The 57,671-nt window shown below is 64.1% G+C and carries 52 protein-coding genes and 1 tRNA gene (2 of these 53 running past the window's edge); 15 read left to right on the forward strand and 38 right to left on the reverse strand.

What is annotated here, in order from left to right; genetic code table 11:
• Together AB0323_RS01590 and clpS are read right to left on the reverse strand one after the other, a co-directional pair.
• On the reverse strand, positions 1–419 hold the 5' portion of the coding sequence (locus AB0323_RS01590; RefSeq protein ID WP_234747793.1) for a DUF2017 domain-containing protein. Its footprint begins 148 nt before the window's first position; only the first 419 of its 567 coding nucleotides appear in the window; it begins with the start codon at positions 417–419; its stop codon lies beyond the left edge, outside the window.
• Positions 412–822, reverse strand: a complete 411-nt coding sequence (clpS, locus tag AB0323_RS01595; RefSeq protein WP_364533604.1) for an ATP-dependent Clp protease adapter ClpS — start codon at positions 820–822, stop codon at positions 412–414. The genes AB0323_RS01590 and clpS overlap by 8 nt, the downstream gene beginning before the upstream one ends.
• 233 nt (positions 823–1,055) lie before the next feature.
• On the opposite strand from clpS, the gene AB0323_RS01600 reads away from it, so the two are divergent.
• Positions 1,056–2,384, forward strand: a complete 1,329-nt coding sequence (locus AB0323_RS01600) for a nicotinate phosphoribosyltransferase (RefSeq protein ID WP_366175819.1) — start codon at positions 1,056–1,058, stop codon at positions 2,382–2,384.
• Positions 2,385–3,011, forward strand: a complete 627-nt coding sequence (locus AB0323_RS01605; protein WP_366175820.1) for an isochorismatase family protein — start codon at positions 2,385–2,387, stop codon at positions 3,009–3,011.
• A gap of 25 nt (positions 3,012–3,036) precedes the next feature.
• Here AB0323_RS01605 and AB0323_RS01610 read toward each other — a convergent pair whose 3' ends face one another.
• From AB0323_RS01610 to AB0323_RS01645, 8 genes are all read right to left on the reverse strand, one after another.
• Positions 3,037–4,815 (reverse strand): DEAD/DEAH box helicase, encoded by a 1,779-nt coding sequence (locus tag AB0323_RS01610; RefSeq protein WP_364533596.1) that lies wholly within the window; start codon positions 4,813–4,815, stop codon positions 3,037–3,039.
• A 180-nt stretch (positions 4,816–4,995) separates the two neighbouring features.
• Positions 4,996–5,334: a DUF3039 domain-containing protein gene (locus AB0323_RS01615; protein WP_364533593.1), complete on the reverse strand. Its 339-nt coding sequence runs from the start codon at positions 5,332–5,334 to the stop codon at positions 4,996–4,998.
• Between the two features lie 36 nt (positions 5,335–5,370).
• On the reverse strand, positions 5,371–6,153 hold the full coding sequence (gene nagB, locus AB0323_RS01620; RefSeq protein ID WP_366175821.1) for a glucosamine-6-phosphate deaminase: 783 nt from the start codon (positions 6,151–6,153) through the stop codon (positions 5,371–5,373).
• Between the two features lie 93 nt (positions 6,154–6,246).
• Complete coding sequence (locus AB0323_RS01625) at positions 6,247–7,818, reverse strand: transporter (RefSeq protein WP_366175822.1); 1,572 nt, start codon at positions 7,816–7,818, stop codon at positions 6,247–6,249.
• The gene (locus AB0323_RS01630) at positions 7,800–8,591 is read right to left on the reverse strand and encodes an ABC transporter ATP-binding protein (RefSeq protein ID WP_366175823.1); all 792 of its coding nucleotides are present in this window, start codon (positions 8,589–8,591) and stop codon (positions 7,800–7,802) included. Before AB0323_RS01630 ends, AB0323_RS01625 begins: the two co-directional genes overlap by 19 nt.
• 97 nt (positions 8,592–8,688) lie before the next feature.
• A complete protein-coding gene (locus AB0323_RS01635) occupies positions 8,689–9,792 on the reverse strand; it encodes an NADH:flavin oxidoreductase/NADH oxidase (protein ID WP_366175824.1) in 1,104 nt (367 codons plus the stop codon).
• Complete coding sequence (locus AB0323_RS01640) at positions 9,792–10,757, reverse strand: tetratricopeptide repeat protein (RefSeq protein ID WP_366175825.1); 966 nt, start codon at positions 10,755–10,757, stop codon at positions 9,792–9,794. The genes AB0323_RS01635 and AB0323_RS01640 overlap by 1 nt, the downstream gene beginning before the upstream one ends.
• A gap of 36 nt (positions 10,758–10,793) precedes the next feature.
• Complete coding sequence (locus AB0323_RS01645) at positions 10,794–12,635, reverse strand: hypothetical protein (protein WP_366175826.1); 1,842 nt, start codon at positions 12,633–12,635, stop codon at positions 10,794–10,796.
• A gap of 298 nt (positions 12,636–12,933) precedes the next feature.
• On the opposite strand from AB0323_RS01645, the gene AB0323_RS01650 reads away from it, so the two are divergent.
• Positions 12,934–14,124, forward strand: coding sequence for an AI-2E family transporter (locus AB0323_RS01650; RefSeq protein ID WP_366175879.1), 1,191 nt, complete (start codon positions 12,934–12,936; stop codon positions 14,122–14,124).
• Between the two features lie 10 nt (positions 14,125–14,134).
• Here the strand turns inward: AB0323_RS01650 and AB0323_RS01655 are convergent, their stop codons facing one another.
• Positions 14,135–14,932, reverse strand: a complete 798-nt coding sequence (locus tag AB0323_RS01655; protein ID WP_366175827.1) for an alpha/beta fold hydrolase — start codon at positions 14,930–14,932, stop codon at positions 14,135–14,137.
• A 150-nt stretch (positions 14,933–15,082) separates the two neighbouring features.
• Positions 15,083–15,415 carry an ATP/GTP-binding protein gene (locus AB0323_RS01660; protein WP_366175828.1) on the reverse strand — a complete coding sequence of 111 codons (333 nt, stop codon included), beginning with the start codon at positions 15,413–15,415 and terminating at the stop codon, positions 15,083–15,085.
• A gap of 69 nt (positions 15,416–15,484) precedes the next feature.
• Here AB0323_RS01660 and nucS point away from each other — a divergent pair, with 69 nt between their 5' ends.
• The 3 genes from nucS to AB0323_RS01675 all read left to right on the forward strand — a co-directional run bounded on the left by nucS (position 15,485) and on the right by AB0323_RS01675 (position 17,999).
• The gene (gene nucS / locus AB0323_RS01665) at positions 15,485–16,180 is read left to right on the forward strand and encodes an endonuclease NucS (RefSeq protein ID WP_366175829.1); all 696 of its coding nucleotides are present in this window, start codon (positions 15,485–15,487) and stop codon (positions 16,178–16,180) included.
• Positions 16,181–16,244: 64 nt separating this feature from the next.
• Complete coding sequence (gene nagA / locus AB0323_RS01670) at positions 16,245–17,492, forward strand: N-acetylglucosamine-6-phosphate deacetylase (protein ID WP_366175830.1); 1,248 nt, start codon at positions 16,245–16,247, stop codon at positions 17,490–17,492.
• Positions 17,493–17,795: 303 nt separating this feature from the next.
• Complete coding sequence (locus AB0323_RS01675; RefSeq protein ID WP_133204019.1) at positions 17,796–17,999, forward strand: cold-shock protein; 204 nt, start codon at positions 17,796–17,798, stop codon at positions 17,997–17,999.
• A 73-nt stretch (positions 18,000–18,072) separates the two neighbouring features.
• Here AB0323_RS01675 and AB0323_RS01680 read toward each other — a convergent pair whose 3' ends face one another.
• The 14 genes from AB0323_RS01680 to AB0323_RS01745 form a co-directional block, all read right to left on the reverse strand.
• A complete protein-coding gene (locus AB0323_RS01680) occupies positions 18,073–20,637 on the reverse strand; it encodes a DUF2156 domain-containing protein (protein ID WP_366175831.1) in 2,565 nt (854 codons plus the stop codon).
• Positions 20,634–21,905, reverse strand: coding sequence for an alpha/beta hydrolase-fold protein (locus AB0323_RS01685; RefSeq protein WP_366175832.1), 1,272 nt, complete (start codon positions 21,903–21,905; stop codon positions 20,634–20,636). The genes AB0323_RS01680 and AB0323_RS01685 overlap by 4 nt, the downstream gene beginning before the upstream one ends.
• Positions 21,906–21,910: 5 nt before the next feature.
• The gene (locus AB0323_RS01690; protein ID WP_364533561.1) at positions 21,911–22,342 is read right to left on the reverse strand and encodes a DUF2550 domain-containing protein; all 432 of its coding nucleotides are present in this window, start codon (positions 22,340–22,342) and stop codon (positions 21,911–21,913) included.
• Between the two features lie 10 nt (positions 22,343–22,352).
• A complete protein-coding gene (locus AB0323_RS01695; protein WP_059387616.1) occupies positions 22,353–22,637 on the reverse strand; it encodes a F0F1 ATP synthase subunit epsilon in 285 nt (94 codons plus the stop codon).
• Between the two features lies 1 nt (position 22,638).
• On the reverse strand, positions 22,639–24,093 hold the full coding sequence (gene atpD, locus AB0323_RS01700; protein WP_059387615.1) for a F0F1 ATP synthase subunit beta: 1,455 nt from the start codon (positions 24,091–24,093) through the stop codon (positions 22,639–22,641).
• 86 nt (positions 24,094–24,179) lie between these two features.
• Positions 24,180–25,067, reverse strand: coding sequence for a F0F1 ATP synthase subunit gamma (locus tag AB0323_RS01705; RefSeq protein WP_364533557.1), 888 nt, complete (start codon positions 25,065–25,067; stop codon positions 24,180–24,182).
• 93 nt (positions 25,068–25,160) lie between these two features.
• Complete coding sequence (gene atpA, locus AB0323_RS01710; protein ID WP_366175880.1) at positions 25,161–26,798, reverse strand: F0F1 ATP synthase subunit alpha; 1,638 nt, start codon at positions 26,796–26,798, stop codon at positions 25,161–25,163.
• Positions 26,799–26,881: 83 nt separating this feature from the next.
• Positions 26,882–27,709 (reverse strand): F0F1 ATP synthase subunit delta, encoded by an 828-nt coding sequence (locus tag AB0323_RS01715; RefSeq protein WP_366175833.1) that lies wholly within the window; start codon positions 27,707–27,709, stop codon positions 26,882–26,884.
• Positions 27,709–28,269: a F0F1 ATP synthase subunit B gene (locus AB0323_RS01720; protein WP_364533551.1), complete on the reverse strand. Its 561-nt coding sequence runs from the start codon at positions 28,267–28,269 to the stop codon at positions 27,709–27,711. The genes AB0323_RS01715 and AB0323_RS01720 overlap by 1 nt, the downstream gene beginning before the upstream one ends.
• Positions 28,270–28,323: 54 nt before the next feature.
• Positions 28,324–28,542, reverse strand: coding sequence for an ATP synthase F0 subunit C (gene atpE / locus AB0323_RS01725; RefSeq protein ID WP_364533548.1), 219 nt, complete (start codon positions 28,540–28,542; stop codon positions 28,324–28,326).
• Between the two features lie 80 nt (positions 28,543–28,622).
• Positions 28,623–29,423 (reverse strand): F0F1 ATP synthase subunit A, encoded by an 801-nt coding sequence (atpB, locus tag AB0323_RS01730; RefSeq protein ID WP_364533545.1) that lies wholly within the window; start codon positions 29,421–29,423, stop codon positions 28,623–28,625.
• A gap of 81 nt (positions 29,424–29,504) precedes the next feature.
• A complete protein-coding gene (locus tag AB0323_RS01735; protein WP_366175881.1) occupies positions 29,505–29,804 on the reverse strand; it encodes a hypothetical protein in 300 nt (99 codons plus the stop codon).
• A 25-nt stretch (positions 29,805–29,829) separates the two neighbouring features.
• The gene (locus AB0323_RS01740) at positions 29,830–30,318 is read right to left on the reverse strand and encodes a hypothetical protein (protein WP_366175834.1); all 489 of its coding nucleotides are present in this window, start codon (positions 30,316–30,318) and stop codon (positions 29,830–29,832) included.
• A gap of 128 nt (positions 30,319–30,446) precedes the next feature.
• Positions 30,447–31,556, reverse strand: coding sequence for an MraY family glycosyltransferase (locus AB0323_RS01745; RefSeq protein ID WP_366175835.1), 1,110 nt, complete (start codon positions 31,554–31,556; stop codon positions 30,447–30,449).
• 213 nt (positions 31,557–31,769) lie between these two features.
• Here AB0323_RS01745 and AB0323_RS01750 point away from each other — a divergent pair, with 213 nt between their 5' ends.
• Positions 31,770–32,666, forward strand: coding sequence for a glycosyltransferase (locus AB0323_RS01750; RefSeq protein WP_366175836.1), 897 nt, complete (start codon positions 31,770–31,772; stop codon positions 32,664–32,666).
• Between the two features lie 5 nt (positions 32,667–32,671).
• Here AB0323_RS01750 and AB0323_RS01755 read toward each other — a convergent pair whose 3' ends face one another.
• From AB0323_RS01755 to argS, 10 genes are all read right to left on the reverse strand, one after another.
• Entirely contained in the window at positions 32,672–33,469 is a 798-nt protein-coding gene (locus AB0323_RS01755; RefSeq protein WP_366175837.1) for a WecB/TagA/CpsF family glycosyltransferase, read from the reverse strand.
• Positions 33,466–34,287 carry an L-threonylcarbamoyladenylate synthase gene (locus tag AB0323_RS01760; protein WP_366175838.1) on the reverse strand — a complete coding sequence of 274 codons (822 nt, stop codon included), beginning with the start codon at positions 34,285–34,287 and terminating at the stop codon, positions 33,466–33,468. The genes AB0323_RS01755 and AB0323_RS01760 overlap by 4 nt, the downstream gene beginning before the upstream one ends.
• 12 nt (positions 34,288–34,299) lie before the next feature.
• Positions 34,300–35,172, reverse strand: a complete 873-nt coding sequence (gene prmC / locus AB0323_RS01765; RefSeq protein ID WP_366175839.1) for a peptide chain release factor N(5)-glutamine methyltransferase — start codon at positions 35,170–35,172, stop codon at positions 34,300–34,302.
• Between the two features lie 18 nt (positions 35,173–35,190).
• The gene (prfA, locus tag AB0323_RS01770) at positions 35,191–36,264 is read right to left on the reverse strand and encodes a peptide chain release factor 1 (RefSeq protein ID WP_366175840.1); all 1,074 of its coding nucleotides are present in this window, start codon (positions 36,262–36,264) and stop codon (positions 35,191–35,193) included.
• A gap of 176 nt (positions 36,265–36,440) precedes the next feature.
• Positions 36,441–38,579, reverse strand: a complete 2,139-nt coding sequence (gene rho / locus AB0323_RS01775; RefSeq protein WP_366175841.1) for a transcription termination factor Rho — start codon at positions 38,577–38,579, stop codon at positions 36,441–36,443.
• Positions 38,580–38,880: 301 nt separating this feature from the next.
• Positions 38,881–39,855 carry a homoserine kinase gene (thrB, locus tag AB0323_RS01780; protein ID WP_366175842.1) on the reverse strand — a complete coding sequence of 325 codons (975 nt, stop codon included), beginning with the start codon at positions 39,853–39,855 and terminating at the stop codon, positions 38,881–38,883.
• A 2-nt stretch (positions 39,856–39,857) separates the two neighbouring features.
• Positions 39,858–40,964, reverse strand: a complete 1,107-nt coding sequence (gene thrC, locus AB0323_RS01785; protein ID WP_059387608.1) for a threonine synthase — start codon at positions 40,962–40,964, stop codon at positions 39,858–39,860.
• Positions 40,965–42,281, reverse strand: coding sequence for a homoserine dehydrogenase (locus tag AB0323_RS01790; protein ID WP_366175843.1), 1,317 nt, complete (start codon positions 42,279–42,281; stop codon positions 40,965–40,967).
• Entirely contained in the window at positions 42,274–43,770 is a 1,497-nt protein-coding gene (gene lysA / locus AB0323_RS01795) for a diaminopimelate decarboxylase (RefSeq protein WP_366175844.1), read from the reverse strand. The genes AB0323_RS01790 and lysA overlap by 8 nt, the downstream gene beginning before the upstream one ends.
• 5 nt (positions 43,771–43,775) lie before the next feature.
• Positions 43,776–45,425 carry an arginine--tRNA ligase gene (gene argS, locus AB0323_RS01800; protein WP_366175845.1) on the reverse strand — a complete coding sequence of 550 codons (1,650 nt, stop codon included), beginning with the start codon at positions 45,423–45,425 and terminating at the stop codon, positions 43,776–43,778.
• Positions 45,426–45,656: 231 nt separating this feature from the next.
• Here argS and AB0323_RS01805 point away from each other — a divergent pair, with 231 nt between their 5' ends.
• From AB0323_RS01805 to AB0323_RS01815, 3 genes are read left to right on the forward strand one after another with little or no spacing between them, the layout of a single operon-like run.
• Positions 45,657–46,076 (forward strand): FMN-binding protein, encoded by a 420-nt coding sequence (locus AB0323_RS01805; RefSeq protein WP_364533503.1) that lies wholly within the window; start codon positions 45,657–45,659, stop codon positions 46,074–46,076.
• 4 nt (positions 46,077–46,080) lie between these two features.
• Positions 46,081–46,953: an FAD:protein FMN transferase gene (locus AB0323_RS01810; RefSeq protein ID WP_366175846.1), complete on the forward strand. Its 873-nt coding sequence runs from the start codon at positions 46,081–46,083 to the stop codon at positions 46,951–46,953.
• Positions 46,950–48,473 (forward strand): FAD-dependent oxidoreductase, encoded by a 1,524-nt coding sequence (locus tag AB0323_RS01815; protein ID WP_366175847.1) that lies wholly within the window; start codon positions 46,950–46,952, stop codon positions 48,471–48,473. Before AB0323_RS01810 ends, AB0323_RS01815 begins: the two co-directional genes overlap by 4 nt.
• Before the next feature lie 145 nt (positions 48,474–48,618).
• Here AB0323_RS01815 and AB0323_RS01820 read toward each other — a convergent pair whose 3' ends face one another.
• Positions 48,619–49,197 carry a VanZ family protein gene (locus tag AB0323_RS01820; RefSeq protein ID WP_364533494.1) on the reverse strand — a complete coding sequence of 193 codons (579 nt, stop codon included), beginning with the start codon at positions 49,195–49,197 and terminating at the stop codon, positions 48,619–48,621.
• A gap of 209 nt (positions 49,198–49,406) precedes the next feature.
• On the opposite strand from AB0323_RS01820, the gene AB0323_RS01825 reads away from it, so the two are divergent.
• The 3 genes from AB0323_RS01825 to AB0323_RS01835 all read left to right on the forward strand — a co-directional run bounded on the left by AB0323_RS01825 (position 49,407) and on the right by AB0323_RS01835 (position 51,478).
• Positions 49,407–49,479, forward strand: a tRNA-Arg gene (locus AB0323_RS01825).
• A gap of 637 nt (positions 49,480–50,116) precedes the next feature.
• Positions 50,117–51,133: a M4 family metallopeptidase gene (locus AB0323_RS01830; protein WP_366175848.1), complete on the forward strand. Its 1,017-nt coding sequence runs from the start codon at positions 50,117–50,119 to the stop codon at positions 51,131–51,133.
• Between the two features lie 33 nt (positions 51,134–51,166).
• Positions 51,167–51,478 carry a protealysin inhibitor emfourin gene (locus AB0323_RS01835; RefSeq protein ID WP_364533488.1) on the forward strand — a complete coding sequence of 104 codons (312 nt, stop codon included), beginning with the start codon at positions 51,167–51,169 and terminating at the stop codon, positions 51,476–51,478.
• Here AB0323_RS01835 and AB0323_RS01840 read toward each other — a convergent pair.
• A complete protein-coding gene (locus AB0323_RS01840) occupies positions 51,475–52,443 on the reverse strand; it encodes a helix-turn-helix domain-containing protein (protein ID WP_364533485.1) in 969 nt (322 codons plus the stop codon). The genes AB0323_RS01835 and AB0323_RS01840 overlap by 4 nt on opposite strands.
• Positions 52,444–52,752: 309 nt before the next feature.
• Between AB0323_RS01840 and AB0323_RS01845 the strand changes: the two genes are divergently transcribed.
• Positions 52,753–53,739, forward strand: a complete 987-nt coding sequence (locus AB0323_RS01845) for a YafY family protein (RefSeq protein ID WP_366175849.1) — start codon at positions 52,753–52,755, stop codon at positions 53,737–53,739.
• A gap of 13 nt (positions 53,740–53,752) precedes the next feature.
• On the forward strand, positions 53,753–57,671 hold the 5' portion of the coding sequence (gene hrpA, locus AB0323_RS01850) for an ATP-dependent RNA helicase HrpA (RefSeq protein WP_366175850.1). The gene runs 77 nt beyond the window's last position; the window shows 3,919 of its 3,996 coding nt (coding positions 1–3,919); the start codon lies at positions 53,753–53,755; its stop codon lies off the right edge, out of view.

Raw genomic sequence — 57,671 nt, forward strand, 5'->3', positions numbered from 1 at the left:
TCGTCGCGGATGTCGAGGCGCTCCGCCAGCACCAAACGAACATCATTGAGGGCCATGGACCAGAGCTTCGCCTCTTCCGGGGTGAGGACGAGTTCGTTTCGGTCCAGGCCCATCGCGGCGGCCCGAAGCGCGCCGATTTTCCCTTCCCGCAGCGAGCGCTCGGTGAGCTGGCGGAACTCGAGGGACGCGGCGTCGTCGTTCTTCATGACGTTCGGCAAGAGCCGCAACAGGGCGCGGTCGGAGGGTTCCTTGACGTTCATGTCCAGGCCGATCAAGGCCGTCAGGGGATCTTCGTTGCTGGACAGCTGCGGTTCCAGCATTGAAATGACATCGTCCAGGAGTCCGCGCAGGAGTTCGCGCTCGGCGGGCTCAAGGTAGCCGGTGATGCCTTTGAGTCCGTACTTGAAAGCCTTAGCCACGTGCGCCGCCCTTGCGTCCCCGGCCGTCGCCGCTGCTGCTTGCCTTTTCAACGGTGGCCCACAGGCCGTAGCCGTGCATGGCAACCGCGTGCTGCTCCACTTGTTCCTTGCCACCGTACGCCACGATGGAACGGCCCTTCCTGTGGACCTCGAGCATGAGTTTGTTGGATTTTGCCTCGGAATAGCCGAAGTAGCTCTGGAACACGTAGCTCACATAGCTCATGAGATTGACGGGATCGTTCCAGACAACCAGGTTCCAAGGGATGTCAGCAGCGCTGAGGACGTCGGTGGACGACTGCTCCGAGATGTCCGTCCGTTCTTCTCCCTTTAAGCCTGCGTCTGTCACGGTGCAGGTGGCTGTATGGATGCCGGGGGCTGTGCCGGGGCCGACGGTAGTGGTCATCTGTCCATTCTAATGGTGATGGACGGGCGAACTAATGGCGGCCGAGCTAAGGACGGCCGAGCTAAGGGCGGTCGAGCGGAGCGAGACCTGGGAGCCGGTGGATGGGCCCACGCCGGCGAGGGGCCCGGGTCGAGCGGAGCGAGACCTGGGAGCCGGTGGATGGGCCCACGCCGGCGAGGGGCCCGGGTCGAGCGGAGCGAGACCTGGGAGCCGGTGGGGACTAGAGTGAATTCGTGAGTAGATCCGTCGCCTGGGACCACCCCCGCACGTCGTTGTACACCGATCACTATGAGCTGACCATGCTGGAAGCTGCCCTCCATTCGGGCGCGGCGCACCGGCGCTCCGTCTTCGAGGCCTTCGCCCGCCGCCTGCCCGACGGACGCCGCTACGGCATCGTCGCCGGCACCGGCCGGCTGCTTGAGGGAATCAAGGACTTCCGTTTCGGAGATGCCGAGCTCGCGTTCCTCGATCAGCACAAAGTAGTTGACAGGCAGACCCTGGACTTCCTCGCCGACTACAGGTTTTCCGGCGACATCTGGGGCTATCCGGAGGGCGAGGCCTACTTCCCCGGCTCTCCCATCCTGATCGTCGAATCGACGTTCGCGGAAGCGTGCATCCTGGAAACGTATATCTTGTCCGTGCTCAACCATGACACCGCGATCGCTTCGGCTGCCTCCCGGATGACCAGCGCGGCCGGCAACCGGCCGTGCATCGAGATGGGCTCCCGGCGCACGCAGGAGGAATCCGCGACGGCGGCAGCCCGCGCCGCGGTCATCGCCGGTTTCGGCAGTACTTCCAACCTCGAGGCCGGCCGCCGTTACGGCATCAAGACCGTGGGCACGGCCGCCCACTCGTTCACGCTCCTGCACGATACCGAGCGTGAAGCCTTCGAAGCGCAGATCGCCGCCTTCGGACCGGGAACGACGCTTCTGGTGGACACGTACGACGTCGAGGTCGGGGTACGCACCGCCGTCGAACTCGCGGGTGACCAGCTCGGAGCGGTCCGCCTCGACTCCGGAGACCTGGTGGCCCAGGCACAATGGGTTCGCGAGCTTCTGGACAACCTCGGCAACGTCAACACCCGGATCGTCGTCACCTCGGATCTCGATGAATATGCCATCGCAGCCCTGCAATCGGCGCCGGTGGATGTTTACGGCGTAGGTACCTCCCTGGTCACAGGATCGGGAGCCCCGACGGCCAGCATGGTCTACAAGCTGGTCAGCCGGACCAACGATGCCGGGGAATTCGTTCCCGTGGCCAAGGTTGCCAAAAACAAGGCCAGCGTAGGCGGTCGCAAATACGCCCTTCGCAAACTCAACGAACACGGCATCGCCACCCAGGAGATCGTGGGCATCGGACACCGGCCGGAAGACGACGGCAACGACCGCCCGCTGCTCCAGCAGTTCATCAAGAATGGCGAACTGCTCCCGGGCTGGACGGGACATGAGGGGGTGGTCCGGGCACAGGAACGCCATACTGCGACCATGGCCGAACTCCCCCCGGTAGTCCGGAGGCTGCAGCGCGGCGAGCCGGCAATCCCCACCGTCTACGAGGAGGACTGAATGTCCCGTGCCCTGATTATCGTCGACGTCCAGAACGATTTCTGCGAGGGCGGGTCCCTCGCAGTGGAAGGTGGCGCCGCCACGGCTGCCGCTATCAGCGAATACCTTGACTCGAACCGCCAGCACTTCGACCACGTCGTGGCCACGCAGGACTGGCACGTGGACCCGGGCAGCCATTTTTCGGAAACACCGGACCTCGTGGACAGTTGGCCACCGCATTGCCGTGCCGGGAGCAAGGGTGCCGAACTGCACCCGGATCTCGACACCGAGTACATCCAGGCCTACTTCCGGAAGGGGCAGTACACCGCGGCCTATTCAGGATTCGAAGGCGTCCTGGCACCCGAAGACGAAGTTCCCATGGGTGAACTCGCTCCCGGTGCCGTCCCGTCCGTCGAGCTGGACGAGGACGCCCTCGGCCTCGACGACTGGCTGCAGAGCCACGGGGTGGAGGAAGTGGTGGTCGTGGGAATAGCCACGGACTACTGTGTCAAGGCCACGGCACTGGACGCGGTGCAGGCGGGCTACTCCGTGACCGTTATCGGTGAACTCACCGCCGGAATCGCGGAGGATCTGGAACAGACCTACGCGGAACTGGAAGAAAACGGCGTCGAACTGGGTCAGGCCTAAGGACCGGGAGCCCGGCCAGGCAGAGCTACTTCCGTCCGATGAACCAATCCTGGAGCTTGCGCAGCCGGGACTGCAATTGCTCCTCGTTTGCCTGCGCGACTGCCGGACCGCCACACACCTCGCGCAACTTATTGTGGACAACGCCGTGCGGAGTACCGGTGCGGGCCGACCAGGCCGCGACGTTTTTTGCGAGCTCATTGCGCAGGTCCATCAGCATGCGGTGGTCCGGGACCGCGGGTGACGCCGCGGCAGCCAATGGAGATTGGCGCTTCTTCCTCGACTGCTGAGCATGCTGCCGCTGACGAAGCAACGTTCCTACTTGTTCGGCGTCGAGCAGCCCGGGGATCCCGAGGAAATCAAGCTCGTCCTCGGATCCGATGTCGGCCCCCGTGCCGAATTCGCCGCCGTCGAACAGCACCCTGTCAAAGGATGCCTGGGAATCGAGGGCCTCGAATTTGCCCTTCTCCAGGGAGTCCGAGGCCTTCTCTTCGCGGTTGGCCTCGGCCATCAGGTTCTCTTCGGGGTTGAAGAGGCCGTCAGGGTCTTCCTTCTCAGGCCGGTCAAGCGCGTGGTCGCGCTCGGCTTCCATGGAGTTGGCCAAGGCCATCAGGGGCGGCACGGACGGCAAAAAGACCGACGCCGTTTCCCCTCGTTTGCGCGCACGGACGAATCGGCCCACGGCTTGGGCGAAGAACAGCGGCGTGGACGTGGACGTCGCGTAGACGCCCACCGAAAGCCTGGGGACGTCAACGCCTTCGGACACCATGCGGACGGCCACCATCCAGCGCTTGTCGCTGGCGGTGAACTCCTCGATTTTGTGCGAAGCCTTGGAATCATCGGACAAGATCACCGTGGGCGACTGGCCCGTGATCTTCTTGAGCTGGCCGGCGTACGCGCGGGCGTCGTCGTGATCGGTGGCAATCACCAGTCCGCCGGCGTCGGGCACGGTACGCCGCACCTCGCTGAGGCGCTTGTCGGCGGCGGCAAGAACGGCGGGGATCCATTCCCCGCTCGGATTCAGCGCGGTACGCCACGCCTGGGAGGTGATGTCCTTGGTGACGGCAGCCTCGCCGAGGGACGCCGCCATTTCGTCTCCCGCGCTGGTCCGCCAACGCATCTGGCCCGAATACGCCATGAACAACACGGGACGGACAACGTGGTCCCGCAAGGCATTGCCGTAACCGTAGGTGTAGTCCGCCTTCGAGCGGCGGATGCCGTCGCGGTCTTCGGCGTATTCGACGAATGGGATGGGAGAGGTGTCGGACCGGAAAGGCGTGCCCGTCAGGGCCAGGCGCCGCGCAGCGGGATCGAAGGCCTCGCGCAATCCGTCGCCCCAGGACAACGCTTCGCCACCGTGGTGGATTTCATCGAGGATGACCAGCGTGCGGGCGGCCTCGGTCTTGGCCCGGTGGAGCATGGGCTTGCTGGCCACTTGCGCATAGGTCACCGCGACGCCGACGAAGCCCCTGCCGTGCTGGCCGTCGGAATTCTTGAAGTTCGGATCGATGGCAATGCCCACCCTGGCCGCGGCGTCCGCCCACTGCCGTTTCAGGTGGTCGGTAGGAGCGACGATCGTCACCCGGTTCACCGTGCCACTGTCGAGGAGCATTGACGCAATCCGCAGTGCGAAGGTGGTCTTGCCTGCTCCCGGCGTTGCTACGGCGAGAAAATCGCGCGGGCTGGCATTCAGGTACAGGTCGAGCGCTTCCTGCTGCCAGGCGCGCAGCTTCGGGGCCGTTCCCCAGGCTGCGCGTTCCGGATAGGCCGGAGGCAGCGCCGGGCCGCCGAAGAGTGTTTCAGTCACGCGGATTCCCCTCGACCAGCAACGATTCCAAGCAAGGCCGCTGCAGCCAGCGAAACCCAAATAACCACAAAAAACACCAATCTGTTCCGGATGCGCCGAATCACGCAGGGCAGCAAACAGGCAGGGGAAAGCGCTCCCCCGCCTACTACCAGGAATTACCCGACTACTGGGGCCTACTCGCTACTTGGAGTTGCCCGAGCCGCCTTTGTCTCCGCCGTCGTTGCCGGGGCGAAGTCCTTCATAGATTTCTTTGCACTCGGGGCAGACCGGGAACTTCTGCGGGTCCCGGCCAGGGGTCCACACTTTGCCGCACAGAGCAATCACGGGTTCGCCTGTCAGGGCGGACTCCATGATCTTTTCCTTGCGGACATAGTGCGAGAAACGCTCCCGGTCACCGGGTTCCACTTCCTGGCGCACTTCCTCGCGCTCAATGGTTGCAGTGGAAGTTCCGGCTCCGGAAAGCTCGCGCATGGGATCGTTTTCGAATGGGTCCGGAGGCAGCGTCGTCATGGCATCCATCTTAGCCGCTGAAGCTTCGCGATCAGATGCACCGCGTCAGATGCTCTGCCATTTCGGCTTGTTGTCATAGGTGTGGCGATAGTAGTCGGCGAGCTTGAGCGAGGACGCCGCAGCCTCATCGATCAGGATGGTGGCGTGCTGGTGCATCTGCAGCACCGATGCCGCGCAGATGGCTGCCACCGGCCCCTCGACGAAGTCCTTGACCGCCTGGGCTTTCTGGGCCCCCGTGGCAATCAGAATGACGTGCCGGGCATCCATGATGGTTCCGAGTCCCTGGGTCACGACGTGGTGCGGAACGTCGTCGATGCTCTTGAAGAATCGCGCATTGTCCTTGCGGGTCTGCTCGATCAGCGTCTTGATCCGGGTCCGCGAAGCGAGCGAGGAGCCCGGCTCGTTGAAACCGATGTGCCCGTCCGTCCCCACCCCAAGGATCTGCAGGTCAACGCCGCCCAGTGCCCGGATGGAGTCCTCGTACGCTTGGCAGGCCGCAGGAAGGTCGGCGGCGGTACCGTCAGGACTGTGGACGTTGGCGGGGTCGATATTGACCCGGTCCGTGAATTCACGGCGGATGACTTCGCGGTACGACTCCGGGTGCCCGGGTTCGAGCCCGACGTATTCATCAAGGGCGAAGGCGTGTGCCTGGCTGAAGTCAAGGCCTCTTTCCTGGTGGCGGCGCGCCAGTTCGTCATAGACAGGGAGCGGAGAGGACCCTGTGGCAACGCCCAGGACGGCGTTCGGCTTTCGGAGGAGCAGGGCCTCGATGGCATCCGCGGCAAGCGCCCCGATCTGCTTGCTTCCCGGAAGGATGACAACTTCCATCGTCCACGACCTTTCTAGCTGTGTTTCCCGGTTCGACTGGTTCAAACTTGAGGTTATCCCATGTCCCATAACTTGTCATTGTTGCTCATGGAATCAACGATTGACGCTCAATTGCTCGAAGAGCTCCGGCCCGCGCCGGTCAAGCCAGCGTCCGCCGATCCGGACACCCGACACGAACAAGCCCAACCCAAGAACCGTACCAATAGCGAGGTTGATCCATCCCCACAGCGGATCGCCTGTGACGGACTGGACAATCACCAAGACAAGTTCAGGAAGGACCAGGAGGAAAAGCACCGCCATTCCCCCGAACTGGACCGCCAGCGTCTGGGCAACGTTTCCCGGCGGCTTCTTGAACGGGCTGTCACCGGGCAACGGGACACTGGACGTGTACCGCGCCGACACGATGGAGGCCAGGCCCAGGCCTGTGAACAGCACCCCCAGGGAAAGGCCCATTACACCGGGCAACCAGGCCCATTCTCCCGTCAGGAAAAAAGGCCCGACCCCGAAGATCAACACCACCGGGAGGGCGAATACCAGGCAGGACAAGGCCCTGCCAAGCCGGTCATGGATGCCGCGGACCCCGGTGGCCAGATGCAAGGCAAAGGCGGTGTTGTCATAGGAAACATCTGCGGCGATGGACCATGCGAGGATAAAGGCAGCCATTGGCCCCAGGATCACCAGCATGGCGTAGCTTCCGGACTGCGCGGACTGGAACAGGAAGATCACAGGCAACAACGGGACCACGATCAGCGAAGCCGCGTAGCGCGGATCGCGGATCCAGTAGCTGAGGGCGCGCGCCGCGATGGCCCCGGTGGGAGTTGCCGGCAGCAGTCCGAACAAGCCAAGTTTCCCGCCGCGTTTTCCCGACCCGCCGGAATATGGCGGAGTGACCAGCGCCCGCTTGAGCAGGGCATTCCAGGCGGCAAACAACACGAGGACAGTGGAGAGGGCGATCAGGGCCTTCAAGCCGGCGGCAACAACATCTCCCGACGCCAGATCGCCACCAAGGGACCAGGCAGCTCCGAGCGGAGTCCAGGAGAGCGTCCGGGCGAGTTCGGGGAGATAGCCGGTGGAACCGGACACTCCCCCGAAGACCCCGGCCACGATCGGTCCCATCAGCACGAGCGGCACAAAGACCACAATGCTGCTCACATCCTTGAAACGGCGGGAGGATGCGAGGCTGGCCGTCGCCGTCGTAACCACTTTGGACAGGACCACGCAGCTCAGCACGCCCACGACCGCACCCAGCAGGGCGCCATGCACCGCCGGCACGCTACGCCACCATGTTGCCGCGGTGAACAGCGCCACGAGCATCGTGGACAACCCCGGCACTCCGATGAATCCGGCAAGGGCAAGCCCGGCCAGCAGTTGGCGCATGGGGATCGCGGAGGTCGTGAAGCGGGAGGGGTCGAGGGTCATGTCCGCGGCCGAGGCCATCAGGGGCACCACAGCCCAGGCCAGGATCGCGGCGGCGCCCCCAAGGACGACGGCGGTGTGGGCCGTCCCGGGGTCGGCCCATCGCAGGGCGATGAGCGTCCCCGCGAGGGTCGCGACGACTCCCAGCGCATAGAGCCCACCGATCGCGATTCCCACAAGCTGGCCGGGGCTGCGTCGGAGCCCGTTCAGCAGGAGCCGCCACTTCAGGCTCAGAAGGTGCGCAACCATTCCAAGCCCCCCGCCTGGTTTCCGCCGCCCACCAGCTGCACAAAACGGTCCTCGAGGGTGGCACCGCCGCGGACCTCGTCCACGGTTCCGGCGGCGAGGACCCTGCCTGCAGCCACTACCGCCACGTGGTCGCACATGCGCTGCACGAGGTCCATGACGTGGCTTGAGACGATGACCGTCCCTCCCGAGCCAACGTAGTTGTCAAGAATTCCCCGGATGTTGGCTGCCGACACGGGATCCACGGACTCAAAGGGCTCGTCCAGCACCAGCAGCCTGGGCGCATGGATGAGCGCCGAGGCAAGGGCAATCTTCTTTGTCATGCCGGCGGAGTAGTCCACCACGAGGGTGCCGGCGTCGCCGCTCAGGTCGAGCGCGGCCATCAGTTCTCCCACCCTGTGGGCTACGACGTCCCTGTCCATGCCCCGAAGCAAGCCGGCGTAGGTGACCAGCTGTTCACCCGTCAAGCGGTCGAAAAGGCGGACGCCGTCGGGCAGTATCCCCATCAGCTTCTTGGCCTCAAGCGGTTTCGCCCACACGTCCACGCCGTGGATGTAGGCCGTCCCGAAATCCGGCCGCAGCAGCCCGGTGGCCATGGACAACGTCGTCGTCTTACCCGCCCCGTTGGGACCAACGACCCCGTAGAAGGAGCCGGGCGGCACGTCCAGGCTGATGCCGTCGACGGCGATCTTGCCGCCGAAGCGTTTCGCAAGTCCGCGCAGGGCCAAGGCAGGCACGCGGGAGGCAGGAGGAGAACCGGGAAGCGGGACAGTCATGCAGCCAGCCTAGCCCCGGGGACGCTTCCAGCAATCGTCCCGGAGGGGGAACTACGGAGCGCGTTTCCGGAGCCGCCTCATCCCAAAGGACTAGCTCCTAGAAGCTGTGCCGGGGAATCGCGCGCTGATACTGCGGCGCCCAGTCCAAGGGGAAGCCGAGTTCGAAAGCCGCCCGAAGCCACCAGTGCGGATCGCGAAGCGCTGCCCGTGCCATGAATACGCCGTCGGCTTGGCCCGTGGCCACCGTGTGTTCGGCCTGCCCTGAGGATGTCAGGAAGCCGACTGCCCCGGTGGGAACCCCCGCTTCGCGCCGGATCTTTTCCGAGAATCCCGTCTGGTATCCAGGCCCGGCGTTGATCCGTTGGTGGGCCACGGCGCCACCGCTCGAGACGTCCACCAAGTCCACGCCGTGCTCGGAGGCCGCCCGCGCGAGGCGCACGGAGGCGTCAATGTCCACGCCGCCTTCGGCCCAATCAGTCGCGGAAATCCGTAGCAACAACGGCATCGAATCCGGGATGACAGCGCGGACGGCGTCGATGACCGCAAGCATCAAGCGGTTTCGGCCGGCTTCGCTGCCTCCCCAGGAATCGTCGCGCTTGTTGACCAGGGGGCTTTGGAACTCGTGCAGGAGGTAGCCATGCGCGCCGTGGATCTCCATCGTGTCGAACCCGGCGTCCACGGCCCGTATGGCTGCCGCCGCGAAATCCGAAATCACGGTCTGGATGTCGGCTTCGCTCATGGCAACAGGCCGTGCAAGCCCGGCAAACGCCTCGTCCCCGGGACCCCGTGCAATCCACCCGCCGTCGGACTCCGCTACGGATCCGCTCTCTTCCGCGAAGGGCCAGTAGGTGGAAGCCTTGCGGCCGGCGTGCGCCAGCTGGACGCCGATCTTGCCGCCCACGGCACTGTTGCGGTGGACGAAGTCCACAATCCGCTCCCAGGCGGCCGCCTGCTCGTCCGTGTACAGTCCGGCGTCCCGCGGGCTGATCCGCCCCTCGGGGCTGACGGCCGAGGCCTCGGTGAGGATGAGGGCCGCGCCGCCCGTGGCAAACGCTCCAAGATGCACAAGGTGCCAATCGTTGGGTACGCCGCCCCCGCCGTCGGGCGAGCAGCTGTACTGGCACATCGGGGAAACCCAGCCACGATGCGGCAACGTCAAGGAGCGCAACTGAAGCGGGCTGAACAACGCCGGTTGCGCCATCAGAAGAGGACCCGCGCCAGACCTTGCCGGGCCTTGGCCACACGTTGGTCCGAAGTGCCGACGACGTCGAACAGTTCCAGCAGGCGCACGCGCGCCGTCTCACGCTCCGGACCGAAGTTGCGGCCAATGAACGCGATGATGCGGTTGAACGCGTCCTCGATGTGCCCACCCGAGATGTCGAGGTCGGCCACCGTGAGCTGTACGTCGATGTTGTCCGGTTCCTCCGCCGCCCGCTGACGCATGGCTTCGGCTTCCGTTGCCGTCAGGAGCTCAAGCCTGCGCATCAGTTCCACTTGGGCGAGACCGGCCTTCGCTTCGGCATCAGCCGGTTTCTCGGCCAGCGCCTGGCGGAAGGCCGTGGCCGCAGCGGCGTAGTCTCCGGCTTCAATGGCATCGAAGGCTGCCTGGTGCAGCGGCGGCAAGGGACGGGCCTGCGCACCAGCGGCGCCCGCACCGATACTGCCCGTTACTCCGTTGGCTTCGGCCACCTTGAGGAGTTCGTCGATGAGGCTGCGGATTTCCTGGTCCGTAGCGGGCCCCTCGAAGAGCGGCACGGGCTGGCCCTTCAAGACCGCGACGGCGGTGGGGATGGCCTGGACCTGGAATGCCTGCGCAAGCTGCGGGAACGCATCAACATCCGCTGCGGCCAGGACGACTTTGCCGGCGTAGCTTTCCACCACACCTTCGAGGCTGTGGAGGAGGGTTGAAGCCTCCAAGGAGCGGTTGGACCACAAAAGGAAAAGGACGGGAATCTGTGCGGACAGCTGGACGAGGTCCTGGAAATTGGCCTCGCTGGCATCTACGCGAAGGGGCTGGCTGCTTCCGGGGCTTGCGCCGGAGGCAGCCGGGGCACCGTTCGGTGCCGCCGGCGCGGGGCGCCGCAATGCAGAGAGGTCGACGGCGCCGCGCAGGTTGAGCTGGCTGGCAGCGGCTGGAGAGACGGGACGGGATCCTGGCGAACTCATACCGTCCACTCTAGCCGCTGCGCCAACAGTATTTGCCTACTGGAAGCTGGCTCCCACCAGGCCGCGGACCGCGGCAACGAGTTTCATGGGAGCAGTCGATCCTGCCGGCGGGACGTAAATAGCCACCGACTCCGAGAAGGTCTGCACGAGGCCGACCTTCGTGGAGTCCCCGCCCGCGAGTACGGCCGCGGCTTTGTCCACGGTCAGCGTGTCGCCGTCAGCCTTGGGCTTGCTGGTGAAGGCGAAGTCCAGCTTTCCCACCACCACGGCACCGCCGTCGGAGGTCCGGAACACTGCCGTATCCGCCGGAGAGGGCGTGTGCGTGAAGGTGAAATTGCCGTTGGTGCCGGACTTGACGGTGCTCGACTGGTAGTCCAGGACATCGGCAATGTAGGGCGAATTCGTGCCTTCCACGAGCTTGTCCTTGAACGCAGAATCAGCCTTGGTCAAGCGATCGCCCAGGGCTGCCATCGCCTCGGTCCCGCTGTACTGCAGCCCGGACTTGTCCCCGGCCGCCAGCTGCGCGGTTCCGCCCAAGGGAATCGCCGGGAAGGACGTTCCGGGCTGCAGCGGCGAAGTGCTCTTCAGCTTGTAGTTCTCCCTCGGCGAGGCCTGCACGAGAGTCAGGACCTGGGGAACCACGTTGCCATCGCCTTGGGTCAAGGCGATTACTGTGCGTGGCCAGGTTCGCTGGGTGGAGATGACGCTGCCCAGCAATTTGCTGGCCCGGACGGGCATCCGCGCTTCGTGCGTGGCAACCTGGGACCGGATCTTGTAGTTCTGGGTGCGCACCTGCAGTTCCGTGCCGTCAACCCTGGGAGCGAGTTTGGAGGCGTCACGCGCGGCATCTCCTGCCGCCACTGCGCCGGCGACCTGGTCCAGGATGCGCTTGAGCTGCGCGTCCACCAGGACGGGGACGGTCTGCGCACCGGCGGTGCCCGCAGGGCTCGCCGTCGCGGATCCCGTCGGAGATCCTGAAGGAGAAGTCGCGGATCCCGAAGGAGAAGGAGTCTCGGCCGCTTGGGCGCCTGCCGCGGTCCCGCCCACGAGGCCCGTCACAACAGCTGCGGCTACAAGCGAAATACGAAGTGCGGGACCACCGGCTGTGCCCTTTTTACTGTCCTCGGCGGGTGCGTCCCCGCCGATGATGTCTTTGCCGGTCTCCTTGGCGGTCCCTTCCTCCTTGGCGGTGCCTTCGCCGGCGGTCTCCGGGCCGGTTTCAATGTTCCCGCCGTCCCGCGGACCGTTCGGGCGGGAGCCCCTGCCCCGGGTGAACTTGCTGATGAACGGCAACGCCGCACCGGCGACAATGAGGATCGCGCCAATGACAATGAGCGGGACGGCCCACGGCATGGTGGCATCGTTGGCGAACGTCATGGACAGCGACGACGGCGCCGGCTTGGTTCCGTCGCTGGCCAGAAGGAGGGACCAGTTGCCGCTCGCGGGAGGGGTAAAGGTGTAGTCCAACTGTCCGTTGGCGTTCTCCGTCTGCACCCACAGATCCGACCCGGCAGGCGACGGAGCGGTTGCTTCGCCGTCGGTGCTGGCAACCTGGAGGGACTTGCCGTCCCCGGAGACGCCGGTGATGCTGTTGTGCGCGGTCTTGCCTACCCACGCGTCGACGTCATCCGGACGTCCGACAGCCAACACGAACTTGCCATCGCCCTTGATGCTGATTTGTCTGGGACCACCCGCGTGGGTCAACACGTCTTGGGTGATCACGGTCAGCGGAGCGGCTTTGGAGTCTCCGGGGGCGGACGCGGTCACGGTCTCGGCCGGGGCCCAAAAGGTCAGCTGGCCAATGCCGGCCAACAGTGTCAGCAGGCCAAGCAGCACCAGCGAAACTGCAGTCTTCAATCGCACAGGAATACCAATCATCAGCGGTCGTTGAACTTCAAGGGTAACGGTTTTGTTACCAAGGAGTCAGTTCGGGGCCCGACCGAAGGGCTTCCGGCGGCACGGCTTACCCTCTAGAATTCGCCAATTCCGGCCTGCTGATAGTGTGGCGAACAACATGACATCGGGCACTCCTGGAGCCTGACCGCGGAACGAAAAGGCAGCAGAACACGTGAAAGAGCGCAAGGATCCCACTCCCGCCGAACAAGCACCGGAGTCCAGCCTGGATGGCTTGGCCGGCGGGCCTGCCCGGGACGGCAAGGATCACGGCGAGGGCCTCATGGCGTCCTTCGTGCGCCGCCTCCGCCAGCCCATCCCCGGCGCCCAACCGCGGGTCCGTTTCGAAATGCCTCCGGAACTTGAGCACGATTCAACCTTCGAGCCTGCCGAGGATGAATCCGACGGTCCGCGCTTCGGTTCCCCCGGTCCCAGGATGTCCGCGCAACATCCCCTGTATGTCGGCTTCATGGGCACTGCCGGCGTCGGCGTCGCCCTCATGCTGTATTACATCGGCACCAGCACCGTCCAACTGCTGTTGTGGATCGTTACGGCCCTGTTCATCGCCTTGGGGCTGGATCCCGTGGTCCGCTGGCTCGAAGACCGCAAGGTGCCGCGCCCTGCCGGCGTCGTCATCGCCGTCGGAGTCCTCGTTGCCGGAGTGGCGGCGTTTTTCGCCACCCTCATCCCCACCATCGTGGAACAGGTCTCGCAGATCGTGCGGCAGGCTCCGGACTGGATCCGGGGCTTCGTGGATTCGGATTTCTTCCGCTCCCTGGACAGCCAATTCGGCGTCCGGGACAAGATCAGCCAGGAACTGGACAAGTTCGTCAAGAACCCCGACGCCATGGGCGGTATTTTCGGCGGCGTCGTCGGTTTCGGATCCACGGTGGCCAACGGGCTCTTCGGGACGCTGATCGTCCTGGTCCTCAGCCTCTACTTCCTCGGCGCCCTGCCTGCCATGAAGAGATGGGGCTACCGGCTCGCACCACGCTCACGCAGGCCCAGGGTGGAGGCGCTGTCCGAGGAGATCACGCGCTCGGTGGGCAACTATGTGATCGGCCAGGTTTGTGTTGCCCTGCTCAACGCGTTGTTCGCATTCATCGTCATGAGCATCCTGGGCATTCCATTCAGCGTCCTGCTGGCTTTCGTGGTTGCCTTGCTTGCGTTCATCCCCTTGGTGGGAGGCTTGATTGCCGCTGTGGTAGTCATCCTGGTAGCCCTCACCGCCGGCTGGCAGACTGCCGTGATCTACGCCGTCTGCTACTTCGCCTATCTGCAGTTCGAGGCCTACTTCATCTCCCCGCGCATCATGCAGAAGGCCGTCGCCGTCCCCGGTGCCGTTGCCGTGATTTCGGTGATCGCGGGCGGCAGCCTGCTGGGCGTGCTCGGCGCCTTGATCGCCATCCCGACGGCGGCAGCCATCATGCTGCTGCTCAAGGAAGTCTTCATCGCCCGGCAGGACCGCCACTAGGCCGTGGGGCCTAGGATGCCGTGGCTACTGGACCCGTCCAGTGGCGCGGCAGGCCATCGGGCCCTGCACCGGCTTCCGTCACGTCGTCCACGATCTCGTCCAGGACCCGGGCCGCGTACTTCTCGCCGACCCACAGGTGCTTGGCTCCGTCGATCCCCACGACCCGGGCCTGCGGCACCAGGCTGAATCGTTCGGCGGCCTCGGCGGGCTGGAGATAGTCGTCGTGTTCCGGAACCAGGACTGTCAACGGCTTTCCCGAAGCAGCCCATTCCTTCAAGTGCACGTCCGTGGCCCGGTGCAGCGGCGGAGACAGCAGGACGGCGCCCTCCACTTGGGAAGCCACCGGCTCAACGGCCCCATACATCAAGGCCAGTTCGGTGCCGAAGGACCAGCCCACCAGCCAGCGGTTCGGAAGCCCGCGTTCCACGGCGAAGCGGACAGCAGCCTCGACGTCGTACCGCTCACCGATTCCCTCGTCGAAGTGCCCCTGGCTGGTACCCCGGGGCGAATGCGTTCCCCGCGTATTGAAGCGCAGGACAGCGACGCCGGCCAGTGCCGGAAGCCGGTAGGACGCCTTCCGGTAGACGTGCGAGTCCATGAATCCGCCGTGCGTAGGCAAGGGGTGCAGCGTAATGAGCGTGGCCGAGATCCCGCCGGACTCCGGCAGCGCCAGCTCACCCACAAGCAACTTGCCGTCTTCGGTGCGGAACTCCACGTTTTCGCGGTGCGCCGGCAATACCGTGGACGCCCTGATGTCCGTGGCAGACTCCGGCTGGCTGAAAACGAGGGAAGCAGGATCGAAACTCATGCTTCCAAGCCTAAGTGCTCGGCGGCGGGGCCGTCGTCGTGATTTCCCCGCTTTTGGACGCTACCGCAGCCCGGACTCCCGCATTTCCGGGTATTCCCGGGGGCCCGCCCCGACCAAAGGTGGGGAGATTCAGCGGGCCGTCTCAAGTGCTTAGCGGTACCTGTAGGTTCGGCCTGTCCAGCAGTTGTTGTGCCAGTGGCGGCGTTCCGCCAACCCCGCGGCATCGCCGAAGAGGTGCGTCTCGGACCACACCACCAAGTGGGCGATTCCAGGCATGATGGCCATCGAACAACCGGGACATATATAGGTCTTCTCGGCATTGCGTGCCGTCATGGTCCGGACCATCCAGTCGCCGTCGGGGGCGCTTTCCCTGCGGGCAATGCCCGAACGGGCACGTTCCAGGTCCAGTTCCGGCGACTCGCCTGTCCGTTTCCAGCTTGCCTTGGCTGATTCGCTGCGTCGGGGGCGGTTGGAGCGAGGCATGACTCCATTCTGCCCCAGTCGCTGGTTGCGCGCGGCAGGGGAAGCGGGAGAGGAAGTAAAGTGGGGCGGGTGCGACTCGTCATAGCCCGTTGTTCCGTAGATTACGTTGGCCGCCTCAAGGCCCACCTCCCGCTTGCCACCCGGCTTTTGCTCGTCAAATCCGATGGTTCCGTGCTGGTCCACTCCGACGGCGGCTCCTACAAGCCGCTTAACTGGATGAGCCCGCCCGCTACCTTGCGGGTGACCACGCCGGATGAGACGGAGGTCGAAGAAGGCGTGGTGGAGCAATGGACCGTGCAGTCGGCCAAGACCGATGACCGGCTCATCATCAACATCTACGAGCAACTCCACGACACTTCCCACGACCTCGGAACGGACCCCGGGCTCATCAAGGACGGCGTCGAAGCCGATCTGCAGCGACTGCTCGCCGAACAGATCGAAACCCTCGGTGCCGGCTATTCGCTCATCCGGCGCGAGTACTTCACTGCCATCGGTCCGGTGGATATCCTGGCCCGGGACGGCGAGGGCAGGACGGTCGCCGTCGAACTCAAGCGGCGCGGCGACATCGACGGCGTCGAGCAGCTCACGCGCTACCTTGAACTGCTCAACCGCGATCCACTGCTGGCACCGGTGCGGGGAATCTTCGCCGCACAGCAGATCAAGCCGCAGGCGAAGGTCCTTGCCAACGACCGCGGAATCGACTGCATCACCCTGGACTATGACGCGATGCGCGGGGTGGACGACAGCGAGTCGCGCTTGTTCTAGGCGTGCTGGCCGTCATCCCGGGTAAACCGGGTCAGGCGCGGGCCCCGGCAACTAGAATCAAAGCATGACTGTCCCAGACCGGCCTGTATGTTCTTCTGCGCCCGTGCGCCATTTGATTACCGGAACCATCGTCAGCGACGGTGCGGTGATCGAAGATGGCCTGGTAGCGGTGGAGGATGACCGCATCGCCTTCGCCGGTCCGGCCGCCGAATTCCACGAAGCAGCCTTCGAAGGGTTCGAGGAGACCCCCCGTACCGATTTCCCTGCCGAGCGGTACCTTGTCCCCGGATTCGTGGACGTGCACTGCCATGGCGGCAACGGAGGAGACTTTCCCGGAGCCGATGAATCCTCGGCTCGCAAAGCCATCGATTTCCTGCACCGCTCCGGAACCACCACCCTCCTCGCCAGCATGGTCACGGCGCCGCGGGAGGACCTTCTCCGCGGCATCGAGCTTTTCGTACGCTTGGCCGATGAAGGACTCGTGGCCGGAATCCACCTGGAGGGGCCTTTCCTCTCCCATGCGCGCTGCGGCGCCCAGAACCCTGCCTATCTGCTGGAGCCGGACCTGGACCTGATGAGCGAGCTGGTCGAAGCTGCTGCCGGCAAGCTCGCCACCATGACCTACGCCCCCGAACTTCCCGGCGCCGCGGCACTCGTGGACCTCATGACGTTTCACGGAGTAACGCCCTCGCTCGGCCACACGGATTGCGACGACGCGACCGCGGCCGCCTCGCTCACCGCGGCGCGGGAGGGCCTGGAATCCGCTGGTTTCGACGGCGTCAGCTCCTTGCCGACTGTGACGCACCTGTTCAATGGCATGCCTCCGATGCACCACCGCTCCCCCGGGCCTGTGGCCGCTTCCCTGCGCACCGCCCAGGAAGGCAAGGCCGTCGTGGAACTGATTGCGGACGGCACCCACCTTGACCCGAGCACCGTCGCAACCGTTTTTCAACTGGTAGGCGGCGCAAACGTTGTCCTCGTGACCGATTCAATGGCGGCGGCGGGACTCTCCGACGGAAACTACATGCTGGGGCCTTCCCCGGTGACCGTGACGGACGGCGTCGCTACCCTGGATGCGACGGGGTCCATCGCCGGCGGCACTGCGACCCTGCTCGACGTCGTCAGGCGCACGGTTGCGGCCGGCGTCGGGCTCGCCGACGCCGTTGCGTCGGCGACGGCGGTTCCCGCCGCGGTCCTGGGGCTTTCCGATGAACTTGGCGGCCTTCGCCGGGGCCTGCGGGCCGATCTCGTCGTCGTGGACAAGGACCTCCAACTCGCGGGGGTATTGCGCAATGGGGATTGGCTCGCCTAAGCCGAATTTACAGGCTCCCAATGGCGCATCCCGTGGCGGGCGCGCTTTCTTCCGTTACCTTCTTTTTACTTAAAATTTGTCGGAATTCCCCGGCAGACCGTTGACCTCCAGTATCCGCCATGAAAGTGTTGTAGCAGTCTTTGTGTAGGTGTGATTCATGCTCGCAAGACGTGTTGCGAGCGTGAAGCTCCTGCGAAGCCAACCAGGCCTTGCTTGGACGGAAAACCAGGTCTTCTCGCGGAGTAACCAAGGCCGGCACGCGGTGTGCCGGACTTAAAAGTTCCACAATGAGGAGAAACAAAAATGGCACTGGGCACCGTCAAGTGGTTCAACGCTGAAAAGGGCTTCGGCTTCATTACTCCGGACGACGCAGAAGGCGACGTCTTTGTCCACTACTCCGAGATCCAGACCGGCGGATTCCGCACTCTCGACGAGAACCAGCGTGTTCAGTTCGAGATCGGTCAGGGCGCAAAGGGCCCGCAGGCCACCGGCGTAACCGCCATCTAGTTTGACTGTTTGAATTCTGCCTGGCAGATTCAGGAAAGGGGTTCCGCACAGGGTGCGGGACCCCTTTTACCTTTCAGGCAACGAGTGTGCGGAGAAGCCGCGCAGTTTGCCGGACGGACAGCCCCGGCAAATATGCCCGGCTTAGCGCAGCGCCGATCGCGGGAATCTCCAGACTGTCTTGGTAGTACATATACAAAGTCCTGTACTCCGGCTGGAACCTCGATTTGAAGCGGGCCAAAGAGCGGAATCCGTAAACAGGCTCCAAGGTCCTGCCAACGAGGTCGAGAATACCCGCCAGGCCGGCTTCGCCGTTGGAGAATTCCTCGGTCTCCCCGGCCAAAGGCGAGCCCGAGAGGGAAATGACTTCCACTCCCTGCCGCAACTCGTGGACCGCCGAGGCAATCATGAATTCCATGAGGCCGGGGAAAGCGTCGCTTCGCCGGCGCATGAAGTCCAATGTCCAGCTGATAACTTGGCCGTCACGAAACACCGGTAGCCAACTGGTGACCCCATAGACAAACCCTTTGCCGTCGACGGCTATGCAGCAAAGCACTTCATCGTCCATCAGCTCGTCGAGGGAACCTAAGGTAAAGCCCATTTCCGGCACCTTTTTCCTGGCGGCCCACTCTTCCGACACTTCGCCGAGTTGGGAACGTACGTGTTGCGGGAACTCCGAATAGCGGCCCCACCGGGCTTCAACCCCGGCCTTCAGTGCGCGGTTCTTGGCTGTGCGGACGTTTTGCCACGCTTTGCCCGTGAACTCGAGGTCGCGGATGGCGAGCCGGGTTTCCTGGGCGACCGCGATTCGGCGAAATCCCGTGGATTGCAGCATCGGCCACAATTCCTCTGTGCAGGAGTAGAGGCACGGCACCAATGCGTGCTGTGCGCAGTAGTCAAGGAATCCCTCGGTCGCGGCAGTAGCTTGTACGGGATCACCGAACGGACCGGCAAGGGTCAGTGCGACGTTTCCGTGCTGCTGGTAGGCAATTCCGGCGTCCATTCCGGGAGTGAACCAGAACTTGTTCGGCTCCCATAACGCCATCCACGAAAGGGACTCCCCGCCGCGCTTGACCAAGTCCCTGGCCGCCAAGCGGGCCGGATCGTCACCGCCGGGGCCGTGCTGCCGTTTGAGAAGCAGCGTCCACACCGCTGCCAGGGCCACGAGCCAGAAGATGATCCCCGACCACGCGAACAGTATTGACTCGGCGGCGCTTCGGTCCGCGAACACGCGACCGAATGCGGTGGGTATGGGCAAGGGAAGGTACTGTCTGGCGAGTTCCGCAACGAGACCCAGGATGCCGCCGTCGTGCGCCATACCGCCCGAGCCGAGCCACGCTCCGGTGTAGGCGCTCGCCAAGATGAGCCACGTACTGCCAACCAGCCACGTCATCTTCCGGCGGAGCGGCGCCCTCGAGCCCACCACAAAGTTGCCCCTGAACAGGAAAAGCAGAACCGCCAGGATAAGGGGAACCAGGGCGAGGGTCAGAATGTGGAACACCGCTGAGCCCATGATGACGGTACGGCCTCGTCCTGGAAAATGCGGAATGCTGGCAAACAGCACCAGGTAGGCGAAGGACAGCGCCACCACGCCGAGTTGCACGCCGATGGCGATTTTCAGGGCCAGGCGCCTTCCCTGGCGCATGCCCACCGCACAGATCAAGAGAAGCAACGCGGGTACCACCGCGAGGGCCACGCCGGCGGGCCCGGGATAACCCTGGCGTCCGAGTTCAAGGCAACTGATGTCCACGGTTCCACCGCAGTTCGCCTGCAATTGGTTGAGCGTCGGAACAGGGTTCAGGACCATCTCGCGGAGCAACGCGAGCGGCCCCGCGGGGCTCCGCACCGCGCCAGCCACTAAGGGCCCGACGCCGAAAATCGCCACCATGAGCGAGAGGAGGTTTCGTGTTTCGCGCCTGGTCGCCCGGTGGCTCGGTTGAACGCCGTGGTCGAGCTGCAGCCACAGACCGGTCCCCAGTCCGAGCACGGCACCGGTCAGGGCCATGACAGCCGAGGGGTCGCCAACATACAGGACCAGGAGAAGCGCCAAGGACACAACAATCGCCCTGAGGCGCCGACGCCACAGAGTCGGCAGAAGGCCACTGGCCGCCATCGAGACGAAAAGGGTCGCGGGAAGGGGCCCGGACGTCCTGGCGTCCATCATCCGTCCCAGCCAGCCGTCGTCGGCATAGGCTGCCAACTGGACCACCAACAAAAAGGCGGTCACCGTGGCAAACTGCCCGCCAAGGAAACCAGCCGCTGCGCGGAACCACCCCAGCTTGCGCTCTGAGGATCCCAACAACACGACCAACAACAACGAGGTGATGACGTAGTCGAAAGGGTTGGCGGCAAAAAACATCGAGGTCCAGATGGACCACCAATCCCCCGACTTCAATCCGCCACCGCTCACGCTCGAAAGATGCCGCAATGCGTCAGGGCCGTACCCGAGATCGGAGTCGAAGATCGCCGGAGTGAGAAGGTACAGCGCGAGCACAAACACCGTGAAAGGGATGGCGCCAATATGGGCCGCTACGTTGCCCAGGATGGCCCGCGCAAGGGTTGCCGCCATCTTCCGGGCGGGCCTGGCATTTTCGGAGTCAGCCGCCTGGTCCTTGGACAATTGGGCTTCCTGGGTACTCACGGGACGAGTCCCCATCGAAGGGCCAGGAATTCCATTGCGGCGGGAAGCTCTTGCACGGCCACAGCCCACGAATGGCCGGCTCCGGAAACTGAAGCATGCCTGATATCGAAGCCGGAATTGCGGGCGGCTGCCGCCAATTCGGTGGCATAGCGGACGAATTCGCCGTCTGCGGCCCCGACGGCGAAGAAGCCTGCGTGGCCGTGGTAGCTTCGCTGTTTCATCAGGTTCAGCGGTGTCAGGGCGTCGAACGCCGCGGAGTCCCCGCCAAATGCGGTCTGGATGGTCCGCTGGCGATCAGGACCAAGTGAAGGCTCCCGCTCTCCCGAGAACGCGATGAAGGAAGGGTAGATTTCGGGATGCAGCATGGTCATCTGCACGGCACAGGTTGCTCCGAAGGAGAACCCGCCGACCGTCCACTTCCTGGGGTCGGCGGACACCTCGAGCGTCGAGTTGATCCAACGCGGAACATCGATCGCGAGGTAGGTGTCGGCACGTGCGATCCGGCTGTCCATGCACATCGTGTTTGCGGTATCGGACCCGTTCGGATCGACCACCACGACGACGGGAGCCACGCCTCCGTGCCGGGCGGCGAAGGTATTCATGGCCGGTTCAAGCAGGCCGCCGGTCAGCCAATCGGCGGGACGTCCGGGCTGGCCGGCAAACAGGACCAGCACGGGTAGTTGGCTGCGGTCAGTGGTTTGGTAGGCCGGTGGCAGGTAAATGAATGCATCCTGGGCCTTGAAACCGGATTCGATTCCGGGAATAGATGCCCTGCGGACTATTCCCCCCTCAGGCAATGACGCCGGCAGGGCCCCCGAAAAACCCCTTTTGAACCCCTCCTCAAGATGCGGAATCCGTCCTACATTGTGGCCGAAGAGATCGGCCGCCGTGTGGTTGAGCCCGAAGTAGCTGTTGATCTGGGCAGCGGAGAGGAGCAGCACGGCGAAGAAGGAAACCCCTGCGGCGCTCCTGCCCCGCCACGAGGAGCCCGGGAGCCTGAAAAAGAAGAGGGCCAACGCGGAGAAGGCAACTGTCGACCAAACGAGGACTTCGAAGGGGAGATCCTCCGGGAACACCGTCAGGACGTTGACCAGCAGCCAATGGATGACCGAGACAACCCCACTCGCCACGGCAAGCGAAACAAGTATGGAAACCAGCCAGCGCCGGTCTCGTCGCAGGAGAAGGAATGCACTCCCGCCAATTCCAGAGCCCAGGACGGTCCAATAGAACGGACCATCAACCAGGCTCAGGTTGTACAGGAATTCCACTGTCTTCAGCGCCAGGTGCCGACGCCCACCACAGGGCCGGCTTCCAACCAGGACGACAACCCCGCGTAGGCATCAAATCTCATTGCCAGCATGAACGACTGGCCTTCATGCTGGAGTTCGACAACCACGACGTCGGGCTGAAGCCTCGTCCGTTCTTCCTCCGTTGGCTTCCGGCGGCCCAGGAGCTCCAAGGAACTACGGCGGAAGCTGTGTCTTGGACGGAAGCTAAGGGAAAGCAGACGGAACCACTCGAGCTCCGAGTCCTGATAACGACAAACCCCCATCCGCCAGCTGTTTCCAGCCGTGCAAATGGAGGCGTCGACCGTGCCCAGGGCGCGCCGCAAATTGAAGCGGCGCACCCCGACGAGGCACAGTGTAAAGATCAGCAACGCAAACGCCGTTGCCAAGGCGATGAACGGAATAGCAGAATCGTCCATCAAGGTCTTGCTATCGGATCCCCGCAGTAGCTGAATCGCCCAGCTGGGCGTTGTCAGCGACGATCACCACGCGGTTGTTGTCGACGGAGAAGAACCCGCCGTCCACAACTACTGCAAGGCGGTCTCCGGTAACCGGCTCGATGGCCAGCTCGCCCGCGGCCAGAATGGCGAGGAGCGGCGAGTGGCCCGGCAGGATCCCGATTTCACCATCGCTGGTGCGGGCCTTGACCATCTTGGCCGCACCGGACCACACGAAGTGGTCCGCTGCGACAATCTCAACCTCGAGCTCAGCCATACTACTTGGTCTGTTCCTGGATCTTGGCCCACTGGCGCTCGACGTCATCCAGGCCGCCGACGTTGAAGAACGCCTGCTCTGCGATGTGGTCCAGCTCGCCGTCGCAAATCGCCGTGAAGCCTTCCACGGTGTCCTTGATGGATACGGTGGAGCCTTCGACGCCGGTGAACTGCTTGGCGGTGTAGGTGTTCTGCGACAGGAACTGCTGGATGCGGCGTGCACGCGACACGACGATCTTGTCTTCTTCGGACAGTTCGTCAACGCCGAGGATGGCGATGATGTCCTGGAGTTCCTTGTTCTTCTGCAGGATCTGCTTCACACGGACGGCCGTGTTGTAGTGGTCCTTGCCGATGTACTGCGGGTCCAGGATGCGCGAAGTCGACGTCAGCGGGTCAACGGCCGGGTACAGACCACGGGAGGCGATTTCACGGGAAAGTTCCGTGGTCGCGTCGAGGTGTGCGAAGGTCGTTGCCGGAGCCGGGTCGGTGTAGTCATCAGCAGGCACGTAGATGGCCTGCATCGACGTGATCGAGTGGCCCTTGGTCGAGGTGATGCGCTCCTGCAGGAGGCCCATCTCGTCGGCGAGGTTCGGCTGGTAGCCAACTGCGGACGGCATGCGGCCGAGCAGGGTGGAGACCTCGGAACCGGCCTGGGTGAAGCGGAAGATGTTGTCGATGAAGAGCAGCACGTCCTGGTTCTGCACATCGCGGAAGTATTCCGCCATGGTGAGAGCGGACAGAGCCACGCGCAGACGCGTTCCCGGCGGTTCGTCCATCTGGCCGAATACAAGGGCGGTGTCCTTGAGGACGCCTGCCTCTTCCATTTCAACCCAGAGGTCGTTGCCTTCACGAGTACGCTCGCCAACACCGGCGAATACCGAAGTACCACCGAAGTTACGGGCGACACGGGTGATCATTTCCTGGATCAGAACGGTCTTGCCGACACCGGCACCACCGAACAGACCGATCTTTCCACCCTTGATGTACGGGGTGAGGAGGTCGATGACCTTGATGCCGGTCTCGAGCATCTCCGTGGAGCCCTCGAGAGACGCGAAGGCCGGAGCCTTGCGGTGGATCGGCCAGTACGCGTCCGCGTTGATCTCGGACTCGTCAACGTCCAGCGGCTTGCCGAGGACGTTGAAGATGTGGCCCTTGACGCCGTCGCCGACAGGCACGGAGATCGGGGAGCCGGAGTCCTGCACGGAGGTGCCGCGGACGAGTCCGTCGGTGGCCTGCAGGGAGATGGCACGGACGAGGTTGTCACCCAGGTGCTGGGAGGTCTCGAACGTGATGGTCTTGGTCTCACCGTTGAGGGTTACCTCGGTGGTGAGTGCGTTGTAGATCGACGGGATTGCGTCAGCCGGAAATTCGACGTCGACAACCGGGCCGATGACGCGGGCAATGCGGCCGGTGGCGCCGGCCGTTGCGGCTGCGTGCTCGGTAGCGGTGGCAGTCATCTCTCTCACTTCACTCAGTAGATGGCGTGGGGTTAAGTTTATCTATTTGGTGCAGGTGCAGCTTGCGCCGAACCATGCACCGGCGACTACGCGCTCAGGGCGTCGGCGCCGGCCACGATTTCGGAAAGCTCTTGCGTGATCTCAGCCTGGCGGGCCGTGTTGCGCAGACGCGTGTACTTCTTAATCAATTCGGTCGCGTTGTCGCCTGCCGACTTCATGGCGCGCTGGCGGGCGGCGAGCTCGGAAGCCGCTGCCTGCAGCATTGCCGCGAAGATGCGGGATTCGATGTAACGCGGAAGCAGTGCGTCAAGCACCTGCTCCGATTCCGGTTCGAACTCGTACAGCGGCAAAAGCTCGGACTCACTGACTGCCTGCTCTTCAACTTCGAGCGGCAGGAGACGGACAATCGTGGGCTCCTGCGTCACCATCGACTTGAAGCGGGTGTAAACGACGTGGATTTCATCCACGCCACCCTCAGCGAAGTCGTTGGCGAACTCTTCGAGAAGAGCGGCGCCGATTTCCTTGGCAGTCTCGAATTCCGGTGCGTCCGTTCCGCCGGTCCACACGCGGGAGTACGGACGGCTGCGGAAGTCGAAGTAGGCCTGGGCCTTGCGGCCCACCAGGTAGGTCTTGACTTCCTTGCCCTCTGCCCGGAGAAGCTCGTTGAGACCTTCGGCCTTCTTGAGCACGCTTGCGGAGTAGGAACCAGCCAGGCCACGGTCCGAGGTGATAACCAGGACTGCGGCACGGCGGATCTGCTCCGGCTCGGTGACTAGCGGGTGATCGATTTCGCTCTGGCTTGCGACAGCAGAAACAGCACGGGTAATCGCGTTTGCGTAGGGCGTCGAAGCTGCAACGCGGGCGCGGGCCTTACCGATGCGCGAGGTAGCGATCAGTTCCATCGCCTTGAAGATCTTGCGCATCGACGTCGTCGAGCTGATCTTCTGGCGGTAGACCCGGATCTGGGCTCCCATACATTTCCTTTCCTAAGATCCCGATGGATCAGCGGCTAAGGCTTTGGCGAAGGCCCCGGGCCTGCGGATTCCGCAGGCCCGGGAACCAATGCTCTAGCGCTTCTGCTTGACGATCTTTTCCTGGTCGACTTCGCCACCGGAAATCGCTTCGTGCTCTTCGTGGCCGGCACCAACCAAGCGGTTGTCGCCTTCTCCGAAGAAGCCCTTCTTGAAGTCGATGATCGAGGACTTCAGCGCTTCAGCGGTGTCGTCGTCCAGGACGTTGGTCTGCGCCAGCGTGGTCAGGATGGAGGACTTGTGCTTGAGGTGCTCCAGGAACTCGGACTCGAAGCGGCTGACATCCTCAACCGGAACATCGTCCAGGTAGCCCTTCGTACCGGCCCAGATGGATACAACCTGGTCCTCGACCGGGAACGGCGAGTACTGGCCCTGCTTGAGCAGTTCCATCAGGCGGGCGCCACGGGTCAGCTGCTGGCGTGAAGCCGCGTCGAGGTCGGACGCGAACATCGCGAACGCCTGCATGTCGCGGTACTGCGCCAGGTCCAGCTTCAAGGTACCGGACACCTTCTTCATGGACTTGACCTGTGCCGAACCACCAACACGGGACACGGACACACCGACGTCAACAGCGGGGCGCTGGTTGGCGTTGAAGAGGTCCGACTGCAGGAAGATCTGGCCGTCGGTGATGGAGATGACGTTGGTCGGGATGTAGGCCGAGACGTCGTTGGCCTTGGTTTCGACGATCGGAAGACCGGTCATCGAGCCTGCGCCCAGCTCGTCGGAGAGCTTGGCACAACGCTCCAGCAGACGGGAGTGCAAGTAGAAAACGTCACCCGGGTATGCTTCGCGTCCCGGCGGGCGGCGGAGCAGCAGCGACACTGCACGGTAGGCTTCGGCCTGTTTCGACAGGTCATCGAAGATCACCAGTACGTGCTTGCCGCCGTACATCCAGTGCTGGCCGATGGCCGAGCCGGCGTACGGAGCCAGGTACTTGAAGCCGGCGGGGTCGGATGCCGGGGAAGCCACGATGGTGGTGTATTCCAGCGCGCCGTGGTCTTCCAGGGTCTGGCGGACAGCGGCAATGGTGGAAGCCTTCTGGCCGACACCGACGTAAACGCAGCGCACCTGCTTGGTGACATCGCCCGAGGCCCAGTTGGCCTTCTGGTTGATGATGGTGTCCACGGCGATGGCGGTCTTGCCGGTCTGGCGGTCACCGATGATCAGCTGGCGCTGGCCGCGGCCGATCGGAATCATGGCGTCGATAGCCTTGAGACCGGTCTGCATGGGCTCGTGCACCGACTTGCGCTGGGTCACGCCCGGAGCCTGGAGTTCCAGTGCACGGGTGGTCTCGGCCTTGATCTCGCCGAGGTCATCGATGGGCTGGCCCAGCGGGTCAACTACGCGGCCCAGGAAGGCGTCGCCTACCGGGACGGACAGGATTTCACCGGTGCGGTGGACTTCCTGGCCTTCTTCGATACCGGTGAAGTCACCGAGGATGATGACGCCGATTTCGCGGACGTCGAGGTTCTGGGCCAAGCCCAGGGTGCCGTCTTCGAAGCGAAGCAGCTCGTTCGCCATGACCGAGGGAAGGCCCTCAACACGGGCGATGCCGTCACTTGCGGCGGTCACGCGGCCGACCTCTACGCGCTCTGCGTTTCCGGGTTCGTAGGACGCCGCGAACTCGTTCAACGCATTACGGACGTCGTCGGCGTTGATGGTCAATTCGGCCATCTGCAGTCCCTGCTCTCCTGTTTTCGTGATCATCGTTGCTCACGATGACCGGTGTTTGTATCAGTTAAGTTGTGCTTGTCTGGCTAGCCGGCGAGTTGCCGGCGGAGTTCGGACAGGCGGGCTACGACGGAAGCGTCAAGCACTTCGTCCGCCACCTGGACCCGGATCCCACCGATCAGAGTCGGATCAACGCTGACGTTGACCTTCAACTCGCGACCGTAGAGGGCATCAAGCCCGGCCTGCAGACGGCTGGCCTGCGCATCCGTCAACGGACGGGTAACGCGGACAGTTGCGATCCAGCGCTGCTGGCGCTTGGCTGCAAGCTTGGCGAAATTGTCGATGAGCTTGCTCGGCTTGACGCCGCGCGGCTGCGACACAGCCTGGCCGATGAGGAGCTGGGCTTCCGGGCTTGCGCCGGGAACCAACTTCTCCGCCAGGCTGATCTTGGCCGCAGCACTTGCCTGCGACTCTCCCAGAGCACGTTGTACCTCGTGGCTGGAAGCAACGGCCTGGTTGAAAGCAAACAGATCGTTTTCCAGCTCTTCCAGCCCCGTGATTCCGGAGGCAGAAACGGCCGACTTGTTTTCAGCCACGGCGATGACCACCGTGGCGGCAAGAGTCTCGAGTGCATCGCCGATATCGCGTGCAGATGCCCAGCGCAAGCCAGCCAATCCACTTGCGATTTCCGCAGCATCAGCGGAGACTTTCCCGCCAACCAGCTGCTTGACCAGCGCCGACTTTTCTTCTCCGCTGCGGGAGGGGTCAGTCAGGGCGCGGCGCAAGCCAGCCGAGCTGTCCACCGTTCCCAGGATTCCGAAGAGGTCCTTAGCCAACTGCAGCGAGGCCGTCGGAAGCTTGGCTTCCAGCTGCTCCAGCGCCTTCGTCAGCGATTCGCTCGATACACCTGCCATTACTTAGCTGCACCTGCGCTCTGGGTCTCCAGATCTGCCAGGAAGCGGTCCACCACGCGGGCGGCACGCTCGTCATCGCTGAGCGATTCGCCAACGATGCGCTCTGCCAAAGTCGTGGCCAGGGTGCCCACCTCTGAACGCAGGGAGACAACAGCTGCCTGGCGCTCGGATTCGATCTGGGCGTACGCCTGCTCGGTGATGCGTGCCGACTCGGCTGCTGCCTTGGTTTTCAGCTCCGCGAGGATCTGGGCACCTTCGGCTCGAGCTTCTTCGCGGATGCGGTTGGCCTCGGCGCGGGCGTCGTGCAGCTGCTGCTTGTACTCTTCGAGAGCTGCAGAAGCTTCAGCCTGGGCCTTTTCAGCCTTGGCAATGCCACCCTCAATCGCCTCTGCGCGCTCCGCGAAGGTCTTCTCGAACATCGGGACAACAAACTTGACCACGATGTACAAGAGGACCACGAAGCCGGCGAAGACCACGCCCATTTCCCACGGGTTGGGAAGGAGCGGATTAGCCGACTCGGCGGCGTCTTGAGCGGCGGCTGAGATGATCTGCTGATTCATATTTCACCCGTCCTTATCTACTCGGTTCTGAATGTTCGCTTGGTTCTTAGCGGTTTACTTGAGAACGAAAGCGAAGACCAGGCCGAGGATGGCGAGGGCTTCGGTAAGAGCCAGACCAAGGAACGCGATCGGCTGGAGCACGCGCTGAGCTTCCGGCTGACGTGCAACACCGTTGATGTAAGCAGCAAATACGAGACCCACACCGATACCACCGCCGATGGCGGAGAGACCGTAGCCAATGAGGTTGAGGGAGCCGTTGATGTTGCCGTTCATTGTATTCCTTTCAAGATGCCGCAGTCGCGGCAGGTTGTTTGGTTTGCTTCAACCCCCGAAGGGGAAGATTGAGGTTGTGCCTAGTGGCTGTCGGCGTGGAGTGCGCCTTCGATGTAGATCGCAGTCAGAAGGGTGAAGACGTATGCCTGCAGCACCATGATCAGTGCTTCGAGCATGTACATGGCGATGGCGCCAACGAGCACGAGCACGGAAGCGCCCTTGAGAAGGACGTTTTCCTGCATGACGAGGAACTCGATACCCGAGCCGGCGATCATGACAATGAGGTGTCCGGCCATCATGGTCGCGAAGAGACGGAGGCTGTGCGTTACCGGCCGGACCAGGAAGTTGGAGATGATTTCGATCGGTACGACGATCGGCAGGATGAACCACGGGACGCCTGAAGGAACCGTGGCCAGCTTGAAGTACTTCAAGCCGTTCTTCTTGATGCCGATGCCGATCCAGGTGACGTATACCACTGCGGCCAGCACATAGGCCCCGCCGACGTGCGAGAAGCTCGGAAGCTGGATCACGGGAATGGCGCCGTAGATGTTGTTCACCAGGATGAAGAAGAACAACGTGAACAGGAGCGGTACGTACTTCATGAAGTCGCGGCCGCCGATAATGTCCTTGGCGATGCTGTTGCGGACGAAGCCGTAGGCCATCTCGCCCGCGAACTGCAACTTGCCGGGAACCAGCTGCTGCTTGCGTGCAGCGGCGAGGAAGAATGAAGCGATAAGGACGACCGACAGGATCACCAGCAGCATCTGCTTGGAGAAGCCATCGCTCGCACCCCACGGCAGGATAGCCGGCAGGTGCATTTGGTCGATTCCGGGAGGAGTGAAGGTCCCTGAATCCTGGGCCGGGAGCGCAAGCGCGATCAACGCGTTTCCTCTCTGCAGTGTCCATCATTGGGCGTTGTTGAGGATCCGGCCGCGTTTCCTGCAGCCATTTCCCGTGTGAAATTATTTGGCATTACTGTTCCCGTCCTGGGACGGACCACTGTCTGCTTTGCTCTCACCGGAAGACGAGCGATGACTGGTGAGGCCGTGCATATGGGAAAGATAGAACCCTCCTGCGGCTCCAAGCAGAGCGCCAAGGAGCACAATCCAGCGAGTCCCCCACAGATTATCCAGACCCCAGCCTATCAAACTCCAGACTATGATTCCGCCAACAATGTAGCTGAAGACGGCGATGCCGGCGTTGTATCCGCCGTCGCTTCCGTCGCTCTCCTGCTCAGTGGAATCGCCGGGTTTTGCGGCAATGGGTGTGGCGGAGCGTCGCTTGTTCCTAGGAGTGAACATCGTCGCCCCCTTTGCCTGCTGCGGGGTCGTTGTAGATCTGGAGCCGGGCCTTGCTGAAGCCGTAGATTTCGGCGGCTTGCCACGAGATAACCGTGACGACGGCGCCAATCACGAACCAGCGTCCGTGCAGCCATGCAGGGGCGCCCAAGACGAACAGCACCACCGCGAAGCCGATGACCTTGACAAAGTAGCTGGCGACAAAAAGGCCGACCGCACCGGAGGGATTATCCCGGCCGACAAAATGGCCGATCAGGAGGCTGATGGCAAAAAATGCCATCACGATCGCCCCGCCGAGTGCGGCAGAAAGCACTCCTACGCCACCATTCATAGCCACCGCAACTGCCGACGTCGCCGCGAGAGCCGCCACCGCCGTCGTCGAGCTGAGGAAAAGAAGCCGCAGCCACAGCGAAGACGTGGAGCGCGGGGCAGCAACGCCGCTCGAGTCGGACTGCTGTCCGCCGGCGTTGGAGGTCATGGGGATGCCAATCGTCGTGGCAAAAATGCCAAAGTCTCAAATAGGGTGGGTGCGCGGGCGAGTGACTGTCCGCCCTAGAATTCTACATGAGATAGAACTGTGATGTTAACGCCCTCGTCACACACCGTCTACTGGGCGGCGCGGCCTTTTCGGACAAAGTACGGCCAGGCTGTCACTCCGGCCATGATCAGCGCGGCCACGATGTCGACGGTGAGGACCATCTGCCAAGGGAAGATGGCAAACGCCAGGCCTCCAAACGCCAGAATGCAGGTCCACACATACATCATGAGCACTGCTGTGCGGTGAGTGTGGCCGAGCTCGATGAGCTTGTGGTGCAAGTGTCCACGGTCAGCCGACCAGGGCGACTGGCCACGTGCTGTGCGCCGCAATACCGCCAGGCCGAGGTCCAGCAACGGCAGCGAGAGAATCGCGAACGGCAGCAGGATGGGCACAATGGTCGGAATACCGTTGGCGCGATCGTAAAGTCCTGAACTGATCTGGCCCGTGGACACCACACCGGCCGAGGCCATCACGAGGCCCAAAAGCATGGCACCGGAATCGCCCATGAAGATTTTGGCCGGGAACCAGTTATGCGGCAGGAATCCGATGCAGCAACCCACGATGATGGCCATCAACAGCGCGGCCAGGTCCGAGCGGTCCGTCAGCGTTGCATTGCGGTGGACCCAATACGCCGTCAGGAAGAACGCAACCCCGCCGATCGCGGCGACACCGGCTGCCAGGCCATCGAGGCCATCGATGAAATTGACTGCGTTCATGGTGGTCACAATGGCGAGGGCAGTCAGGACGACGCGCAGCGGCTCCGCCTCGATCCGTATGGGCTCCGGAACAAAGGGAACCACGGACATCTGCACGCCCCAGACCGCAACGATCGTAGCCGCCGTGCATTGGCCGATCAGCTTGACCCACCAGCGGATGTCCATCATGTCGTCGGCAACACCCACCGCGACGATCACCAGGGCACCTGCGAGGATTCCCCACGGCGCACCGTTCCCGTGGAAGATGTCCTTCACGAAGAACGAATTGCTGGCTACCACGAGGGCCACGGCAAAGCCGGCGAAAAGGCCCAGGCCGCCGAGTCGGGAAATTGGCACCGAGTGCATATCCCGGCTGCGGATGGGGGCAAAAAGCCGAAGTTTGTTACCCATCTGGCGGGCTACCCACGTAGCGAGGTACGACACGACGGCAGCCGTGAGCATCATGAGCGAATACATGATCACGTGGCGGCTCCTGTTGGCGATGGTGGTGGATTCTGTCCCTGGCGACTAGCTGCCGGCACAACACCTGCAACACCTCTGCGCACCGCCGAATATTGCTGTACTACAGTTGGACTCTGTCAAGATACTAGCGGCAACGGCGGCTTTGCTCCGTTTCACGCGCCCCTAGGGCGAGCCGGGAGGACCCTCCCCGCGACTGCCCGGAAGGAACCCTACATGCCTGTCTCCGTTGCCGTAGCGGCCGTCACCTTCGACCGCCCCGGAGAGCTAGCAGTCCTGCTCGACGCCATCAACAAGCAGTCCATGCCCGTGGACACCATTTGCCTCGTGGACAGCGGAACCACCCCTTCGCGGGAGCTTGCGTCAAGCCATCCAAAGGTGGACTACGTGCGCTCGGACGCGAACCTGGGCGGCGCGGGGGGCTTCGCCCTTGCGATCCTCAAGGCAGTGGCCAGCGGCGCCGAATGGGTCTGGATCATGGACGATGACGCCGAACCCGCCGATCCCACCTGTCTCGAAACCCTGGTACGAGAGGCGGAGGCCCGCGGACTGGACGCGGTCGTGCCGCTTGTCGTGGCACCCGGCCACCCCGACAAGCTCTCCTTCTTCTTCCGGATTGACGGCAAAGTGACCCACGAGCGCGCCGAAGTCGAGAAGGCGGGGTTCCTGCCCGACGTCGGGCACTTCTTCAACGGTGCGCTCATCCGTTCCAGCGTTTTCTTCAAAGTGGGAGTGCCGGATATCCGGCTGTTCATCCGGGGCGATGAGGTCGACTTCATGATCCGCCTCAGGAAAGCCGGGATCCGCTTCGGCACGGTCGCCACGGCGTGGATCACCCACCCGCACGCGTTTTCCGAGACAAAGCACGTCTTCGGCGCGCGCTGGCACGTGATCGTGCCGGATTCAGCGTTCAAGCGCTACTTCTACTACCGCAACCGGGGCTACTTGATCCGCCGCTACCGCCGTGGCAAGTCGATGGTGGCCGACATCGGAGGCTACTTGGGCTATTTCCTCCCCCGCGGTGACTTCCGCGGGCTTGCGGAATGGTTCCGGGCATTCTCCGCCGGTTTGCGGGACAAGGGCTTCGGCCCGCTGGAAGACCAGAAGTTCTAAAGGCCCTACCGGGCGCTTGGATCCGGCGTGCTGTTCCTGCCGGAGAGCCGGCGTCGGACCAACAGGCCGAGAAGCACCCACGGCTCACCGAAGACCCGGTAAGCGACGCGTCCCGGGTGCAGTACGAGCCGCCAGGCCCATTCAAGCCCGAGCCGGCCCAGCCAGCGTGGAGCGAGCTTCTGGAGACCCGCCAGTTGTTCGATGGCTCCGCCGACGGTGCAGTAGACGGCCGGCGGAAGCTCGTTGAGGCGGCGGTGCAGGACAGATTCCTGCAGCGGCATACCCAGGCCAAGAAGCACTAGCTGCGGGCGGAATTCCGCCAGCCAGGCGACGGCGGCCTCTTCGCTGGCGTCGTCCCAATTCTCGCCGGGCCGGCCGGAAACCTCTGCGCCGGGCACGATTTTGCGGAGACGCTCCACCGTCTTCCTGTTGGCCTCGGGGCCGGCCCCGACGACGGCGATCCGGCGCAGTCCTTCAACGCCGCCGAGCGCAGGCACCCAGTCGGTGGATCCCAGACGGTATTCCATCAACCCCGCGGCCTCGCCGCGTGAACCTCCGTGGCGTCCAAGTCCCCAGAGCATGGCGACAGGCGCGCCGTCCATCAGCACTACATCGCTGCGTTCATAGAGGCTGCGGAAGTCCGGGCTCGAATGAAACAACGTGACGCTGTGCAGATTGTGTCCGAGGACAACCTTGGTGGTGCCGTCCGAAACGTACCCGCTGATGGCCTCGATGAGTTCCTCGGCGCAAAGCGCGGTGACGTCTACGTCCAGAAGGGGAACACGATCCCGGACCAGGCTCATTCGGACCTGGTCTCCGTATGAACAGGGGTCTGAACAGGGGTCTCGCCGGGGGCGGTTTCAGTTTCCGGTTCCGACGCTGTTTCAGTTTCCGGCGCGGTTTCCGTCTGCGTCACCGGTTCGGGGGCGGTTTCAGCCTCCGTCGCCGGTTCCGGCGCGGTTTCGCCCAAGGCAAGCACCCCGGGAACAACTTCGCGGAGGCGTTCCACGGAAATGGCGCCATCGCGCACCACACGCAGCGGCAGCGTGGTGGCGTCGACAATCGTGGACGGTCGGGACTCGGTTCCCTCGACTGGGCGGAAGCCACCCTCGAGGTACACCTCAACCGATTCGGCAAGCTGGGTCCGCGCCTCGGCGGCGGTCTGTGCGGCCGGCTGACCGGTGCGGTTAGCCGAGGACACCGCCAGCGGGCCGGTGCGGTTGAGCAGTTCGAGCGCAATTTCGTCGTCGGGCATCCGCAGGGCCACGGTTCCGCGGGTCTCGCCCAGGTCCCAATCCAACGACGGCTGGGCATGGAAGATCAGCGTCAGGCCGCCGGGCCAGAAGGCTTCTGCCAGTTTGCGGGCTTCTTCCGAGACATCGGTTGCCAGCCCGTCGAGCGCATTGAGCCGCGGGATCAGCACCGGGGGCGGCATATGGCGGCCACGGCCCTTCGAGACAAGCAGCATGGTCACGGCCTGCGGCGAGAACGCGTCGGCGGCAATGCCGTAGACGGTGTCCGTCGGCATGACGACACACTTTTTCTCGCTGATGGCGCGCTGCGCATGCTCCAGGCCTTCGGCGCGTTGTTCCTCTGACGTGCAGTTGTAGCTTGTGGTCACAGCGCTATTCTTTCATTTCCCGGAGGCAGCGATTGCCAACACTGCGCTCGTGGCACGTTCCTTGCCGTTCAGATCGAGGTGGGTGCTGACACGCGTCCAGCAGTCGGCGGCCTTCAGATGTTCGGAAATCCACCCTGCCTGCACCTCGGCGTGCTCCATCACGAAGAAGCCGCCGCTCTTCAGGAGCCGGGCAGCCGAGGCGGCGGCCGCCGTCGGAAGCTCCATTCCGTCCGCTCCCCCGCCGTACAGTGCCTCGGGCGGATCGTGCAGGGCCACTTCAGGTTCGTTCGGAATCGCTTCGGCCGGGATGTACGGCGGATTGGAAACGACGACGTCGAAAGTTCCGTCGTGTTCGGCCAGGGCATCGCGGAGGTCGCCCTGCACGAGCTTTACTCCGAGGGGCTTCAGGTTCTTGGAGGCCCAGGCATGCGCGAACGTGCTGAATTCGACGGCGTGGACCTCGGCCCCCGGCACTTCGTGGGCGATCGAAGCTGCAATGGCGCCGGAGCCGGTACCAAGGTCAACCACCTTGGGGCGATTGAGCCCCTGGAGGTGGTCGATGACCAGTTGGACCACGGATTCCGTTTCCGGCCGTGGAATGAACACGCCCGGGCCCACGGCAAGCGTGAGGTAGCGGAAGTGCGCGACGCCGGTGATGTGCTGGAGCGGAACGCGCTGTGCCCGCTCGGCCACAAGGTCCGCGTAGCCATCCGGGGCGGCGGAATCACCAAGCAGCATGGCGCGCAGGCGTCCGAGGCCGACGCCCAGGAGATGTTCTGCGAGGAGTTCCGCGTCCACGCGCGGAGTGGGGACTCCAGCGTCGGACAGGATGGTTGTTGCCTCACGCACGGCGTCGGCGAGGCTTTGGCCCGGAAAGAGCGTCATGAAGATCCTTGCAGGCCGTTACTCGCCCAGGGCATCCAGTCGGGACTGTTCATCCATTTCGATGGCCGATTGGATGACCGGTTCCAGGTCACCGTTCATCACGGCGTCGAGGTTGTAGGCCTTGTAGCCGGTACGGTGGTCGGCAATCCGGTTCTCCGGGAAGTTGTACGTGCGGATGCGCTCCGAACGGTCCATGGTGCGGATCTGCGACTTGCGCTGGGCAGAGTTCTCGGCGTCGATCTGCTCCTGCTGGTGGGCAAGGATACGCGCGCGAAGGACGCGCATGCCCGCTTCGCGGTTCTGGAGCTGGGACTTTTCGTTCTGCATGGCCACCACGATGCCCGTGGGCAGGTGGGTGATGCGGACGGCCGAGTCCGTGGTGTTGACGGACTGGCCGCCGGGACCCGAGGACCTGTAGACGTCGATCTTGAGGTCGTTCTGGTTGATCTCGAGTTCTTCGGGCTCATCGACTTCCGGGAGCACGAGTACACCGGCCGCGGAAGTATGGATGCGGCCCTGCGACTCGGTGACGGGAACACGCTGGACGCGGTGCACGCCGCCTTCGAACTTCAAGCGGGCGTACACGCCTTCCGCGGGATCGTTCGAGTTGCCCTTGACGGCCATCTGGACGTCCTTGTAGCCGCCCAGATCCGATTCGGTGGCCGAGATGAGCTCGGTCTTCCAGCCGCGCGACTCCGCATAACGCATGTACATGCGCAGCAGGTCCCCGGCGAAGAGCGCCGCTTCGTCGCCGCCTTCGCCGCCCTTGACCTCAAGAATGACGTTGCGGGCGTCGTCAGGATCGCGCGGGATGAGCAACCGCCGCAGCTTCTCCTGCGCTGCCGGAAGCTGCGCCTCGATTTCGTCTACCTCGGCAGCAAATTCGGCGTCCTCGGAAGCCATTTCCTTTGCCGCTTCAAGATCGTCCATGAGCCCGCGCCACCGGTTGTATGCCTCCACGATGCCCTGCAATTGGGCAGACCGCCGCCCCAACTTGCGGGCCAAAGCCTGGTCGGCATAAACGGCAGGATCACTCAACTGCGCCTGGATAGCTGCATGCTCATCGAGCAATCCCTGTACGGACTCAAACATTTCAAAACCTCTTTCGACTTCTACAAGTCTAATAACTGCAACGCGGGGTCACTTACGGCCCATTCCGAGGGTCCGGACGGGCCGTATCTGACCCCGCGTTGCAACGCGAAGGGGCGGGGCGGAACGTCCGCGCGGCATCAACCGCACGAACGAACCAGCGCCCGCCCCTAAAACAGCTATTTGTCGTTATCCGACTTGGCTCCAAGAGTCGTCTTCTGTACCTGCATGAGGAACTCGACGTTGCTCCCGGTCTCCCGGATCTTGTTGGTCAGGAGTTCAAGGCTCTGCTGGGTCTCGAGTCCGGACAGGACGCGGCGCAGCTTCCACATGATCTTGACCTCTTCGGCCGAAAGCAGGTTCTCCTCGCGACGGGTACCCGAAGCGTTGACGTCCACTGCCGGGAAGATGCGCTTGTCCGCCAGCTGGCGGGACAGGCGAAGCTCCATGTTGCCCGTGCCCTTGAACTCTTCGAAGATGACTTCGTCCATCTTGGAACCGGTCTCCACGAGGGCGGTTGCAAGGATGGTCAGCGAGCCACCGTTTTCGATGTTGCGCGCAGCACCGAAGAAGCGCTTCGGCGGGTAGAGCGCAGCGGAGTCGACGCCACCGGACAGGATGCGGCCGGAGGCCGGCGCTGCCAGGTTGTAGGCGCGGCCCAGGCGGGTCATGGAGTCCAGGAGGACCACCACGTCCATGCCCATTTCCACGAGGCGCTTGGCGCGTTCGATGGAAAGCTCGGCCACCGTGGTGTGGTCATCTGCGGGACGGTCGAAGGTCGAGGCAATGACCTCGCCCTTGACGGTGCGCTGCATGTCCGTGACTTCTTCGGGACGTTCGTCGACCAGCACCATCATGAGGTGGACCTCAGGGTTGTTGGTGGTGATCGCGTTCGCGATGGACTGCAGGATGAGCGTCTTGCCGGCCTTGGGCGGGGAGACGATCAGGCCGCGCTGGCCCTTGCCGATCGGGGCCACGAGGTCGATGACGCGCGGGCCGATCTTCTTGGGATCCGTTTCGAGGCGCAGGCGCTCGGACGGGTACAGCGGGACGAGCTTGGCGAATTCGACGCGGTCCTTGAGCTCATCGGGCGTCTTGCCGTTGACCGACGTGACGCGGACGAGCGCGTTGAACTTCTGGCGCGCGGACTGCTGGCTGCGGTCCTCGCCGTCACGCGGGGCGCGGATTGCGCCGACGACGGCGTCACCCTTGCGCAGGTTGTACTTCTTGACCTGGGCGAGGGATACGTACACGTCGTTTGCACCCGGCAGGTAACCGGAAGTGCGGATGAACGCGTAGTTCTCCAGCACATCCAGGATCCCGGCAACCGGCAGAAGGACGTCGTCCTCGGTGACCTCGACGTCGTCGACGTCCGGGCCCTGGCCGCGGCCGCGACGGCGTTCGTTGCGGTCGCGGAAGCGGTCGCTGCGGGTGTTTCCATCGCGGTTGTCGCGATTGTCCTGCGGACCCTGGCGGTCGTTGCGGTCGCGGCGGTTGCGACGATTGCGGCGGTTGCCGGTGTCATCGCCGTCGTTCGTGTCTTCGCGACGCGTACGGGTGGTCTCGCGGCGTTCGCGCTGGCCGGGCTCGCCGGCCTCAACCGAGGCCTGATCGCCCTGGCGCGGCTGGGTCTGACGCTGATCGGTCTGGCGCTGATCAGGCTGGCGCTGTTCAGGCTGACGCTGATCGGTCTGGCGCTGCTCGGGCTGACGCTGTTCCGGCTGACGCTGCTCTACGCGGGGCTGTTCTGCCTGGGGCTGCTCGGCAGCGCGGGTCTCACCGGCGGCTTCACCGGTCTCCAGAGGAGCGGCCTCGCCACGACGGCGGTTCCGCGTGCGCGGCTGGCGGCGTTCGCTGGCGGCCTCGCTTGCTTCGGCGGCGGGAGCGGCAGGAGCCTCGACGGCGACGGCGGGTGCCTCCGCGGTTTCCGCTGCGGCAGGAGCGGCAACAACACCGTCGCTGGTGGCGCGACGGCTTCGGCCACGGCCACGTGCCCGGGTACCGTCCTGCGCGGGAGCGTCGGTGGATGCTGCGGCAGTGGCCTCAGCTTCCGGGGCAGGCGCGGCCTTTGCTGCCACGGCCTTGGCCGCGGTAGGAGCCTTGCTCGTGGTTGCACCGGCACGGTGGGCCGAGATGGCCGAGACCAAGTCCCCCTTGCGCATCCGGGATCCGCCCGAAATGCCCAGCTGACTGGCAAGAGCCTGGAGCTGCGCGAGCTTGAGGCCTGCAAGGCCGCTGCTCTTGGCGGTTGCGGCCGTTGATTCAGCTGCGGAAGATGTTGTGTCCACAGCTGAAGCCAGCTCAGTGGTTTCTGTCACGAAGGATCCTTCCCCCTCGACGGCGTCCAGACCTAGAGCTGGACGCGATGATTTGTTCTGGACTGCAGTTCAGATCTGCAGCCGTGATTTCGGTCTTGCCGGTTTAGTTTCAGCAGGGCCGGATACTAATGCGTCTTCGATGCTCCGGCGGGCGGGGCGCGGGCTGACGGTTCGGGTGACAGAAAGGGTTCTGTGGCACCTGCGACAGGCCGATAAGGAGACGACACCGGCAGACTTCGACACAGTAGGAGACGGGAACGGCATTAAGCCGGGATCCAATGTCAGGGAACTGCCCGCGGTTCTACCGCCGGTGCAAGTCCACTCTAGCACCTTCAACGTCCACTGCCAGTGTCATCACGCGCCACGCGACGTCCGGAGTGTTCTCCGCGGTGAAAGTGGTGATCATTTCGGCAATCGCCCCGGCTTCGTCCGCGCCGTTGGCCAACGCCAGAACTGTGGGTCCCGCTCCCGAAACGACAGCCGCATGGCCCGAAGACCGCAATGCCTTGATCAGCGCCGCGCTTGGCCGCATTGCCTCTGCGCGGTAGCTCTGGTGCAGGTAGTCCTCCGTGCCGGGAAGAAGGAAACGGGGGTCGGCTGTCAATGCGTGGATCAGGAGCGCAGCGCGTCCTGAGTTCATGGCCGCTGCGTGGTGGCCGATGGAGGCGGGCAGCAAACCGCGGGCAGTCTCGGTGGACAGTTCGTAGTCAGGCACGGCCACGATCGGGATGACCGACGGGACCACCTCTGCGCGGGTGCTGCTGTACTGCTCGCTGTCCTGCCATGACAGGGCCAGTCCGCCGAAAATCGCGGGAGCGACGTTGTCCGGATGCCCTTCCATCTCGCTCGTAAGTTGCAGGATCCATTCGCGGTCACGCTGGGCGGATTCGGGCACCAAGGCGTTGGCCGCGGTCACTGCTGCGACCACTGCCGAGGCCGAGGAGCCAAGTCCGCGGCCGTGCGGGTTGACGTTGTCCGCGCTGATCTTCAGACCGCTGTGCCGGAAACCAAGTCGCTCCAAGGCCGTGTTGAGGGCACGCACGACGAGGTGGCTGGCATCGCGAGGTAGGGTCTCGGCGCCCTCACCGGAGAGCTCGAACTCGAGCTCTCCGGTGGTAAGAGTTTCGACAGTCAGGGTGTCGTAGATCGACAATGCCAGGCCGAGGCTGTCATAGCCGGGACCCAGGTTGGCGCTCGTACCCGGGACCCTGACGGTCAGCTGCTGGCCTGCCGCGACAAGCTTAAGGCCGGTCGCGGTGGGCTGCGTGGTTTCCACTCTTAGTTTTCTTCCAGTCCCAGTTCGGAGGCCACGGTCACGACGTCGTTCGGTACCTTGACCGGCTGGACCTCGCTGCCGTCTTCGGTGCGGAGCGCCCACTGCGGGTCTTTGAGTCCGTGCCCGGTGACGGTGATGACGATCGTCTTTCCGGTGGGAACCTCGCCTGCCGCGTGCTTCTTGATGAGGCCGGCAACGCCGGCCGCGGAACCGGGTTCCACGAAGACGCCTTCCTTGGCGGAGAGCCAGCGGTGGGCATCGAGGATTTCCTCGTCGGTCACGGCGTCGATGAAGCCGCCGGATTCATCGCGTGCCGCAATGGCCGTGTCCCAGGACGCCGGGTTGCCGATACGGATCGCCGTGGCGATCGTGTCCGGTTCGGTGATGGGGTGGCCTGCGACGAATGGTGCCGCGCCTGCCGCCTGGAATCCCCACATGGCCGGCGTCTTGGTGGAGACGGCAGGGAGGGTGCCCGCGGTTGCGGACTCGAAGGGCGCGGAATACTCCTTGTAGCCCTTCCAGTAAGCGCTGATGTTGCCCGCGTTGCCGACCGGCAGGACGTGGATATCCGGAGCGTCTCCGAGAGCATCGACGATTTCGAAGGCACCGGTCTTCTGGCCCTGGATACGCGCCGGATTGACGGAGTTCACGAGGAACACCGGGTAGGACTCGCCGAGCTTGCGGGCGATGTCCAGGCAGTTGTCGAAGTTGCCGTCAACCTGCAGGAGCGTGGCACCGTGCGCAATCGCCTGGCTGAGCTTGCCCATGGAGATCTTGCCTTCGGGGACCAAAACAGCACACTTCAACCCGGCGGCCGTGGCGTAGGCAGCGGCGGAGGCAGAGGTGTTGCCCGTGGATGCGCAGACAACGGCCTTGGCGCCTGCCTCGACAGCTGCGGTCATGGCCATCGTCATGCCGCGGTCCTTGAAGGACCCGGTGGGGTTCATGCCCTCGACCTTCAGGTACACCGTGGACCCGGTGAGTTCGGAGAGCTTCTGCGCGTGGACGAGCGGGGTGCCGCCCTCGCCGAGGGTAATGACCTTCGTGGCTTCCGTTACAGGCAAACGATCAGCATATTCGCGGATTACTCCGCGCCATTGGTGAGCCACTTAGACCCCTTCTACCCGCAGAACGGATGTCACAGAATTGATGACGTCCAGGCCCTTGACGGCCTCGACGGTTGCCGCGAGTGCGGCTTCGGATGCGCGGTGGGTGACGATCTTCAGCTCGGCAGACTCAACTTTCGAAGCGGCGTCGCGGTGGATCGTCTGGCGCATGATTTCAATCGATACGCCGTGCTCCGCGAAGATGTGGGTGATCCGGGCCAGCACGCCGGCCTGGTCGGCAACGTCGAGGCCGATGTAGTAGCTCGTGGTCGAGGCATCGATCGGCAGCGCGGGCACGAAGCCGGTAGTGGTCTCGGTACGACCGGGACCGCCGAGCACCACTCGGCGTGCCGCCGAGACGAGGTCGCCCAGGACGGCAGACGCCGTCGGGGTGCCGCCGGCGCCCTGGCCGTAGAACATGAGCTCCCCGGCATTCTCGGCTTCGATGAAGACTGCGTTGAACGCACCGCGAACGGCTGCAAGCGGGTGTTCGCGAGGCAGGAGGGTGGGGTGGACGCGGACCGAAATGCCGCCGTCGCCGTTTGCATTGGTGATCTTCTCGGCGATAGCCAGCAGCTTGATGACGAAGCCCGCTTCTTTCGCAGCCGCGATATCCGCTGCGCTGACCTTCGTGATGCCTTCGCAGTAGACGTCTTCGAGGGCGAAGCGCGTGTGGAAGGACAACGACGCGAGAATAGCGGCCTTGGCCGCGGCGTCGTGGCCTTCGACGTCGGCAGTCGGGTCGGCTTCCGCGTATCCGAGCCGTTGGGCCTCGGCAAGCGCGCCGGCGAACTGCGCGCCGGTGCTGTCCATCTGGTCGAGGATGAAGTTGGTGGTGCCGTTGACGATGCCCAGGACCCGGGTGATGCGGTCGCCGGAGAGGCTGTCGCGGATGGGGCGCAGGATCGGAATGGCTCCGGCGACGGCGGCCTCGTAGGAGAGCTGGACGCCGGCCTTGTCGGCCTCTTCGTAGAGCGTGGGGCCATCCTGTGCAAGGAGCGCCTTGTTGCCGGTCACGACGCAGGCGCCGTTCTGCATGGCGGTCAGGATGAGCGAACGGGCCGGCTCGATGCCGCCCATGAGCTCGATCACCAGGTCGGCGTCCTTGACCAAGGTATCGGCGTCGGTGGTGAACAGTTCGCGCGGTAGTTCGACGTCGCGCTCTGAATCAATGTTCCGCACGGCGATGCCGGACAGCTCCAAGCGCGCACCGGTGCGGGCCGCAAGTGCGTCGGCGTCGTCAAGGAGAATCCGCGCTACCTGGGCTCCCACGTTGCCACAGCCCAGCAGGGCCACCTTCAGGGTTCGCACTTCAGACATTCGCCACTCCCATGTCGCGGTTCAAGAGATCTTCTTCGGTTTCCCCGCGGACGATCAGCCGGGCGGATCCATTGCGCACAGCGACAACGCCAGGCCTGGCCAGATAGTTGTAGTTGCTTGAGAGGGCCCAGCAGTAGGCGCCGGTTCCCGGTACAGCGAGCAGATCACCGGCTGCCACGTCTTCGGGCAGATATACATCTCTAACAACTATGTCGCCGCTCTCGCAATGTTTGCCCACTACTCGGGACAGTTGCGGGGCGGAGTCCGAGGTCCGCGAGGCGAGAATGGCCGAATAATCCGCGTCGTACAGCACCGGACGGGCGTTGTCGCTCATGCCGCCGTCCACCGACACATAGCGGCGCGGGAACGTAACGTTTTCCCTGCCCCGGGCTTCTGCAGGCGCATCAACGCGAACCGTTTTCAGCGTCCCGACCTCGTACAAGGTGAAGGTGCTGGTGCCCACGATTGCGCGGCCGGGTTCGATCGAAATGCGCGGCGGGGTGATGCCGAGCTCAGCGCACGTGGAGCGTACGACGGCGGCCATCGCCTGCGCGATTTCGGCGGGCGGGCGGGGGGTGTCCACCGGCGTGTAGGCAATGCCGTAGCCACCGCCCAGGTCCAGTTCCGGCAGGACGATGGAGTATTTCGCCTGCATCGCGGCGAGGAATCCCAACAGTTTCTCGGCTGCAAGCGCGAAGCCGTCAGGCTCGAAGATCTGGGAGCCGATGTGGCAATGCAGGCCCAGGAGTTCCACATTGGAGTACGAGGTGGCCGCGGCGACGGCTTCCTCGGCGGCCGAGAGGCCGGCTGACTCCGTGGTATCCCCTGCCATGGAGAGACCGAATTTTTGGTCCTCGTGGGCCGTGGCGATGAATTCGTGGGTGTGGGCGTGGACGCCGGGCGTCAACCGCAGCATCACCTTCGCCGTCTCGCCGCGGCCGGAGGCAATCTTGGCAACCCGCTCAAGCTCGTCGAGGCTGTCCACCACGATGCGTGCGAGCTTCATGTCCAATGCCCGGTTGATCTCTGCATCGGATTTGTTGTTGCCGTGCAGCCCCAAATTGGCGCCTTCGATGCCGGCCCGGGCCGCGACTGCTAGCTCGCCGCCTGAGCAGGTGTCCAGGCGCAGGCCTTCCTCGGCCACCCAGCTGGCTACGGCAGTGCACAAGAAGGACTTTCCGGCGTAGTAGACGTCCACTCCCCCGCAAATGTCCTCGAAAGCTGCGTCGAAGGCTTCCTTGAAGGAGCGGGCGCGGGCACGGAAATCGCCTTCGCTCATGACGAACAGCGGGGTGCCGAACTGGGCCTTGAGTTCGCTGACGGGAACGCCGTCGATGGCGAGTTCACCGCCGTCGGTCCTCTGCACGCCTTCGGCCCACATCGGCGCGTGTAGCGCGTTCAGGTCCTCCGGCACGGCGAGCCATTCGGGGGCAAGGGGCGAGGCTGCGGCGTTGTCGGGGCTTTGCTGCACGGTTTTGGAGTCGCTCACGGGGATCACATCCGTTCCGGAGCCGACACGCCGAGGAGTTCAAGTCCGTTGGCCAGCACCTGGCTCGTGGCGTCGTTGAGCCACAGCCGTGTGCGGTTGACGTCCTGGACGGGTTCGTCGCCGAGCGGCGAAACGCGGCAGGCGTCGTACCAGCGGTGGTAGGCGCCAGCAATGACCTCGAGGTGGCGGGCCACGCGGTGCGGTTCGCGGAGTTCCGCGGCCTTGGCCACGATGGACGGGTAGCTGCCGAGGTAGGACAGCAACTCGTTCTCGGTGGCGTGGTCCAGCAGCGAGGCGTCGAAGGCGCTGTGGTCCACGCCGGCCTCGATTGCGTTGCGTGCCGTTCCCCGCGAGCGGGCATGTGCGTACTGGACGTAGAACACAGGGTTTTCGTTGCTGTTCTTCTTGAGGAGTTCCGGATCCAGCGTCAGCGGCGAGTCAGCGGGGAAGCGCGCCAGCGAGTAACGCACGGCGTCCTTCCCGAGCCACTCGATAAGGTCCTTGAGCTCGATGATGTTGCCGGCACGCTTGGACAGCTTGGCGCCGTTGACGGACACCAGCTGTCCGATCAGGACCTCGATGTTGACCTCGGGGTCATCGCCCGCACAGGCGGCAATGGCCTTGAGCCGGTTGATGTAGCCGTGGTGGTCGGCGCCGAGCAGGTAGATCTTCTCGGTGAAGCCGCGGTCCTTCTTCGACAAGTAGTAGGCAGCGTCGGCGGCGAAATACGTGGGTTCGCCGTTTGCTCGGATCATCACGCGGTCCTTGTCATCGCCGAAGTCCGTCGTGCGCAGCCAGACTGCGCCGCCGTCGTCGAACACGTGGCCCTGCTCCCGGAGGCGGGCGACGGCCGATTCGATCGCTCCGCCGTCGTGCAGTTCCTGCTCGGAGAAGAAGACGTCGAATTCCACGCCGAACTCGGCCAGGGTGTCCTTGATGTCCTTCATCTGGGCCTGGTAGGCGGCGGAACGGATCACCGGCAGTGCTGCCTCGTCGGTCAGTTCGCGGATTGCCGGATGTGCCTTGAGGACCTCGTCGCCGAGTTCCCGGATGTATTCACCGGGGTAGCCGCCCTCGGGAACGCCGCGTCCGTGCAGGCGGGACAGTACCGAGTTCGCAAAAACGTTCATCTGCGACCCGGCGTCGTTGATGTAGTACTCCGCGGTGACGTCCGCACCGGAGGCCCGGAGAACGCGGGCAATGGAGTCGCCCAGGGCGGCCCAGCGCGTGTGGCCGATGTGCAGCGGTCCCGTGGGGTTGGCCGAGACGAATTCCATGTTGACCACATGGCCTGCGAGCGCCTGGTTGGTTCCGTAGGAGCGTCCCGCCTCGACGATGACCTTGGCCAGCGCGCCGGCGGCGGCTGCATCCACGGTGATGTTGAGGAAGCCGGGGCCCGCGATGTCCACGGCGGTGACGCCGTCGATCGCTTCCAGTCGCTTGCCCAGGATCGTGGCGAATTGACGCGGGTTGGTCCCGGCATGCTTGGCAAGCTGCAAGGCGATGTTGGTGGCCCAGTCGCCGTGCTCCCGGTTCTTGGGTCGCTCCACGCGCACGTCCTCGGGGAGGGCAGATTCGGAAAGCGCAAGCTCGCCGGCGGCGACAGCGTCTTTCAGGCAGGCGGATATGGCGGCGGAGAGTTCTTCGGGAGTCACCCGTCTAGCCTACCGGTGGGGCCTGCAACTGGTGGAATTCTTATGCTTAGCAATGCGCACATGCGCGCACCAGCGCGCACCCAGCCGGCACCCAGCTTTGGCCAGTGGAGCTCCCAGACTGAACCGATAGGCTGAAATCAACGTCAATCGTGTGATCGGCCCCCGCCCGCAGCACATTGCCATGACCCTTTTCTTGTCCAGTTGACTTGTCCAGTTGAAACGAGCAGAACCATGACTACGCCACTCCGCAAGGGCCTTCTGGTGGGCGCCGCCGGCCTCTCCCTGGCCGGTTCGGTGGCAGCTTGCGCCCCTTCGGCCCAAGGCAGCACGCCGCAAAAGACCTCCACGATTTCCGGCCCGTACAAGGACGGTACCTACAGCGCGGACGGTGACTACATTTCACCCAACGGCGGTGAAACCGTGGGCGTCCAGCTGACCCTGGCCGGGGGCACCATTTCCGCGGTGGACATCACCGTCCATGCCAACAACCCGAACACCAAGGAATTCCAAGGACAGTTCAAGAACGGCATCGCCGCGCAGGTGGTCGGCAAGAAACTGGACGAGATCAACGTCTCAAAGGTGGCCGGCTCCTCGCTGACCAGCGAAGGATTCAACAAGGCCGTGGAAACCATCAAGTCCGAGGCCAAATAGACGCATGACGCACACGGGCTGGAGCGTTTTCAGCTTTGACGGCATCGGGACCACGTGGGAAATCTCGACGCCGGAGGAACTCCCGGAGGGGGTGCTCGCCGGCTTGCTCGGCGTCGTGGAGGACTACGACCGAAGCTACTCGCGTTTCCGGGACGACTCCCTGATTGCAGTGCTCGCCCGCGAACCCGGCACCGTGACCCTCCCGGCAGGGGCGGGCGAGTTGGAGCAGCTTTTCACAACGCTGTACCGCCTCAGCGACGGCGCCATGACGCCTCTCATCGGCGGCAGCCTCGAGCGACTGGGCTACGGGGCGGACTATGCCCTGCGACCCCTCGGGCACCCGGTGCCGGCACCACGGTGGGAAGACGTCCTGGAGTGGAAGGGCTCTGCGATCTCCGCTTCCGCTCCGGTGGTCCTGGACATCGGTGCCGCGGGGAAGGGCCAGTTGGTGGACCTTGCGGCCGGGGTCCTGCGCTCAGCGGGCATCACGGAGTTCCTTGTCGATGCCAGCGGCGACATGCTCCATTCCGGGGCGGAACCATTGCGCGTGGCCCTCGAACACCCCTACGACCCCGCCCAGGCGATCGGCGTCGTCGAACTCCACGGCGGCGCGCTGTGCGCTTCCTCAGCCAATCGGCGCGCGTGGGGCGACGGACTGCACCACGTCCTCGACGGTGCGACCGGTCGTCCGATAGAGACGGTGGTGGCCACATGGACCATGGCTGCCACCGCCATGGAAGCCGATGCCCTGGCCACCGCGCTCTTCATGGTGGATCCCGCGGTCCTTGCCAAGGAATTCGATTTCTCCTGGCTCAAGGTTTATTCGGACGGACACGCCGTCTATTCGGCCGGCTTCGAAGGGACACTGTTCTCATGATTGCCATCAAAGCGCGCGTGGATGCCTGGCTCGGCCGTTTCACGATGTACCGGCTGATCCTCTGGGTCCTTGCCGTGCTCGCGGCGTACAGCATGGTGTTGAACGCCTTGGGCTGGCTAAGCTTCGGGCTGCCTGAAATGCTGGTCCACCTTGTGCTGTGCCTGGGTCTGACGTACGCATCCAACCGGCTCGTGGCCATGCTCTTCAAGGTCCAGCCGCATTCGGAGTCTTCGCTCATCACGGGCCTTCTGTTGTACTTCTTGTTTTGGCCCACCGAGCTGATTCCCTCTGTCCAGATCCCCAATCTCGCCGGAGTCGCCGTGGCGTGTGTCGTCGCCTCGGCCTCCAAATACGTCTTGGCCTTCCGCGGCCGGCACATTTTCAATCCCGCGGCGGCGGGTGCCTTCATCGCCGGGCTCACCGGATTGAACATCGCCACGTGGTGGGCGGCAACTCCGGCCATGTTGTGGCTCCTGGTCCCCGGCGTGCTGCTGGTGTTGTACCGGACGCTGAAGGTGCTCATGGCCTGCGCGTTCCTCGTGGTGGCGGTATCGGTGGTGTGCGCCGTGCTCCTGCGCGGCGGCATGACATTGGGTTCGGCTTTGTGGCAGCCGATCTCGCAGCAGCCGCTGCTGTTTTTTGCCGGCTTCATGCTCACCGAGCCCCTCACCCTGCCTCCCCGCCGCTGGCAGCAAGTGTCGCTGGCCGTCGTCGTGGCCTTGTTGTTCGCCGTGCCTTACAACCTGGCGGGCGTCATCGCCAATTCGCCTGAGCTCGCGCTGCTCATCGGGAACCTCCTGGCATTCCTCATGGGACAGCGGGGCGGAATCATGCTGACGTTCAAGGGTTCGCGTCCCCTGACGCCCTTCACCACGGAATTCCGTTTTGAGCCGCGACGGCCGGTCCGTTTCCTCCCGGGGCAGTTCATGGAACTCAACCTTCCGCACTCGCGCTCCGACGGGAAAGGACAGCGACGGGTCTTCAGCATCACCAGCGCGCCGGGCTCGCCCGAGATGACATTCGGCGTCGGCACGGCGGAACCTGTCTCCGCCGCCAAGCGCGCGTTGCTCGCACTGGAGCCTGGAGAGTGCGTACAGGGAACCGCCGTGGGCGGCGACTTTGTCTTACCGCCCGACGCCGGCAAACCCGTGCTGCTCATCGCGGCGGGAATCGGGATCACGCCTTTCCTGTCCCAGCTGGCATCGCACGACTCCGCGCAAAGGGACATCGTCGTGTTGTATCTCGCCCCCGGCGCCGCCGAACTTGCCGGGAGCGACGTCCTGGCGGCCTCGGGCGCACGGGTCATCGCCCGCCTTTCGGACGGTTCCCCGCCGCCGTCGTTCATGCACGACGCCGGACGGAGCCGCATCGACGGCGACTCCCTGCGGGAGCTCATCCCCGATATCGCCGAGCGGGACGTATACGTCTCCGGGTCGCCGGCAAACGTCGACGCCCTTCGCTCTGCCGCCCGCCATGCCGGAGCCCGACGAATCCATGTGGACGCTTTTGCGGGCTACTGACGGCCCGGGGGTGGGTGTATTCCTCGTGGCGAGGATGGCCGCCGAGGTTCAACACGCACTCGTCGACACCTGGGTGATGATCCGTGATTAGGAGACGCGCCCTCCAGGGCCGCTTTGCTGTGAGGCCGAGGGTCGTGGGTTGGGTTCACATGTGTAGCCGGATGATGAAGAGGAAGTAGCACCAGACGGGCAGCGAAAGCAGTGACAACACGGCCATCGCGCTGCGTACCCGTGATCGCTTATGCAGGATCACGGAGAGGAGCCTGAATGTGAGGATTCCGACGAGTCCTCCGACGAAGTTCAGGATCACGTCGTCGATGTCCGATGCTCCAACCCCGAACACGCCCTGGATGACCTCGACAGCGACGCTGACCGAGGCGACCGTAAGCATGGTCCGCCATACGGCCACCCGATGAGGGAGCCACGATGCGTAGACTCCGAGCGGGATGAAGATCAGGATGTTTCCCACGACGTTGGCGAACGCCACTCTCTCGGTGCCGGGAGAGTGACTGAACGCGTATTCCGCGATACTCGCGAACGGAATGAGATTGATCGACCTCTCCGAACCCGGTGCACGAGAGAACAGAAGCAGCTTCAGCAGGAAGGCCGCGTAGAGGGAGAAGACGGCGAAGATGGCCACGGTCTCCGCTTTCGCGCGTTTCGTGGCGAGTCGCCAACTCGGTCCGTCATCCGTGACCGCTGCGAGTTTCGGTTGTACACCCATCCGCACGACGGTACAGAGGGAACCTGTCATGCTCCTGTAAGACCTGGATTCAACGCCGTTCTTTGTGCCGCATCCGACCGAAGCGGCTCCGGAAGGGTCCTTGCCCGCTCTCCCTTCCGGCGCCCCTGGCGGCGCCCCGTTTTCCATTGCAGCGCGGTGACCTGCTAAGCTCATGGACGTCCCTCCGGCAACGGACGGGAGCCCCGGATGCCCTCGTAGCTCAGGGGATAGAGCGTCTGCCTCCGGAGCAGAAGGCCGTAGGTTCGAATCCTATCGAGGGCACAACGAAAAAACCCCGCCGGTTCCAGAAACCGGCGGGGTTTTCCTGCATCCAGGCCGGTTTCTTGGGAACGGCAAGCGTGCGCATTGGTTTGTCTCACTGCTAGAGGACAGTGCCCTCACATGGTGCGCGCAGATCAAATGGTCGACGGGTGGGAAGGAACCACCGAATCGGCAGCCGTGCGGGATATCTATGTCCGAAGTGGATACGGGATCGCGGTTCAAAGCACCTGGGGATCGCTAACGCGGAGCATCCGATCGAACCGTGCAGTGCTCGGAGGGAGAATCAACTACATTAGATGGCGCCGACAACCAAGGTCGCCGTGGTGCCAAGGCAGCGCGAGCCATCTAAACCACAGCGGACTCAAGACAAAGGGGGCGCCGTAGCTTTCTCCCCTTGTTTGCAGCGCAAAAGTACCCGAAGGGCATGACTCACCGTGTCGCAAGCGCTTTCCCGTACCAAAGTAGGGGAAAACGGAACAGGCCCTGGACCCCTCAGGAAGGGCGCCCGCGATCCGACCGTGTCCCGGACATGCCGCACCGGCCCGGCTAAAAAGTCGGTGGCCGCTCCTAAGCTGTTCGTACCCGTCCACCAGGTACGAAAGGGCTCGCCGTGATCTGTTCCATCGTTCCTCCCTACATGCTGCGAAGGCTGGCGGCCCAGCACGAGCCCCGCCTGCGGGCGATTGCCCGCGCAGCCAAGGAATCCCTGCTGCACATCAAGAACCTCCAGGCGGTCCGTGCGCTTCCGGTGCCGGTCCCTGTGCCGACGGCGCGCCAGGCAAAACCCGGCCCGCCCAAACGAACGATCTATGACGCCGGCTCCACTGAAGCCTTGCCCGGCAAGCTCGTCCGCAAAGAGAAAGGCCAGGCGACGGGCGACCCGGCCGCCGATGAAGCCTACGACGGGCTGGGCGAAACCCACGCTCTTTACGCAGGTGCGTTCAGCCGGAACTCGATCGACGGCGCCGGGCTGAAACTTGATGCCACTGTCCACTACGGCCAGCTGTACGACAATGCCTTCTGGAACGGCAGCCAAATGGTCTTCGGTGACGGCGACGGCGAGATCTTCCAAAGGTTCACGAAGTCCCTCAGCGTAATAGGGCATGAGCTCGCCCACGGCGTCACCCAGTACACGGCAGCCCTCGCCTACCGGAACCAGGCCGGAGCCCTCAACGAGTCCTTGTCGGATGTTTTCGGGGCGCTTGTGGAGCAATATGCCAAAACGCAGTCTGCTGCCGAGGCCAGCTGGCTGATCGGCGAGGGCTTGTTCACCGACGCCGTCCAAGGCACCGCGCTCCGATCCATGAAAGCCCCAGGGACCGCATATGAGGACGACGTACTCGGCAAGGATCCGCAGCCGGACTCCATGGACAAGTACGTGCGCACCACCGCGGACAACGGCGGTGTGCACATCAACTCAGGCATCCCCAACCGGGCGTTCTCCCTTGTTGCCCTGGAGCTGGGCGGCAATGCCTGGGAAGCGCCCGGACAGATCTGGTACAACACGCTGACCAGCGGCTCACTGCCTGCCACGTGCACCTTCGGACGCTTCGCAAAGGCCACAGTGGCGTCGGCGGAGGAGCTCTTCGGCGCCGGTTCCGACGAGCATGACGCGGTCCGTAAGGCGTGGGAAACTGTGAAGGTAAAGCTCTAGCAGCACCCTCCGGAGCAGTGGAAGCCGCAGAACATGAAAATCACTGTCCAGCGCAGCGGTGGCGTCGCCGCGATCACCCGCGTCTGGACCGTGGATGCCGCCACTTCCGAAGACAAGCGACGATGGATGCCGATCGTGGAGGCCTGCCCTTGGGACCAAGTGCCATCCCGCGGTCAAGCCCGCGCGCTGGCGGCCGGGAAGGCAGCCGGCCAGGCCGACCGGTTCATGTATTCGATCCGTGCCGGACAACACCGGGCCACGCTTCCGGAGACCGATGTCACGGGGCCATGGCACACCCTCGTGGAGAACGCCAAAGTCGAGGGCCGGGAGACCCTCCGCCGCTAGCCCACCTCCGCCAACTGGCCGCGGAAAGCCCTGCGGTACGACTGCGGGCTAGTGGCCAGGACCTTGGCGAAGTGGTGGCGCAGCAGCACGGAATGTCCGAACCCGGCTTCGCGCGCAACCTCGTCGATGTTCAGCTCCGTGGTTTCCAGGAGTTCCTGCGCCCGGAGCACCCGTTGCGAGTTGAGCCAGGCCGCCGGTGTGGCTCCCGTTTCGGCCCGGAACCTGCGGGCGAAGGTCCGGGCTGACATGTGCACCCGGGCCGCCAGTTCGTTGACGCTGTGGTCACGATCAAGGTTCTCCACCATCCAACGCAGCAATGCCTCCATGGGCGCAGAGCCGCACGTGGGCATCGGCCGGTCGATGAACTGGGCCTGGCCGCCGTCGCGGTGGGGCGGAACCACCATGTCGCGCGCAATGGCTGCAGCGACATTGGCGCCCAACTCCACACGGACCAAATGCAGGCAGGCGTCAATACCGGCGGCCGTGCCGGCACTTGAGATGATCCTTCCGTCCTGGACGTAGAGCACATTTTCGTCCACGTGAATCTTCGGATACCTGCTCGCGAGGTCCTGCGAATAGTGCCAGTGCGTGGTGCAGCGGCGCCCGTCAAGGAGTCCGGCACGCGCAAGCGCGTACGCCCCGGAACAAATCGACATGACCCAAGCCCCGCGCGCATGCGCCGCCCGCAACGCATCCAATGCAGACTCCGGGACGTCCTCATCCCGTCCGTACGGGGCCATGATGACCAGGTCGGCATCGGCCGTAGCTTCCAGGCCCAAGGCGACATGCATCGACAGGCCCGACTTCATCTTCACCTCTCCAGGGATCGGAGTGCAGACCCTGAAGTCAAAACCGGGAACGCCACTCCCCCGGTCCGCGCGGTCAATGCCGAAGACCTCGCAGGCCGTCCCGAATTCGAAGATCGAGAAGTTGGGAACAACAATGATTGCCACCGTTTTCAACATAGATCCAGTGTGGCAGAAAATTGCCTAAATGGGTCATTTCTGCCACTGTTTCTTGAAGTGCACCAGGAACACGATGGAGTCATGGAGTTCATCGGAGTTTTGCTATTCATCGTCTTCCTCATCACTGCCGCCGGTTCCATCTCAGCGGTCCTTCGGGACGGCCGCGGCCATCTTCCCCCCGACCATTCCGAGCCATGGACCTCGAGGGACCTGCCTGACAACTCATGCTGGACATTGCGCGCATTCTAAGCACAGTCTGTCCCCGGACGCGGACGACTTTTGTCCGCGTCGTGGGCTAGATTCAATGCCATGATCCAGACCTCCGCCAGGCTGCTGCAATTGCTGTCCTTGCTGCAGGTCCGGCGCGAATGGACCGGCCCGGCATTGGCCAACCGGATGGGTGTCACCGAGCGCACCGTCCGCCGCGATATCGACAAGCTCCGGAACCTCGGCTACCCCATCCATGCCTCGCCGGGCATAGCCGGCGGCTACCAGCTGGGCGCCGGGGCGCAGCTCCCGCCGCTGCTGCTCGACGACAATGAAGCACTCGCGGTCGCCTTGGGGCTGAACTCGGTGGCGGCAGGTCCCGTGGCAGGTATCGGCGAAGCATCGGTTCGCGCCCTTGCCAAGCTCGAACAGGTGCTGCCTGCACGTCTCCGCCCGAAGTTTGCGATGCTCAAGGCCGCGGTCACCACGCTGCCCAGCAACGCGGCGTCGGTAGACCCCCAGCAGCTCACGGTGGTCTCTGCTGCGATTGCGGACAGGCGGCAACTCAGTTTCGACTACGTCAAGGCCGACGGCGACACCGGCCGGCGCCTGGTGGAGCCATACCGGCTGGTGGACACCGGGCGGCGCTGGTACCTGGTCGCTTGGGACGTGGACCGGGAAGACTGGCGCACGTTCCGGGCCGACCGCATCGCCTCACTTCCGGGCGAACGGAAAAAGTACCTGCCGCGCCCCTTGCCGGCCAACGACCTCGCGGACTACGTCCAGCGCTCCGTGACCCGCTCGCCTTACCGCTACGACGTGGTCGTGCGCCTCCACGCCCCCATCGGCGAGGTGGCCGCCGTCGTCGGCCCGCAGCTCGCGAGCTTGAGCGACGACGGCGGGAACGCGACCCTGCTCCGCGCCGGCTGGGACAGCCTGGCCCAGCCCGCGGCGCACCTCGCAGCGCTCGACATGGACTTCGAAATCATCTCTCCGGAAGAATTCAAGGACTACGCGCGCACCATGGCCGGGCGACTGGAAAATGCCGCCGGGCATCGCGGACTGCAAGGCGACGCGCCGCCACAGTAGACTGTCAGCAGCCATGACACTTCATATTTCCTACCCCGCAGAGCTGCCCGTTTCCGAGCGCCGCGAGGACCTGATGGCGGCCATCGCCGCAAACCAGGTGACCATCATCGCCGGCGAAACCGGTTCCGGCAAGACCACCCAGATCCCCAAAATGTGCCTGGAACTCGGCCTCGGGGACAAGGGCCTGATCGGCCACACCCAGCCGCGCCGCCTTGCCGCGCGCACCGTTGCCGAACGCATCGCCTTCGAGATGGGCGTCGAGATCGGGCAGGAAGTGGGCTTCCAGGTCCGTTTCACCGGCGAAGTCAGCAAGTCCACCAAAATCAAGCTCATGACCGACGGCATCCTGCTCGCCGAGATCCAGCGGGACAAGCTGCTGCGGAAGTACCGCGCCATCATCATCGACGAGGCACACGAACGCAGCCTCAACATCGACTTCATCCTGGGCTACCTCAAGCGGATCCTGCCGCAAAGGCCGGATTTGAAGGTCATCATCACCTCCGCCACCATCGACCCCGAGCGTTTCGCGAAGCATTTCGGCAGCGAGGAAGAACCCGCGCCGATCATCGAGGTTTCGGGCCGGACCTACCCGGTGGAAATCCGCTACCGGCCGCTGTCCCAACCCCCCGGAGGGACCGCATCCGGGGCCTCCGGCGACGATGAGGACGCGTCCGATGACGAGCTTGAGGAAGACCGGGACCCCCTCGACGCCGTGTGCGACGCCGTCGACGAACTCGCGCTTGAGGCTCCCGGAGACATCCTGGTGTTCTTCTCCGGCGAGCGCGAGATCCGCGACGCCGCGGAAGCCCTGAACGGCCGGATCCAAGCCAACCGCAGGCTGGCGGGCACGGAAGTCCTGCCGTTGTTTGCCCGATTGAGCCTGCAGGAGCAGCACAGGGTCTTCAACCCCGGCGGCAAGCGGCGGATCATCCTTGCCACCAACGTCGCGGAAACTTCGCTGACGGTGCCCGGCATCAAGTACGTCATCGACACCGGCACGGCCCGCATCTCGCGCTACTCGCACCGCACCAAAGTGCAAAGGCTGCCGATCGAACGCGTTTCACAGGCATCGGCAAGCCAGCGTTCCGGCCGCTGCGGGCGCGTCTCCGAGGGTATCGCCATCCGGCTCTATTCCGAAGAAGACTTCGAGTCCCGCCCCCCGTTCACTGACCCGGAGATCCTGAGGACCAACCTCGCTGCCGTCATCTTGCAGATGACGGCCATGGGCGTCGCCCGCGGCCCCAAAGACGTCGAAAACTTCCCCTTTGTTGAGCCGCCGGATTCCCGCGCCATCAACGACGGCGTCACGCTGCTGCGCGAACTCGGCGCCCTCAGCGCGGCGCGCACTGGCGACGGCGGCACTCCCCCCGCCGTCGACGGCGGCAACGGGCGTACCAGCGGCGGCCTGACCGCCGTCGGGCAGAAGTTGGCCCAGCTCCCGGTCGACCCCCGGCTCGGCAGGATGATCGTGGAAGCCGGAAAGCGCGGCTGCGTGAAGGAAGTCATGATCCTGGCGGCTGCTTTGACCATCCAGGATCCGAGAGAGCGTCCGAGCGACAAGCAGCAGCTTGCGGCGGAGAAGCACGCACGCTTCCGGGACGAGAACTCCGACTTCACCGGATTCCTGAACCTGTGGAACTACATCCAGGAAAAGCAGCAGGAGCTTTCCTCCACGCAGTTCCGCCGCTTGTGCAGGAACGAGTTCATCAACTACCTGCGCGTCCGCGAATGGCAGGATCTCTTCCAGCAATTGCGCCAGCTCGCCAAGCCGCTGGGCATCACTATCGACAACAAGCGCGAGGCCGACCCCGTAGGCAACAACGAAGCAATCCATATCAGCCTGCTCTCGGGACTGCTGAGCCACATCGGCATCCTGGATGAACGCAAGCGCGAATACGCCGGAGCACGCGGCAGCCGGTTCGCCATCTTCCCGGGCTCGGCGTTGTTCAAGAAGTCGCCTGCTTTTGTGATGGCCGCGGAGTTGGTTGAAACAAGCCGCCTCTGGGCCCGGGTCGCGGCGAAGTTCGATCCTTTGTGGGCCGAGCAGGTGGCACCGGACCTCGTGAAGCGTTCCTACAGCGAACCCCACTGGTCCGCCCGGACGGGTTCGGTCATGGCGCACGAGAAGGTCATGCTCTACGGAGTTCCGATCATCCCGAACCGCCGCATCAACTACGGCAGGATCGACTCAGAGCTCTGCCGCGAACTCTTCATCCGGCATGCCCTCGTGGAAGGCGACTGGAAGACCCACCACAAATTCTTCCACCGCAACCGCGCCTTGCTCCACGAAATCGAGGAACTCGAGACACGGATGCGTCGCCGGGACATCCTGGTGGACGACCATACGCTCTTCGAGTTCTACGACGCCAGAATCGGCAAGGACGTGGTCTCCGAACGCCACTTCGACAAATGGTGGAAGGAAGCCCGCCAGCAGGACCCCACCCTGCTCGACTTCGACCAATCGCTGCTCATCAGCGAGGACGCCGAAGCCCTGGACGATTCCGCCTACCCGAAAACCTGGCTGCACAAGGGCTTTGAGTTGCCCCTGAGCTACGAGTTCCATCCCGTGGCTCTCGGCTCGCCGCCAAATCCCTCGGACGGTGTCACAGCCGAGGTTCCCGTGTTGTTCCTCAACCAGCTCGACGACGCCGCCTTCCGATGGCAAATACCCGGCCAGCGGGTGGAACTCGTCACGGCGCTGATCAAGTCGCTGCCCAAACACATCCGCAAGAACTTCGTGCCGGCCCCGGACGTGGCCCGGCAAGCTGCTGCTGCCTTGGAAACCGACTTCGATCCTGCATCAGACGATCTTGAGGCCTCGCTTGAGCTGGTGCTGCGCCGCATCCGGGGACACATCATCCCTCCGGGATCGTGGAATTGGGACGCCGTTCCGGCGCACCTGCGGGTCAGCTTCAAAGTTGTGGACAGCCGCGGCAAGGTGCTCGACGAAGGCAAGGACCTTGCCGCGCTCCAGGAGCAGCTGGCCCCGGCTACCCGCCGGGCCATCGCCGAATCCCTCGGGGCAACACCTGCGACGACGGCACGCGCCAACGCTCCGAAGGGCGGCCCACGTGCCGGGGGCGCCGGAGCCTCAAGCGGAAACGGCGGCGGCGCGGCGCCGCAGTCCGCCGGTTTCCTGTCGGAGCAAACCGGCCTCACCGAGTGGACTTTCGGAGCTATCGAACGCCAAGTGACGCGCACTGTGAAGGGGCACGATGTCACGGGATTTCCCGCTCTCGTGGACGAGGGCAAATCCGTGGCATTGCGCGTGTTCCAGACCCGGGCGGAGCAGGAGTCGGCGATGCGCGGCGGCGTGATCCGGCTGCTCGCCCTGCGGGTTCCCGCCCCGGACCGCTACGTCCTGGAACATTTGAGCAACACGGAGAAGTTGACGTTCAGCCAGAACCCCCATGGTTCGGTGAGCGCCTTGATCGCGGACTGCGTCCTGGCGGCCATCGACAAGCTGACTCCGGCCGAACTTCCTTGGGACAGGGCGGCGTTCGATGCCCTGTACGAGCTGGTCCGGGCCGAACTGATCGACACCGTCTTCACGGTGACCGCCGTCGTCGAGCGCATCCTGGGGAGCACCCGGCGGATCGAGAAGCAACTCAAGGCCAGCACGAGCCTCGCCCTGATCAGCGCCCTCAACGATATGAAGAGCCAACTGGAGCAACTCGTGTTCCCTGGTTTTGTGGCACAGACGGGCTACACCCAGCTGAGCCAGCTGCCGCGGTATTTGGCCGGAATCGAGAAGCGCCTCGAAAAGCTCCCCAACAACGTCCAGCGCGACGGGCTGAGCATGTCGGTGGTGCAGGCGTTGGAGGACGACTACGACGACGCCGTTTCCGCACTGCTGCCCGGCCGACGGGCAGGAGCGGAGTTAACACGGGTGCGCTGGATGATCGAGGAACTCCGCGTGAGCCTCTTCGCCG

Origin of the sequence: Arthrobacter sp. NPDC080031 (assembly GCF_040702485.1) — a bacterium.
Classification (GTDB): Bacteria; Actinomycetota; Actinomycetes; order Actinomycetales; family Micrococcaceae; genus Arthrobacter.

Coding starts and splice junctions, on each gene's coding strand:
- AB0323_RS01690 (WP_364533561.1), bottom strand. CDS start 22,342: ATGGACGATTCTGCTATTCCGTTCATCGCCTTGGCAACGGCGTTTGCG.
- AB0323_RS01750 (WP_366175836.1), top strand. CDS start 31,770: ATGCCTGTCTCCGTTGCCGTAGCGGCCGTCACCTTCGACCGCCCCGGA.
- atpD (WP_059387615.1), bottom strand. CDS start 24,093: ATGACTGCCACCGCTACCGAGCACGCAGCCGCAACGGCCGGCGCCACC.
- AB0323_RS01720 (WP_364533551.1), bottom strand. CDS start 28,269: ATGAATCAGCAGATCATCTCAGCCGCCGCTCAAGACGCCGCCGAGTCG.
- AB0323_RS01635 (WP_366175824.1), bottom strand. CDS start 9,792: ATGGCGCAACCGGCGTTGTTCAGCCCGCTTCAGTTGCGCTCCTTGACG.
- AB0323_RS01615 (WP_364533593.1), bottom strand. CDS start 5,334: ATGGATGCCATGACGACGCTGCCTCCGGACCCATTCGAAAACGATCCC.
- AB0323_RS01645 (WP_366175826.1), bottom strand. CDS start 12,635: ATGATTGGTATTCCTGTGCGATTGAAGACTGCAGTTTCGCTGGTGCTG.
- AB0323_RS01820 (WP_364533494.1), bottom strand. CDS start 49,197: ATGGGTGTACAACCGAAACTCGCAGCGGTCACGGATGACGGACCGAGT.
- AB0323_RS01815 (WP_366175847.1), top strand. CDS start 46,950: ATGATTGCCATCAAAGCGCGCGTGGATGCCTGGCTCGGCCGTTTCACG.
- AB0323_RS01830 (WP_366175848.1), top strand. CDS start 50,117: ATGCTGCGAAGGCTGGCGGCCCAGCACGAGCCCCGCCTGCGGGCGATT.
- AB0323_RS01715 (WP_366175833.1), bottom strand. CDS start 27,709: ATGGCAGGTGTATCGAGCGAATCGCTGACGAAGGCGCTGGAGCAGCTG.
- AB0323_RS01675 (WP_133204019.1), top strand. CDS start 17,796: ATGGCACTGGGCACCGTCAAGTGGTTCAACGCTGAAAAGGGCTTCGGC.
- AB0323_RS01810 (WP_366175846.1), top strand. CDS start 46,081: ATGACGCACACGGGCTGGAGCGTTTTCAGCTTTGACGGCATCGGGACC.
- AB0323_RS01705 (WP_364533557.1), bottom strand. CDS start 25,067: ATGGGAGCCCAGATCCGGGTCTACCGCCAGAAGATCAGCTCGACGACG.
- prfA (WP_366175840.1), bottom strand. CDS start 36,264: ATGTTTGAGTCCGTACAGGGATTGCTCGATGAGCATGCAGCTATCCAG.
- AB0323_RS01630 (WP_366175823.1), bottom strand. CDS start 8,591: ATGACTGTCCCGCTTCCCGGTTCTCCTCCTGCCTCCCGCGTGCCTGCC.
- AB0323_RS01655 (WP_366175827.1), bottom strand. CDS start 14,932: ATGAGTTTCGATCCTGCTTCCCTCGTTTTCAGCCAGCCGGAGTCTGCC.
- AB0323_RS01660 (WP_366175828.1), bottom strand. CDS start 15,415: ATGCCTCGCTCCAACCGCCCCCGACGCAGCGAATCAGCCAAGGCAAGC.
- AB0323_RS01740 (WP_366175834.1), bottom strand. CDS start 30,318: ATGACCTCCAACGCCGGCGGACAGCAGTCCGACTCGAGCGGCGTTGCT.
- AB0323_RS01805 (WP_364533503.1), top strand. CDS start 45,657: ATGACTACGCCACTCCGCAAGGGCCTTCTGGTGGGCGCCGCCGGCCTC.
- AB0323_RS01605 (WP_366175820.1), top strand. CDS start 2,385: ATGTCCCGTGCCCTGATTATCGTCGACGTCCAGAACGATTTCTGCGAG.
- AB0323_RS01845 (WP_366175849.1), top strand. CDS start 52,753: ATGATCCAGACCTCCGCCAGGCTGCTGCAATTGCTGTCCTTGCTGCAG.
- atpE (WP_364533548.1), bottom strand. CDS start 28,542: ATGAACGGCAACATCAACGGCTCCCTCAACCTCATTGGCTACGGTCTC.
- nagB (WP_366175821.1), bottom strand. CDS start 6,153: ATGGAAGTTGTCATCCTTCCGGGAAGCAAGCAGATCGGGGCGCTTGCC.
- clpS (WP_364533604.1), bottom strand. CDS start 822: ATGACCACTACCGTCGGCCCCGGCACAGCCCCCGGCATCCATACAGCC.
- nagA (WP_366175830.1), top strand. CDS start 16,245: ATGACTGTCCCAGACCGGCCTGTATGTTCTTCTGCGCCCGTGCGCCAT.
- atpA (WP_366175880.1), bottom strand. CDS start 26,798: ATGGCCGAATTGACCATCAACGCCGACGACGTCCGTAATGCGTTGAAC.
- AB0323_RS01650 (WP_366175879.1), top strand. CDS start 12,934: ATGGCGTCCTTCGTGCGCCGCCTCCGCCAGCCCATCCCCGGCGCCCAA.
- AB0323_RS01790 (WP_366175843.1), bottom strand. CDS start 42,281: ATGTCTGAAGTGCGAACCCTGAAGGTGGCCCTGCTGGGCTGTGGCAAC.
- AB0323_RS01835 (WP_364533488.1), top strand. CDS start 51,167: ATGAAAATCACTGTCCAGCGCAGCGGTGGCGTCGCCGCGATCACCCGC.
- AB0323_RS01695 (WP_059387616.1), bottom strand. CDS start 22,637: ATGGCTGAGCTCGAGGTTGAGATTGTCGCAGCGGACCACTTCGTGTGG.
- AB0323_RS01640 (WP_366175825.1), bottom strand. CDS start 10,757: ATGAGTTCGCCAGGATCCCGTCCCGTCTCTCCAGCCGCTGCCAGCCAG.
- AB0323_RS01840 (WP_364533485.1), bottom strand. CDS start 52,443: ATGTTGAAAACGGTGGCAATCATTGTTGTTCCCAACTTCTCGATCTTC.
- AB0323_RS01755 (WP_366175837.1), bottom strand. CDS start 33,469: ATGAGCCTGGTCCGGGATCGTGTTCCCCTTCTGGACGTAGACGTCACC.
- AB0323_RS01625 (WP_366175822.1), bottom strand. CDS start 7,818: ATGGTTGCGCACCTTCTGAGCCTGAAGTGGCGGCTCCTGCTGAACGGG.
- prmC (WP_366175839.1), bottom strand. CDS start 35,172: ATGACGCTCTTTCCGGGCCAAAGCCTCGCCGACGCCGTGCGTGAGGCA.